The sequence below is a fragment of the Streptococcus sp. F2 genome (genome assembly GCF_056500955.1).
In genome coordinates, this window is sequence record NZ_JBWKAI010000009.1 from 1 (window position 1) to 57,671 (window position 57,671).

The window sequence follows — 57,671 nt, forward strand, 5'->3', positions numbered from 1 at the left end:
GAAATCAGAACTTATAGACGTTACGATAGTATTTCCTATGAATGGAAGCCACCTAAAACTGAGACCTCAGTAAGGTCTATACCTATTGATGATGCCACCCTCACAGTCCTTAAAAAGTTGAAGATTGAGCAAAAAGAAATCTTTAATCAGAAAGAAATTGAAAATAGGGAACAGTTTTTATTCTATAATGTTCACTCTGGTGTCCCTACCAATAACAGTGTTAATAAGCATTTGAGACAACTATTACAGAGGCTAAAAATTGAACCTTATAATCTGAGTTCAACAGGAATAAGGCATACGTACGCGAGTATTTTATTAGCATATGGTATAGATATCTGGGTAGTTGCAGAAAATATGGGGCATAAGGATATAAAGCAAATCACTGAGACATATGGGCATCTTATTAAAGAAAAAGCAGAAAATGAAAATAATAAGATAAGGAATTTTCTAAAAACAAGTTAGACTTATCAAAAGGTTGACCAAAAGTTGACCAAAAATCAAAAAACCTTGATAAAACAAGGTTTTCGACATGTTATTTATACCCCCTACAGGGCTCGAACCTGTGACCCATAGATTAAGAGTCTACTGCTCTACCAACTGAGCTAAGGAGGCAAGAATGCTGTATTGGCACCGGTGATCCACTTTTTGTATTGAGCCCGCGCAATATAAGCAGGTGGGTAACGCGCTCTTTCTTGGAAGTTGCGTCCGCGTGAAACGGCTTGCAGACTAGAAAGAGTCTTTGTTTCCCGAAAATACAAAGAAATAGTCGGTCAACACTTAGATGTGGATTCGTATGCCACAGCAATGTTTCTGTATATTTATGATACCACTTTCTCAGATTTTTTCAAGTCCCAACTCTAAAAAATGTAACCGTTTCCTACTTTGGGATACCGGTTGAGTGACTAGAAAGCTTGTCAATACGCTCTTTGTTGGCACCCAGGGCACGTTCATATTTTCCGGTTTCGTTGGGGGAAAAATACTGTTTGCCAATTAATTTATCTGGCAGGTACTGTTGTTTGACCCATTTTTCAGGGTAAGCGTGGGGATAAAGGTAATCTTTGGCATTCCCCAGTTCCTTACTGCCAGCATAATGCCCATCTCTCAAATGCCTTGGGATAGGAAGGTTTCCCGATGTTCTCAAATCGCTTAAGGCAGCATCCATGGCCAGATAAGCTGAGTTGGATTTTGGGGATAAGGCTAAATCAATGACCACGTTAGCAATTAGAATACGTGCTTCTGGAAAGCCGATTTTCTGAGCGGCATCAAGTGCGGTAACGGTATGGACTTGGGCGTCAGGATTAGCCAAGCCAATATCTTCATAAGCAATCACAATCAACCGCCTAGCTAAGCTTGGTAAATCGCCTGCTTCCACTAATCGTGCCGCATAGTGAAGACTGGCATTGACATCGGAACCACGAATAGCTTTTTGGAGGGCAGATAGGACATCATAATGCCCGTCGCCATCTTTATCCATGGTAATATAGCTGCGCTGCAAGGAATTTTCAACAGTGTCTAAGGTGATGTGTCGTTTCCCGTCGCTATCTGGCTTTGTAGACATGACTGCTAGATCCAGGGAGTGATAGGCTGAGCGTAAATCGCCATTGGTGGCTGTTGCGATAAAATCAAGAGCATTATCGTCAAGCATCACGTCAAAGGCAAAGCCTCTTTCTTTATCGGTAATGGCAGTTCGAAGGGCACGCTTGATATCCTCGTTGGAGAGAGGTTCCAGTTCAAAAATCTGGACCCTGCTTCTGATAGCGGGTGTCACTGAAAAGAAGGGATTCTCAGTGGTTGCGCCAATCATGATAATGGTACCATTTTCCAGTAAGGGGAGCAGGAAGTCTTGTTTGGTTTTGTCTAGCCGATGAATCTCGTCTAGTAGCAATACCAACCCTCCTGAAAATTTGGCCTCCTCAGCAATTTCTTGGAGACGTTTTTTGCTATCAACGGTGGCATTAAAGGTCCGAAAGGCATACTTGGTAGTACCTGCAATAGCGCTAGCAATGGAAGTTTTACCGATTCCTGGAGGACCATAGAGAATCATGGACGATAGCATATTGGCTTCCACCATGCGACGGATGATTTTGCCTTCTCCAACAAGATGTTCTTGTCCGATGACCTCTGAAATGGTTTTGGGGCGCATGCGGAGCGCTAAATGATCGGGCATGTAACTGTCCTCCTTTCTTTTTGCGGATGTGATTAACGGGGAATGGCTGCGATGAAGTTAGCAATCATGGTCATGCCATCAGGGGTTCCGATGCTTTCTGGGTGGAATTGTAGGCCAAAAAGTGGCAGGGAGCGATGCTCAAATGCCATGATTTCCTGATCGTCACAGTCTCTAGCGGTCACGATAAAGTCTTTGGGCAATTGATCCACAACGATGGAATGGTAGCGCATGACGGTAACCTGTTTTGGGAGGGAACGAAAGAGGCTGGCAGGGCCTTGTGTTTCAATGGTACTTTGCCTGCCATGCATGACACGTTTAGCCAAGCGTAAGGTTCCTCCTAGAGTTTCAGCGATCGCTTGGTGTCCCAAACACACTCCTAAGATAGGTTTTGTTTGGTAAAAGTCTTGAATGAGTTTTGGCATTTGATTAGCTTCTTTTGGCCAACCAGGTCCGGGGGAGAAGACTAGCGCGTCAACCTTTTTGGCCATGTCATATAAGTTTGGGTCTTGGTTATACAAGACAATAGTCTCGTCAAATTCACTTAGATATTGGGCGAGGTTGTGGGTAAATGAATCGTAATTATCAATTAAGAGTATCATAGGTTCCTTAATAACAAAAGATGAGTGTCAGTTTAGGCATGATCGCTGACTAAGAGGGCATTAAGATGAGTAAGCTCAAGGTTGAGAGGATAAAGGCCACGAACAGCATTTCCTCCAAAAATAGCGCTCGCCTCTTTTAAATCAGCTAGTGTTAACTCTTTTTCCTGAACCTGACCGCTAGCTAGCAGTTCTTGGCGGAATAGGCCTGGTAAAATACCCACCGCCACTGGTGGTGTGTAGAGGGTCCGACCCAGCTGGATAAAGAGATTGCCAATGGAAGTTTCCAATAATTGCCCCGCTTGGTTATAGAACACCTGTTCATAAGATTTTTGCTCAATATGAGGGCGATAGCTGGTTTTAAAGTAGGTAAAAGGCGAAGCTGTCACGTCCTTGTCCTGTAAGGAGAGTTGAGCTGTCAGAAAATCGGCTGATAAAGGTTCCAAAAGTTGATCAGAGAGTCTCATCTTTCCATCTTTGGATAAACTAATCGTCAAGCGGTAGGCAGCATCGTCCTTGTCTTCCAAATAGGTTGCTAATTGTTTCTGCAAAGCTTTCTCATCGTAAGGGTAGGCAAAATAAGTGGCTGCTTCTTTAAGCCGATTGAGGTGTTGCTCAAGGAAGGCTATTTTTTTCTGTTTTACCTTGGCGGTTGTTTTGAGGTCAAAGATTTGTTTGTGCCGATAGAGAAAGGCTGTTTTTTGATGTACTTCCTCGTATTCGTCTTCCCACTTGCTTTGCCAAGTGATGCCGCCTCCGACACCATAGGTAGCTTGGTTATGACTGAGCTGGATGGTTCTAATGGGAACATTGAAGAAGCGGCGACCGTCAGGTAGGCAAATGCCAACAGTTCCACAATAAATTCCCCTTGGGTTTGGCTCCAGGGATTTGATAATCGCCATGGTGGAGACTTTTGGTGCCCCTGTAATAGAGCCACAAGGAAAGAGGGCTGTGAGAATGTCTATCAGGTTACAGTCCGCTTTGAGGTCACCAATAATGGTTGAGGTCATTTGCCAGACGGTAGAGTATTGTTCCACCTCGCAGAGCTTATCAACACGAACACTGCCTGTTTGGCAAATTTTTCCCATGTCATTGCGGAGCAAATCAACAATCATCATGTTTTCAGAGCGATTTTTCCCGTCAGCTTGGAGCCAATCATGTTCTTGTTGATCCAGCCAGGTATTAACCCCGCGCTTAGTGGTACCCTTCATAGGTCTGGTGATGAGTTGATTGCCTTCCTGTTTAAAGAACAATTCAGGACTAGCTGAAATAACGGTAAACTCATCATGGGCGATGTAGGCATTGTAGCCAGCAGCCTGTTCAACGACGAGTTTATTGTAAATGGCTAAACTATCAGCGGCATTGAGTTCCTGAGTTAATTGAAGGGTGTAGTTAACCTGATAAGTGTTGCCCTGTCGCATCTCATGGTGAATGGTTTCAATGGCTTTTTGATAGGCTTCTTTTTGAGTGGCGCTGACCCATTGGTTAGGGATAGTAATGCTGTCATAATCGAGAGGAAGGTCTTCTTTCTGACAGGTTTTGTGTACCGTAAAATAGGCAAGGTACTCGTTGCCTAACCGGTCATTATGGGTTTGTAAGGCGTTGTCAAAAAAAGCAGCTGCTTCGTAACTGAGGTAACCCAACACGTAGTAGCCTAGTTCTTGGTAGTGCTGAACCTGTTGAATGACTGGGCCGACCTGATCTAAGGACTTGGCTACTAACTCTAGTAAGGGTTTTTCAAACAAGAAGCGGTGTCCAAGCTCCTTGAAATCAATAATGGTTTTTCTATGCATACCCAAATTATATCATAAAAGCGTTTGCCAAGCCTAATGAGAACAGGCAACAACTGTCTTTTGACCACGTAAAAAGACTGAACGTTCACTAAGAAAGTTCAGTCTTGATTGACTACAATATACTCTTATCGTAAGGCAAGCGGTAGTGAATGTTTAGGTAGGTTAAACCTCCGACGACAATAGCCTAGTCTGAAAAGGCAACACTTTTCTGAACAATTTTTATAAAGTGCTTTTTAAGCGATAATTCGTTTGGTCATGGGAGTTTGGTAGTTAAGACTACCATGAATGCGATGATAGTTTCAGCAATGAACGTAGTCTCTTGTCTTGATGGCGTCTAATTCCTCTAGGGGGCATTCTCGGCTTATTTCAAGGCGTTTACATCTAAAGGAATGATATTCTATATCAAACTGGTAAAGCTCGTTATACATCAAATCAAGGCTATTGGCGATATGTTGCCATGTATGGAATTCTTTCAGTTGTTCTTCAGCACCCATCGTTAGCTCCTCTGTGCTATAATATTAGTGTTGATCATATTGTCAAAGGCGATAATCCATCTTTGATTACATTGAAGATTTGATAGAGAGACGTCGTTCATTTACTAAGGCGCATTTTGTTGCAAGTATAGATAACTTTCTTAATTTCTGTTAATATAGAATTCTAGAAGGTAAAGGCTCTATTTCGATGAAATTCGCAAAAGAAAAAGCTAGTCGTGAGTATGTAGAATTTAATAAGTTACAAAAATTAACCCTGATAAGGGACACAAAAAATGTCAAGTAAACTAATGAGGTCTTGTAAAGACTTATATAACAACATTTAGAAAGACTAGGTATAAAAAAGATGGCAAAATATGGTTTTTTATCAGTATTAGAAGAAGAAATGGACAAACATTTTCAGTATGATTATGCCATGGATTGGGACAAGAAAAATCACGCGGTGGAAGTGACCTTTATTTTAGAAGCTCAAAATAAAGAGGCTATTGAAACCATTGACGACAGCGGCGAAGTGACTCAAGACGACATTATCTTTGAGGACTATGTGCTCTTTTACAACCCTGCCAAGTCTCAATTTGAGGCAGAAGATTATTTGGTTACCATTCCTTTTGATGCCAAAAAGGGCTTTTCTCGTGAATTCTTAGCTTACTTTGCGCAATTTCTCAACGATATTGCTATTGAAGGGCACAGCGATTTAATGGATTTCTTAGCGGATGATAGCAAGGTTGATTTCGGCTTGGAATGGAATGCGCAAGCTTTTGAAGAAGGTCAACAAGGATTAGAAGAGGGAGAAAGTTACCCTTATCCAAGGTACTAAGATGATACATGAGATGATGCTGACGCCAAGACCATTTGCTATGATTGAGGCGGGCTTGAAGACTATTGAACTACGGTTGAATGATGAAAAAAGGCAGGGTATTAAGGTAGGAGATTGGATTTGCTTTTATTGTACAGAGGATCACAGCCAGATCCTGCAAGCAGAGGTCTTAGGGCTACATTATTTTGATGATTTTCGGCAGCTTTATCAGCAGCTGCCGCTGGAAAAATGTGGCTATCGTCAAGAAGAGCTGTCTCAAGCCAGACCAGAGGATATGGAATTGTACTACAGTAAAGACCGCCAGGCTAAGTATGGCGTGGTTGGCATTGAGCTAAGGTTGCTTTGATGACTGGTGAGGCGTAGTCATGAAACTTTTAGATAAAACAGTCAATTTTTCTGGGGCAAAGTTAGCCTTGATCAGTAACGGTAAGATTTTGACCATCTTGCGTGACGCGATACCAACGATCCCTTACCCTAATATGTGGGATTTACCAGGAGGAGGTCGTGAAAATGCTGAAGCTCCCTTTGATTGTGCGTCACGTGAGTGCTATGAGGAGTTAGGCCTAGCGTTGACCAAGGACGCGGTCGTTTGGGAAAGGGTTTATCCGGGACTTGTTAATCCTGACAGCCAAGCTGTATTTCTGGTGGCTTTTATGAATCAGGATATGATAGATCATATTGCTTTTGGTGATGAGGGACAAGGCTATCAGCTGATGGCTATTGATGACTTTTTAGCGGACGATCGGGTCATTCCTCAGCTGAAGGTTCGCTTAACTGATTATTTAAGTCAATAGGCAGACCTAGCTGGTACACTAAACAGGTCAGCAAACACCACTGCTATGTGATAGCTACGATAAGAATCAAAAAGCCGATTGACCTATCCCCACATGTGGCTAGGATCAATCGGCTTTGTTTTTGGGGTGGTTAAGTCTTTAATCTGGTAGGCCAGATCAGCTGAGCAGTTGATATTATCAATCAGTCCTGCTATGGCTTAGTTGTTGCTAGCTACTGATGTGCTGCTAGCTGTCTCTGACTCACCTAAAAAGTAGCTGGCTGATTTATCGCTTACCGGTGTTTTACCAACAAGCTCAGGGTCAGGTGCTAATAGGTCGTTTTCGTCGGAGTCAGAACCAGATCCTACAAATTCTTCCAACCAGCTTCCAGTGCTACCAGTATGATTAGGAGTTTGTGGTTCTTTAGGTAGTGGATCACCTGGTAGCCAGGTATTCCCTGAGTGGCTACTATTACCTGTAACCTCGTTGTTGGTTATTTTATCAAAGTTGACGTTATAAACAATATCCTCAGTGACTTCCTTACCATATTCCTCAGTTGAAATAATAGGCTTATTGTAATCACGCTTGTAGCCGGCATCTGGCTGTACTGATGGTGGTAGGATACCAGCTGTATGTAATGAGTGTCCCTTACGAACAAGGTAAACGGCAGTCTTACCCTTACCAGCTCGACTAATCAGCTGTCCGCCCTCTCCTGCCTTAAAGGCAACGGCTACATATTGTCTCGGATCGTGGAAGTAATAATTAGGGTGTCTGCTAGGATCCTCTAGATCAGTTGGCTTGTCAGGATTAACAGCGATGTAAGGTCCAATATAAGGAGCAGTAGTTCCAAAGGCTGCTTGGAATAGGCCAGTAAAGGCTACCTTATCGTTTTCATTTTGTGTGATAGAAAATCCCTTAGCAAAATCAGTTAGATTAAAGTTATTGGCAAGGTTCACGCTACTTCGGTACTCAATAAATTCATAGCCTGGATCTGGGACGGGCTCAGGGATAACAAGTCCTTGCTCCTTAGCTTCCTTCCAGGTAAGACCACTACGAACATTGTAGAAGAAGCCTCCTTGAGTCACGCCGTTAAGTTTCAATCGCCCATTAAAGATTGTGGTGAACCAGACAGGAACATAATTTTCTAAGTCAAGGTCTGAAACATCATCACCTGGCCCGTAGACAGCCTTGGTAGGCTGCTTTCTAACCTTATCAAAGTCTACATAGAAGCGTTGATGTTCTCTGTCCATCTTGCCAACTGTTGGTAAATCAGCATTCCAGCCCTTAAAGATACGCCCCTCATGCTTGATTGCCTCTGGACGCTTAATGTTCAAGTCCTTCCAGTCTAAGTCCTTACGCACAAGGTAGTGAACGCGCTTGGTTTTAGTGCCATTAACCTCAATGTCACCGTATTCACTGTTTGTACTAAACAACACATGGATAAAGTTTTTGATGTTTTTAATGCCCTCTGGGTGATATTTTTTATAGACCCCATCACGTGTTAGATTTTCAGATGAATTTTCCGTATAGAAAGGACCATAAACGAGCTGAGTTTCGACCTCTAGATTGGTTGATTCTGTCTTGACATTGCGCTCAGGATCATCTGGCAATTCTGGGTCAATCTTATAGATGTGAGCATGGTCTCCATGACTAATGGTCATGTAGTTGCCCTCAATTGAGATGTCCTCACGACGAACCTTGAAGCGATCCATAAATTCTTTGATGAGTCTTTCTTTGCGCTGTTCAAAGGTTTCTCCGTCTATCTTTTTGAGGATCTGTTCTTCTGGAGTTTTAAATGGCTTAGAAAGATCAATATCCTTTAGCCAGATGACGTGCGTGTGATCTTCATGAGGGTATTCAAAGCCGACCTGCCCATCATTAGCTAGGATTTGCTTGATACGTGAAGGGTCTATTTTGAGTCCCGTAGCTAGATAAGCTATCTGGGCATGATAATTTCCCTGTGGGGCTTTGGTATGGCCTGATTTGTATTGGTCGACCAAATAAGCCCATTTGCTACGCTTTAAGTCCTCAAAGCTAATAGGGTGCAAATGGCTCCCATGCTTCACCAGGATTCCAGTGTCAGTGACACCGCTAATGTTGGTGCCATCAAATAAGAAGCCATCACTAGTTTTGAAGTCAATTCCTGGGATACCCCCCTGCTGATGAATGCTAGGTGGTGTTGATGGCAAGTGAGGTGTGGTTGATGCGATGTGGTTGATGGTTGCTGATGGTAGGCTTGATTTGAGGATATAGTGGTAATGATCCCCATGACGAACAGTGTAGCCATAGGCGTCCTCAGCAACAATGTCAGCTGGATTAAAGACATAGCCGTCTCCAGCATGACCAGTTGAGACTACTGATCCAGACCTTGCAGCTTGGTTAGAAGTAGGCTGTGCTTCCTTGTAGTCCTTAGGAATGAGATAGGCCCACTTTGTCCCCTTCAAATCGGAATAGAAGAAGAAATGCTTGTGATCGCCATGCTTCACAATAATGCCCGTATCTGTTTTGCGTTCAATTTGCGATTCGCTTGTCAATAAAAAGCCATCATCAGTTGGGACATCAATTCCCGGGACTTTTTTATGCTCTCTTTTTTTCGTAGTTTTACTGCTTTTTTTACTTTTCTTTTTCGTAGCCTTTTGGTGCTTTTTAGGCTCCTGAGAATGCCCCTTTTGCGAATGTGTTTGGCAGGCTGTTAGGGCAAGGCTGCAGGTTAACAGTAGCCCTACAAGGGGTAAAAGATGTTTTCCTTGTTTCATGGTTAATCATCAACTCCTTTCAAAAATACTTAACCAGTTAACTCTATTACTGGTTAAGTATATCACTTGACATCTAAGAATACAATAGATGTTATAAATTTTTTAATGTTATTAATCTAATGATCTAAAAGGTTCCTGAAAAATGAAAGGCCTTTTAGCTATTTCAAAGGCTTGGAGCTTCAACAGGCGAATCAGCTATTGGTTTTTCTGGATTTACGAGAAAGAGCTGCTCTTTTTTGATGTAGCTGGTATAAAATATGGTAAAATAGGATCTATCAAGAGCCTATCTACCTTTAGATTGGCTGAGATTTGTTAGGCAATGCGTCCCTGATAAAGGTTGGGGTTATGAGACAATAGGCCTTGGTGCTGTGTTTGTCCTTAATAGGAATCCTCTGAGACAGCAGTGCAATATCTGGCACACAGGATCGCATTAGCTTATGTTACTATAAATATAAAGAAGCTTGAAAGGAAAGGCTGCTTTGATCTGATAGAGGGTCACTGGTTTTAGGGTTTAGGCTAGGGGCAAGTGACCACTGATGATATGGCAGCAAGGGTATCGTTATGAAGGCATGGCAAGAGCTGACAATTACAGTCCATCGTGAGGCAGAAGAAGCTGTTTCAAATTTGTTAATTGAGACAGGCAGTCAAGGGGTTGCTATCGCGGATAGCGCAGACTATATTGGGCAGGAGGACCGCTTTGGGGAATTATACCCAGATGTGGAGCAGTCTGACATGATAGCTATCACAGCCTATTACCCAAGTAGCACTAATTTAGCGGATGTGACCGTGACCATTAATGAACAGTTAGCGGAGTTGGCTAGTTTTGGATTACAGGTTGGTCAGGTTACTGTGGACAGTCAGGAACTGGCTGAGGAAGACTGGGCGGACAACTGGAAAGCCTATTATGAGCCTGCTCGTATCACGCATGATTTGACAATAGTCCCTAGTTGGACGGATTATGAAGCTTCTGCTGGGGAAAAGGTTATTAAATTAGATCCTGGAATGGCATTTGGGACAGGGACACATCCCACAACTAAAATGAGCCTTTTTGCCTTGGAACAAGTCCTTCGTGGCGGCGAAACGGTTATCGATGTAGGAACCGGTTCAGGTGTCCTCTCGATTGCCAGTTCCTTGCTAGGTGCTAAAACCATCTATGCTTATGATTTAGATGATGTGGCTGTTCGAGTGGCTCAAGAAAACATTGATTTAAACCAAGGAACAGACAACATTCATGTGGCTGCTGGAGATCTTTTAAAAGGGGTTGGTCAAGAAGCGGATGTGATTGTAGCCAATATCTTGGCGGATATCTTAGTCTTATTGACTGAGGATGCTTACCGTTTGGTCAAGGACCAAGGCTATCTCATTTTATCTGGTATTATTTCTGAGAAACTGGATATGGTTCTAGAAGCTGCTTTTAGCGCAGGTTTCTTCCTTGAGACACATATGGTTCAAGGCGAGTGGAACGCTTTAGTGTTCAAAAAAACATATGATATCTCAGGAGTGATTGGCGGCTAATGCAACAGTATTTTATTAAAGGCAAAGCAGAAAAAGAGGTAACAATTACCGATAAAGATACTATCAAGCACATGTTTCAAGTGATGCGCTTGGCTGACGAGGCAGAAGTTGTCTTGGTCTTTGACGACGGGATTAAGTATTTAGCCAAGGTGACCAATAGTATGGCTCATGAGTTAGAGATTATAGAGGCTTTGCCAGATCAGGTTGAGCTGCCTGTTGAGGTGACCATCGCTTCGGGTTTTCCTAAAGGCGATAAGTTAGACACGATTGCCCAGAAAGTGACTGAATTGGGAGCCAGTGCGCTATGGGGTTACCCCGCAGACTGGTCAGTGGTCAAATGGGATAGCAAAAAATTAGCTAAAAAAGAAGACAAGTTGGCTAAAATCGTTTTAGGAGCTGCTGAGCAGAGCAAACGAAATGTGGTGCCAGAAGTGCATCTTTTTGAACAGAAAGCAGAGTTTCTAAAAAGCCTTTCTAGCTTTGATCATATCTTCATTGCTTATGAGGAGACAGCTAAGGCAGGTCAGCTAGCGACCTTGGCGCGTGAATTGAAAGAAGTTAAACCAGGGTCAAAACTCCTCTTTATCTTCGGACCAGAAGGGGGGATTTCCCCAGCTGAAATCACTCAGTTTGAGGCAGCAGGTGCCATTAAGGTGGGTTTGGGTCCTCGTATTATGCGAACAGAGACCGCTCCGCTATACGCCTTAAGTGCTATTAGTTATGCCTTGGAATTGCAGGTAACATCTGATGACAACTAAGCAAGTCCTTCGCTTGCTTAGTTTTTTAGGGAAACGCTCCTTTAGAAAACTTAAGTGTCCTCAAAAAAGGGAAGGCAGGTGAGCTGCTCCACAATGTGGAAAAACAGTTGACAGGGCTTAAGAAAATGACTATGCTAGTAAAAAAGATGATTGAGGGAGGAAGACTTGGTTACCATTAAAGATGTTGCAAAGCTAGCAGGGGTATCCGCATCGACGGCTTCGCGAGCCATTAATGACAATCACATGATTAGTCAGGCAACCAAAGAGCGCGTGAGAAAAGCGATGGAAGCATTGGATTATTCCCCCAATTATTCTGCACAAAATCTGGTCAAGCGACAGTCCAATGCGGTTGGGATTATTTTGCCAGTGCGCGTGAGCCAAGACTCTCTCGGCAACAATCCTTTTTTCATGCAGATTATTCAAGGCATCGCAGGTGTTTGCACAGACAATGGCTACATGGTCAGTCTAGCGACCGGTCGCAGTGATGACGAGCTATTGAAGAATGTTCAAAACATGATTCGCAGCGGACACATTGGCAAACTGATTTTTCTTTATTCCAAAACAGATGACAAGGTTTTTGATTTTGTTAAAAAACAAGCTGTGGATTGTGTGGTCGTAGGGCAGTCTTATGTGACGGATAACGGCAATGCTAAATTTGTGGATAATGATAATCGCCAAGCAGGTTACGATGCCGCAGCTTTTCTGCTGGAACGTGGGTTTAAGCAAATCACTTACGCCTATACTGACATGGACGAATTGGTGCAGGCTGAACGCTTTATTGGATATGCCGAAAAAATGACGTCCCAAGGTTTGGCCGCTCAAACCATTAGCCTCTCCTCAGAAACGGAACAGGATATCGATCAGCGGATCCAAACGTTTTTAGCCAACCACCCTCAGCCGGCCTTTGTAACCTGTGATGATATGCTAGCTATTCATCTGCAACGCCTGTTAAAGCAAAACCATCCCAAACAAAAAGTGCCTATGATTAGTTTTAACAACTCTGTTTTAGCTGAATTGGCCACCCCGTCACTGACATCGGTAGAGATTTTTCCTTACCAATTGGGAGAAAAGGCTGCCACTTTAGTGTTAGCAACTGATCATATTCAGGATACCATTCATTTGATCCCTCATCAGATAGTTGAAAGAGAGTCCACCCAATCGATAACGCCATAAGTAAACGAAACCCTTTGCGATGTTCCATTGAACAAGCGAAGGGTTTTTGTGTCCTCTTTTTAAGTTAAGGGAGACCGTTTTGTAAGAGGGGTGACAAGATTCTCCTATTCTTTTTTAAGAAAACGCTTTACAAAATTCAGAAAGGCGAGTATAATGAATTTATCAATTCGCGCAAACGTTTGCGTAAATCGTTTGCAACCCACTACCTCATGGCGTGATGCATGATAGCGATTGCCTCATTTCTTGAGGATGTTAAAAAGGAGAAGTAGAATGAAAACATCATTCAAGCAACTGTTTAGTTTCGAGTTTTGGCAAAAATTCGGTAAATGTCTTATGGTCGTTATTGCTGTTATGCCAGCGGCTGGTTTAATGATCAGTATCGGAAACTCCATTCCAATGATTAACCATGACTCAGCATTTTTGGCATCTCTAGGAAACATTATTGCTCAGATTGGTTGGGCTATCATTGTTAACCTTCACTTGCTATTTGCCTTGGCCATTGGTGGTAGTTGGGCTAAAGAACGTGCAGGAGGGGCCTTTGCCGCAGGTCTTGCTTTTGTCTTGATCAATCGAATTACAGGTGCTTTTTATGGAGTGTCAGGTGCTATGCTAGCTGATCCAGAAGCAAAAATCACAAGTCTCCTTGGTACTCAAATGATCGTTAAAGATTATTTCACCAGTGTCTTGGAATCTCCAGCCCTAAACACAGGGGTTTTTGTTGGGATTATCGCAGGGTTCGTAGGAGCAACAGCCTATAACAAATACTATAATTACCGTAAACTTCCTGAAGTTTTGACCTTCTTTAACGGGAAACGTTTTGTACCTTTTGTGGTCATCTTGCGTTCTATCCTAGTAGCGCTTGTCTTGGTGGTTGTTTGGCCGGTTATCCAATCTGGAATCAATGGTTTTGGCATGTGGATTGCCTCTTCACAAGATTCAGCTCCAATCCTAGCCCCATTCCTATATGGTACCTTGGAACGTCTCTTGTTACCATTTGGTCTGCATCACATGTTAACCATTCCAATGAACTATACTGCTCTTGGGGGAACTTATGAAGTCATGACAGGTGCAGCAGCAGGAACAAAAGTATTTGGACAAGACCCTCTATGGTTAGCTTGGGTAACAGACCTTGTTCACCTTAAAGGCTCAGATGCTTCAGCTTATCACCAGTTAATGGACGGAGTCACTCCAGCTCGTTTCAAAGTAGGACAAATGATTGGTGCTACCGGAACATTGATGGGGGTTGCCTTAGCGATGTACCGTAATGTGGATGCCGATAAAAAACATAAATACAAAATGATGTTCATCTCAGCAGCGGCAGCGGTATTCTTGACAGGGGTAACTGAACCACTTGAATACATGTTTATGTTTGCAGCAATGCCACTTTACCTTGTTTATGCCCTTGTGCAGGGAGCTTCATTTGCCATGGCAGACCTTGTGAATCTCCGTGTTCACTCATTTGGGAACATTGAATTATTGACCCGTACTCCTATGGCCCTTAAAGCAGGTCTAGGCATGGATTTGATTAACTTTGTTTGGGTCTCTATCCTCTTTGCAGTCATCATGTACTTTATTGCGGATATGATGATTAAGAAAATGCATCTCGCAACAGCTGGCCGTTTAGGCAATTATGAAGCAGACATGCTTGATGACAACAAAGCTAAAACCTCTGCTGCCCCTATGACAGATAGCAACTCTCAAGTCGTGCAAATCGTTAATCTCCTTGGTGGGGCAGGCAATATTGATGATGTCGATGCTTGCATGACCCGCTTGCGAGTGACGGTCAAAGATCCCGCTAAAGTTGGTGCTGAGGACGATTGGAAAAAAGCAGGTGCTATGGGTCTCATTACCAAAGGTAGTGGTGTCCAAGCGGTCTATGGACCTAAAGCAGATATTTTGAAATCAGATATTCAAGATTTGCTTGATTCAGGGGCTATTATTCCAGAAGTCAATATGGCAAAAGTAGCCGACAAACCAATGCCAGCCAAAGATTTTAGACACGTGACAGTAGAAGTGCTATCAGTGGCAGACGGAACCGTTTTACCAATCACAGGTGTGAAAGACCAGGTGTTTGCTGCTAAGATGATGGGCGATGGGTTTGCTGTGGAACCCACTAATGGCAATATCTATGCACCAGTATCTGGCCTTGTGACCAGCGTTTTCCCAACCAAACATGCCTTTGGTTTACTGACAGACAGTGGTCTTGAAGTGTTGGTGCACGTGGGACTTGATACCGTAGCCCTAAATGGTGTTCCTTTCTCAGTAAAAGTCACCGAAGGGCAACGTATTGAAGCAGGAAATCTTTTAGTGGTAGCAGACCTTGCTGCCATTCAATCAGCAGAGCGTGAAACAACCATTGTGGTTGCTTTTACCAACACAGCAGAGATCCAAGATGTGACCTTGACATCTTTAGGAGCTCAACCTGCTAAAACTCCAGTAGCAACCGTAGAACTTTAAGAGAATAGAGCAAGAGAGTGATAGGTCCTAGCAGCAGCTGGTGAGCTATGACTCTTCTTGTCTTATAAAGGAGAACTAATGACCAAGTTACTAACGCTGAATACCCACTCGTGGATGGAAGCTAATGCCCTTAAAAAATTATTTGATTTGGCAGAACATATCCTAGCTGAAAAATACGATATCATTTGCTTGCAAGAAATCAACCAACTGATTGAAAGCGAATTGGCCATGGAATTACCGAGCTATCAACCTATTCCCGGGACACCAACCATTCATAAAGATCATTTTGCTCTTCTCTTGATTCATTACCTCAAAAAGCGGGGACAGCACTATTATTGGTCTTGGGCTTATAACCATATTGGCTACGACATTTACCATGAAGGCGTGGCAATCTTATCAAAACAACCTATTCATGTTTCAGATATTCTCGTGTCGGCGATGGATGATGAAACAGACTACCATACTAGACGCTCGCTCGTCGCCAAAACCAAGTTAGATGGCAAGGAAGTGGCTATTGTGAATGTGCACTTGTCTTGGTTTGACAAGGGGTTCCTGGGCGAGTGGGAGAGGTTAGAAAAAGAACTGTTGTCTCTGAATTGCCCTCTGATTGTCATGGGAGATTTTAACAATCCAACGGATCAAGAGGGTTATCAAGTGATTATGGGTAGCCCCCTAAACCTACAAGATAGCCATAAGGTTGCTGACCATGTTTTTGGTGATCACAGTATTGTGGCTGATATTGATGGCTGGGAAGATAATAAAGAAGCTTTCAAGGTAGACCATGTTTTTACCAGCAAGGATTTTGACATCAAGGCGTCTCGCATTACCTTTGAAGGAGGAGATGCACCAGTCGTCAGTGACCACTATGGTCTTGAAGTGACGTTGGATTGGGTTGAGAAATAAGAAAAAGGTCAGGAAGTTAATCCTGACCTTTTTGTGATGTCTTGTAATATGTAATTGAGTGCTTCTTGCAAGGTGACAGTTTTGTCAAAAGATGTTTCAGAGATTATTTTGATGTCATCTTTTTCATTCCACCACTTTCTCAGAACTTCCTCACCAACTTCCTCGACCTTACTTCTGCTTGAATGGCGCTTTAATGTTTCTTCAAAAGGAATATCATAATAATCAGCATAGACTTGAAGACGGCTTTGTTGGCTAATAAAGTCCCAAACAGGGGCATACCAATCTGGTTTTAGAATACCTTCTAAGATGATATAATCGCAATTCGCCATTCCAAAAGTAATCAAATGCTTCAATAATGGAATTGTCGGCGTATCAAAACCATCATGGGCTAGTAACATTTCGCGTCTTAATTTATTTTGAGAAAGAAGTAAGGTGTTTTCACCAAGTTGACTTTGGAGGGCATTCGCCAAGCTGGTTTTCCCGCTAGCAGCATTTCCTCTAATAAGAATTAATTTGGTCACATTTTCTTCTTCTCTAACTTTAATTTAATCAATCATGGTGCTTTTCAAATAGGCATCCACCAGTCGTTCAGTCGCTTCGATAGAGTCTGTATGAGTGCGTTCATAAGAGTGACTGGATTCAATACCAGCCCCAAGAAGTGCGTGACGTACCTCAGCCCCTGCTCGCATCGCAGCAGAAGCATCACTACCGTAATATGGGTAAATGTCTAGCTGATAAGGAATCTGATAGTCCTGGCAAAGGGTTACCAAATGTTGACGAAGCTCATAATGATAAGGACCAGAGCCATCCTTGACACAGATGGAAACAGTGTATTCGTCCGTTGCTTGGTCGTCTCCCATAGCTCCCATGTCAACTGCCAAATACTCAACCACTTGCGCTGGTAGGCTTGAGTTGGCACCGTGTCCGACCTCTTCGAAAGCAGAGAAATAAAAATGGGTCGTGTATGGCAATTCCACTTGCTCTTCTTTGTAGCATTTTAGGAGCTCCATAAGAATAGCTGCGCTGACCTTGTCGTCAAGGTGACGAGACTTGATAAAGCCTGATTCGGTCACGATGACACGCGGATCAAAAGAGATGAAATCACCGACTTCGATGCCAAGCGCGCGTGTTTCGTCAGCCGTTGTGACTTTTTCGTCCAAGCGCACTTCCATATTAGCTTGATTGCGTTCCGCACTGCCCGCGTCTTTATAAACATGCACAGATGTCTGGTGAAGTAAGATGGTTCCAGAAATTTCCTTTCCAGATTTGGCAAGATGTACGGTACAGTTCTCTCCCTCGATAGAATTGTAGACAAAGCCACCCACTAAGTCCATTTTCAAACGACCGTCAGGTTTGATAGCACGAACCATAGCCCCCAGAGTATCTAAGTGAGCCGTCACCACACGGTGTTTGTCATCGTTTTTACCTTGGACAGACACCATAATGCCTCCCTTATGGGTACGGACAGGCTCATAGCCAAATTGGCTGAGTTCGTCATGCACATAGTTCATGATTTTCCGAGTAAAACCTGTTGGAGAAGGGATGTTAGCAAGTTTAGTCAGGTATTCCACAGTTGTTTTCATAAGTACTCCATTCTTTGAAAAAATCCATATAGTCCTTCTATTATAACATTTTTCAAGACACAAGATCCTTCTAAATCTGGAAAAGATGAGGCAATTGTTTCTGTAAAGCCTTGCTAATCATGAGGACGAGGAGTAGACTAACCAAACGGTCTAAATAATCCGTACCTGCCTGAATGACAATAACACTGACCGTTAAGTCAATCCCCAATCCATGTAACATCTGCACCAAGAGACTGGAGCCACTTGAGGTGATCCCTTTAAAGAGAGTAACCGTAATGATAGAAGCCACTAGTGTGCCAGGAAAGGAAATACACAAAGCCTTCCAAATCAAGTCCTTAGCTTTGCTGTTTTGGCGCAGGAAAACCCCAGCAGTCAAAGCAGTAATGATGGCCACTGGAGCATAAAAGAGGGCGAAAATATCCGTTGTCATCCAAGAAAGAAGCGCGCTAACAATAGCAGTCACTGCGCCAAGCCAAGGGCCAAATAAAAGAGCGATTAGTAGTGTGCCTACCATGTCCAGGTAAAGGGGCAATTTGAGAAAGAGGGCGATATTAGCTCCTAGATAGTTAAGAGCAATTGCAGCAGCGATAAAGGTTAAAACCTGTGTTTTGATTTTTGTCATGTCTTATCCTAACTGTAAATGGTCAAGGTCTTGAACGACCTGATGCAAAGGGACTTCTAAAATAGTAGCGATGAATTCGGACCAAAAAGCCTTGCTGTTCACCGTCGTCAAAATATGGCTGTTTGCCTTCTTATGGTAAAAATCGTATTGATCGACAACGGTTTGACCAAGAGCAATCCCTTCTGTTGCCACATCCGTATAACTGTCAAAACCTTGGCAAATGGTAGGAGTTAAGAAATAGACCACGGCAAGAGGGTCATTGATGACGCAGCCAATCAGGTGTTCGCATTCCCAATGGAAATCAAAATAAAAACGGGTGATGTTTTCAATAAAGACAGTTTCCTCAGGATTGAGTCGAGCCATGTAAGACAAGTGATTTGGGGTCAAGACAATCTGTCTCGTCACATCTAGCCCCACCATTTCAAGTTTGCGGCCCAGCTGTTTAAAGGTTAGTCTGGCTGCATGAGGATCACACCAATAATTGTACTCGGCCACCGGAGAACAATTGCCATGAGCTTTGAAGGCACCTCCCATGCTAACAAAGCGGTGGCAATGTTTGCCCATATTTGGGTTTTGACCCAAAGCTTCTGCCACATTGGTCAATGGACCAAGGGCGATAATAGCCGTCTCAGAGGGCTCAGCGAAATGCTGGGCTAAAAAATCAGCAGCGGTCAGGGCTTCAGCTTCTTTGATTACTGAAGGTTGGAGCAGGCTATCGCCGAGACCGTCTATACCGTGGGTATCCTGGGCAGAGACATAGTCCCTTTCTAGAGGAATCCCACGTCCTAGATAAATGGGAATATCAAGGCGGTTCACCCGTTCTAAAAGAAGAATGGTATTTTGTAAGCCGATGGAAACAGGGACATTGCCTTGAACCAGTGTAATGGCGATGACCTCAAGTTTCGGGTGCTTCAGGGCATACAAAAGCGCTAAGCTATCGTCAATACCAGGATCGCAGTCAATAATAATAGGTTGCTTAGTCATAAAAACCTTTCTAATGAGTAACAGAGCTCCTCTTACCTTGAGGAGAAAAATAGCTAACAACAACATCAGTCAAAACAAAAAAAGTCTGAGACAGGACGTCCCAGACTGGAAAAAACGGTAACAGGTGTTAAATAGAAGACACCAAATAGCACCTGACAAGGCGTTGTCAGGTTGTGAAAGCTTGTTACTTAGTTTTTTATTCTGGGAAGTTTTCGAACCAGTCCAGGAAATCCCTGATTTGTGTAACCTTAGTCTACTATGATTTGAGACACTTGTAAAGCTTAGCCTTCAGAAGAAGCCCTAAACGCGTCTCTCCTCTCTAATATAATGTTCGCTAAACGCTCGATATCATCATTTGTGCCCCGCAATTCAAAATCACCAAGCATGGGAAAGCCAAAGCGCTTAGCATATTGTTTAGCAGTCAGGCAATATTGGTTGTTAAAATTCTTATTCCCCGAACCAATAATCCCCATACAATATTTATAATTGTCATGAGCTGCTATAAAATCGCCTAGAGGGTTGGTCAGAATCTCTACCTCGCCAGAGTCAACGCCGTTTCCACCTTCTAGATAAGTGGGCAGCATCGCCACAAAATCCTCCTCAACGGGAAAAGTTTCGTGCTTCAAATCTTTAATGTTAATCTGGTTAACATGGCACCCCTGGTTTTCGGCTAAATAAAGGGACAGCCGTTTCACAAAACTAAGGGTATTTCCGCTAAGGCTGATAAAAACAATGGTTAAGTCTGACATAAAAACTCCTATCTAAACTATCAGTCATCACTACCAAGATTAGCACAAGTCATAGCAACAAACAAGTTATAGCCTTTCAAAACTGTCTGAAATGTTTCCTATTGAATAAGATAAAGAGGTATTTACTTGGCACTGAAGTGAGGGTCAGGGTTACGTCTCTCATACTGTTATAAAATAAGTCAAAAAGTTAAAAAAAGAAAAAAATATGACCCGTTAGGGGATATTAAAATGTATCTAATTGTCCGAAATTAGAGAAAAAAGCTAAAATAAGACAATTTGAAGAACTGGTTCGGTTCACTTTTTTAATTTGAGGAAAAAAACTTGGTGTTTAAAAAGTTGATTTTCACAGTTGTTAGCTGAACCATCAGTTAAGTTGATAGGTTCTCCAAGACTAAGTATGTTATAATTTAGTCGTTTTGCAACAAAGTTATCGACTGAAACAGTCACTAGATAAATTGAAATCACTAAAGAAGGACATAAAACTGACATGACGCATGCTAGTAAACTTTTTACCAAGCAACAATGGAGAGAGCTTGAGTTAATTGCCCACTTAACAGAACATTCAGAGAGAATGGGATACAAGGATAGAGAACTGTGCAAAGTACTGGATATAACGGTGTCAACCTTACAGGCCTGTATTGCTAATTTGCAATTTATGGAATCCCTCGGTCGGATTACTTACGAAGACGGTTACTTAACCATTGACTATAATGATTACTGTGGCTTGCAGGAAGTCTATCAAAGGGGGCTGAGAGAATCCCAGTCCTTACAGCTCTTGTCAGCCTTGTTTTTTAAAGAGTTTGATTCTTTAGAGGATTTAGCAGAAGAGTTATTTATTAGTCTATCAACGTTAAAGCGACTCATCACCAGAACAAACATCTATCTTAGAAAAGAATTTGATATTAAGATTTCAACAAGCCCTGTTATGGTTGTGGGAAATGAGCATCAAATCCGCTTGTTTTATCTTAAATACTTCTCAGAAGCCTACACTATTTCCGAATGGCCATTTGATGGTGTTATCAATCAACATGATGTTGAGCGTTTCATTGATTTAATGGTAAAACAAACAGATGTCATCATAAATTTTGCGCTATTTCAACATTTGAAACTACTGTGTGGGGTCAATTTGATTCGCTTTCACAAAGGATTTACCCTTAATCGACAACGTAAAGGACTAGAAAATCTTTTTCTTAAAACGTTGGAAGATTCTTTGGAAATGAAAGACCTATCCTCCCTATTTGCTTTGAAATTTAATCGTCCTTTGGAGGAAGTGGCTCTTTCTGAGATTTTTTCAAATTACATGAATGAGGAATTAGAACTAGGAGCATCTTTTCAATTAGGCGTTAAAGGAAAAGAGGAAGTTTTATCACCTAAAAATATAGTTTCATGGATTTCTTTGCTAGACAATATAGAGAGTACTCTCGGATTAAGCATATCTAATAAATATGAACTTGCTAGACATCTTCAGACAACTGTTATCGTGGGAGAAGAAGATATCAGCGCCAATTTCTTAATCTATGATTATAAAAAAGAGTACATTCGTTTTTTTGAGAAGCATTATCAGTTGATTTATGAGACTTTCGTTGCTTCCGTCAGGGAACTCTTTAGTTTAGGTGGCAAAAAGCTAAGCGAAATAATGCTAAATCATTTATTATATTGTCTCTTTATTACTTGGGAAAATCTTTTTTTAAAAATTAGTCATTCGAGACGTAAGTTGAAACTTCTGGTGATTGAGAGATCTTATAATAACGTAGGAAACTTTTTAAAAGCCTATTTCGGAGAGTTTTTTGAGATCATGAATTTTGCCGAATTAAACACTACAACAATTGATTTAACTGCCTTAGAGAAAGAATACGATGTAATCGTCACAGATGTTATCCTTGAACGAAGTTCTCAAACAGAGATATTGTTTTTTAATCAAATGATTCCTAGTGTAGTTGCTGATAAACTCAACGCTTTCCTAAGAAAAAAAATAGGTGAAGACAGGTTATTTAGTAACGTAGAGCTTTCCAAATGAGATGAAGGGGAAGCGAATATTAAAGATTAAGTGTTTAAAAAATTAGAATTCCAATCTATAAATAGTAAAATTTGAAAAAAGTGGCCTTTTCTTTAAAGTACTTATTGCCTATAATGGTTTTATTGGAGACGGTCTGGAATGAGACCACTCTAAAAAATCTAGGCAAAAGAAAAATAAGGAGAAAAAATGGCTAGAAAGAATACTAATAAGCAATATTCGCTTAGAAAATTAAAAAAAGGTACTGCATCAGTAGCTGTAGCTTTGAGTGTATTAGGAGCGGGATTAGCAAGCCAAACAGAAGTTAAGGCGGAAGAGAATTCTCGAGTTTTAGAAGCTAGACGAGAAGTTTTAAAAGGATTAGGACCATACGCATCTCAATGGTACTATACTTATAACCAGAATCTTAAGCTTCGCGAAGCTATTGCTAGACGTGATAACATTATCGATCAACAAAGCAAAACAATTGAAAAAGAGGTTGAAGATTACAATAAGTTATTAGACGAAAGTCGAGCTCAAGCTGAAGAAAGTCATCTCAAAGCTAAGGCAGCAGCAGAAGAAATTAAATCTTTACTAGATGAGCAAGCATCTTTAGATAAAAAAGTTGAGCTAGGAAATCGTCAACTTGAATTTAAAAATGCACAAATTTCAGAACTAGTTGCGGAAGCTGCTAACCTAAATGAACAAATTGAAAAATTAAATGAAGAAAAAGTTAATGCTGAAGAGCAATCTAATGAGCAGTTAGAATTTAAAAATCAACAAATTGCTGAATTAGTTGGTAAAAAAGCTGAGCTTGAAGCGGAATTAGCTAAGGCTGAGGAAGATCGAGCAATGTATGATCGCATGATTGAGGCAGCGAAACGTGAGTTAGCAGAACTGCAAACTAAATTAGATGAATCTAATGCAGATAAAGCTAAGTTAGAATCAGAAACAGCGATTTTAGAAAAATTGATTGAATCTGGCAAACGTGAACTTGCTGAACAACAAGCTAAATTAGATGCGGCAAACGCTGACAACGCAAAACTAGCAGAAGACAAACAAGTCTTGGAAGCAAGCCGTAAACGCACCAACCGTGATTTAGAGGCAGCTCGTGACGCTAAGAAAGCCACAGAAGCAGAATTGGCTGATGCTAACGCTAAAGTGTCACAATTGCAAGAAGAAAAACAAATCTTGGAAGCAAGCCGCACACGTACTAACCGCGACCTAGAAGCATCAAGAGCAGCAAAACAGAAAGTTGAAGCAGAACTTGAAGCAGCTAAAGCAGAAGTTGCTGCGCTTAAAGAAAAATTAGCAAAACAAGCTGAAGACATGGCTAAGAAACCAGAAATGCCAGGAGCTCCTGAAAAAGAAACGATGGATGCTCACAAGCTTGTCCCAGCTACAAAAGTTGTTAAAGACGACAAGAAAGCTGATGGCAAAGCAGCACCTGTTGCTAAGTCAGAAACTAAGGCAGCTACTAACCAATTGCCATCAACTGGTGAAACAGCTAACCCATTCTTCACAGCAGCAGCAATGGCAGTTATGGCAACAGCTGGTGTCGTAGCAGTTGCAAAACGCAAAGAAGAAAACTAAAAAAACATTCCTATTCCCAAAATAAGACAAACTAGCTTTCATTAGCTAGTTTGTTTTTTTATGAAGTCAAGCAGAAAAGCAGTTGAGGAGAATAGACAATAAAACAAATGCCCTCTCCCTATCTTTAATAGATTAGAGAGAAGGCATCTGTTAGTAGTGTCTAAGGCAAGGTGCTAGAGGTCACCTTCTAGCGACAGAAAGCTTTAGTTACGCTCCTGTTTGCGACTAAAGACGGCAGCTAATCCCATTAGGCTAATGCCAAAGAAACCGAGGCCTTTTGAGTCTGCACTACCTGTTGTAGGTAGTTGACTGTCTTTTCCACTAGTTGCTTGGTGTGTTTCTTGGTACACACGGGCTGCTAGTTGATGGATGGCTTGACGATCTTGTTCCGTCAAGGTCTTGCCAGGAAGGGTTGGGTTTGTTGCCTCGGTTTGACGAGGTGCGACATAAGTAAAGCTGTAATCGCCAAAGCCTTCCACAGATGAAGGGCCAACGTAGCTAATGTCCTTGTAGTTACCAATCAAGCCCTTAGCTTTGTCAGCGCTGAGGAAACGAAGGTTGAGGCCTTTGATGGTGTCAGCGAAATACCAGTTGTTATCAGCGCTTGGGTTAATGGTTTTTTCAGCAACGATGTAGTTGATAATGGCTTGACGGTTTTCAAGATTGAGCAGGCGGATAAGGGTAGCATTTTTCACACCAGGGAAATTACCACTCGCACGGTAGTTATTGGTCACGACCATAAACTCTTGTTTCGGATCGATGTCCTTGCCCATGTATTTCAAGTTGCGGACACGACTAGCATCTGGATTGACCAGATTACCTTTGCTGTCGTACTTGTTCTTTTGAGTGGCATCAAACTCGTAGGTAAGCCCATCAATCACATCAAAGTTATAAGTGCGATAGGACGTATTAACCAAATCTTGAGGCTCTGATTTACTTGGGTCAATCGTGTTGAACTGTCCAGCAGACATTTCTAACCATTCTTTCAAATCAGCTCCAGTCACTTTTAAGATAGCAGTGACGTTGTCGTACAGGTAAAGGTCAGCAACATTTTTGATAGCGATTGGACCAGCAGGAATGTCGGTATAAGCTGACGCATCATTTCGTGTTCCTGCTTTGAATGGAGCAGCAGCTGACAATAATGGGAGATTGGCTTCAGGTGTACCAGCCAATTCTTTTTCTGCATACCAGCGTTGCGCATTGTTAACGATTTGAATGGATGGGTCGTCTTTGACCAAGGCAAAATAACTGTTGATTGGGGCTGTGGTTGTTCCAACTTGTTGTCGGACGTAAGCAACGGTGCCATCATGAGCTTCTTTGGCAAGCGCGATGATAGTAGGATCAACTTGGTTTGATTTGCTGTCAATTTTACGTGTTTCAGCACGGCTTAGGTCTTTATTGACCTTCCATTGACCATTGGTGTAAGTGAGGTTCAAATCGATTAAGCCGAGGTGGTCACCGTATTTACCGCCCATTGTGACAGGAACGCCGTTAATCAAGCCTTTTTTACCGTCAACACCTTTGAAGTTATCGTAAAAACTGCCGTCTGGCAAGGCTGGGAAATCAGCATGTGAATGGCCTGTAACCACGGCGTCAACGCCTTCAAGGCTAGCAATTTGGTAACCAACATTTTCTTCACCGACTTCATAGACGTCATCACCGATACCAGTGTGGGCAAGGACAAGGACAAGGTCTGCACCTGCAGCACGAATCGTAGGGATGACTTCTTTGACAGCTTCGACAGCATCCTTGACAGTGACTTTTCCAGTCAGGTTAGCCTTATCCCAGCTCATGATTTGAGGAGGGACAACGCCTGCGATACCGATTTTCAAGGAAACAGCTTTGCCATCTTTATCAGTAAAGGTTTTGGTTAGGATATCAAAGGGTTTAAATTTAGGTTCTCCAGTTTTGGCATCAAGGACATTGGCATTGACAATTGGTAGGCCGGCAGTTGCCATGACACGGTCTAAGTAGTCCAAGCCATAGTTAAATTCGTGGTTACCAAGGGTAGAGGCATCGAAGTTAAGGGCCTTCAAGGCAGCGTACATAGGGTGAACTTCACCAGCTTCAACAGGATCAACAATAGCTTTGTAGGTAGCTAATGGGGTTCCTTGGAGGATATCACCATTATCGACGAGCACAACGTTACTGTTTTCTTTTTTGGCTGCATCAATAAGCACCGCTGTTTTGGCTAAGCCAAGGGACTGGGCTTCCTTGTCTTGGTAATAGTCATAGTTGACCAAATTAGAGTGGAGGTCCGTTGTTGATAGAATACGAACGTCAACAGATTGCCCTTCCACAGGCGCCGTCACGGTAGCGTTGTCAGCTGATGCAGTTGTCATTTCAGAACTTGTTGGGTTTACAGGGCTTGGAACGGCTGTATCAGCAGTAGCTGTTGCTGGCGTGGTATCTGCTACTAGCGGAGCTGTTTCTGCAGTGCTGGTTGTGGTGCTAGCAGTCGTTGTCAGCGGTTCAACAGCAGTGGTTTCCTCTGCTTTGGTAAGCTGGGCAGAGCCAGCAGCAACTAACATGGCCAAAAAAATGGCACTTTTTGACATGTAACCTTTTGTCATCATAAAATCTCCTCATTTTCCTAAAAATGATGTTACCTACTCATTATAGCTCATGAAAGCGATTGTATCAATTAAAAATGCGAACTATCTTTAGGTTTCAGAAAGAAAACATTTGGTTCGTCAAAAAGAAATGAGCTAGTCAAAAACTTTCGATGACGAATGCTTACTCTAACCGCTTTCTTTAAGGATTCCTCCTTTTGCTTTTGGGGTGAAAGTGTTAAAATAGGGAAAAGAAATCTTAGACGAGGAAATAAATGGCAAAAGAAATCAATTTAACAGGAGAAGAAGTTGTTGCCTTAGCAGCCAAATACATGAATGACACTGATGTGGCTTTCGTGAAAAAAGCGTTAGATTATGCAACGGCTGCTCATTTTTATCAAGTGCGAAAGTCAGGAGAACCTTACATTGTGCATCCGATTCAGGTGGCGGGGATTCTGGCAGATTTGCATTTGGATGCTGTGACGGTTGCCTGTGGTTTTTTGCATGACGTGGTAGAAGATACCGATATTACCCTAGATAACATGGAATTCGACTTTGGCAAAGATGTTCGTGATATTGTTGACGGGGTAACCAAGTTAGGTAAGGTAGAGTATAAATCGCACGAAGAACAGTTAGCTGAAAATCACCGTAAAATGTTGATGGCCATGTCCAAAGACATTCGAGTGATTTTGGTGAAATTGGCTGACCGCCTGCATAATATGCGAACCCTCAAGCATTTGCGTAAGGACAAGCAAGAACGCATTTCGCGCGAAACCATGGAAATTTATGCTCCCTTGGCGCACCGCTTGGGGATTAGTCGTATCAAATGGGAATTAGAAGATCTGGCTTTCCGTTACCTGAACGAAACAGAATTTTATAAGATTTCCCATATGATGAATGAAAAACGTCGCGAGCGTGAAGCTTTGGTGGATGATATTGTTACCAAAATCAAGTCATATACCACTGAGCAAGGCTTGTTTGGTGACGTCTATGGTCGACCAAAACACATTTATTCCATTTATCGGAAAATGCGGGACAAGAAAAAACGCTTTGATCAGATTTTTGATTTGATTGCTATTCGTTGTGTCATGGAAACGCAGAGCGATGTTTATGCCATGGTCGGTTACATTCACGAGTTGTGGCGTCCAATGCCGGGCCGTTTCAAAGACTACATTGCTGCGCCGAAGGCTAATGGTTACCAGTCCATTCATACCACCGTGTATGGCCCTAAAGGACCGATTGAGATTCAAATCCGCACCAAGGAAATGCACCAAGTGGCTGAGTACGGGGTAGCTGCTCACTGGGCTTATAAAAAAGGCGTCCGCGGCAAGGTTAATCAGGCCGAACAAAAGGTTGGCATGAACTGGATCAAAGAGCTTGTGGAGTTACAAGATGCGTCAAATGGCGATGCAGTGGACTTTGTGGACTCGGTCAAAGAAGACATTTTCTCAGAACGTATCTACGTCTTTACACCGACAGGTGCTGTGCAGGAATTGCCAAAAGACTCGGGACCAATTGATTTTGCCTATGCCATTCACACGCAAGTGGGTGAAAAAGCGACAGGGGCCAAAGTTAATGGCCGTATGGTTCCCCTTACAGCCAAATTAAAAACGGGAGATGTGGTGGAAATCGTCACCAACCCTAACTCTTTTGGGCCAAGCCGTGACTGGATTAAGTTGGTAAAAACCAATAAAGCCCGTAATAAGATTCGTCAGTTCTTTAAAAACCAAGACAAAGAGTTGTCAGTGAATAAAGGCCGTGACATGCTGGTTTCTTATTTCCAAGAGCAGGGCTATGTTGCCAATAAATACCTTGATAAAAAACGCATTGAAGCTATTTTGCCAAAAGTCAGTGTGAAGAGCGAAGAATCTCTCTACGCAGCGGTTGGTTTTGGCGACATTAGTCCGGTCAGTGTCTTTAATAAATTAACTGAAAAAGAACGCCGTGAAGAGGAAAGAGCCAAGGCTAAAGCAGAAGCAGAAGAATTGGTCAACGGTGGCGAAATCAAGCACGAAAACAAGGATGTTCTCAAGGTTCGCAGTGAAAATGGTGTTATTATCCAAGGGGCTTCAGGACTCTTAATGCGAATCGCCAAGTGTTGTAACCCTGTACCTGGGGATCCCATTGAAGGCTATATTACCAAGGGGCGTGGCATTGCCATCCACCGTGCGGATTGTAATAACATCAAGAGTCAAGATGGCTACCAAGAGCGTCTCATCGAAGTGGAATGGGATTTGGATAACTCCAGCAAAGATTACCAAGCTGAAATTGATATTTATGGGCTCAATCGTAGTGGCCTTCTCAATGACGTCCTCCAGATTTTGTCTAATTCTACCAAGAGTATTTCCACCGTTAATGCCCAGCCAACCAAGGACATGAAGTTTGCAAATATTCATGTGAGCTTTGGCATTCCAAATCTGACGCATCTGACCACAGTGGTGGAAAAAATCAAGGCAGTTCCAGATGTTTACAGTGTGAAGCGGACCAACGGTTAACAAAGGAGACAAGATGAAAATTGTGATGCAACGGGTCAAAGAAGCTTCTGTTTCTATTGATGGGAAAATTGCTGGCGCTATCAATCAAGGGTTATTGCTGTTAGTAGGAGTTGGACCGGATGATGATACAGAAGATTTGGCTTACGCTGTGCGAAAAATAGTCGACATGCGTATTTTTTCAGATGCCGATGACAAGATGAATTTGTCTATCCAAGATATTAAAGGTAGTATCTTATCGATTTCGCAATTTACCCTCTATGCCGATACTAAAAAGGGGAACCGTCCTGCCTTTACAGGAGCTGCAAAGCCTGATATGGCTAGCCAGTTTTATGATCGCTTTAATGAACAATTGGCAGAATTTGTGCCTGTAGAGCGTGGCGTTTTTGGAGCTGATATGCAGGTCAGTCTGATTAACGATGGCCCAGTTACCATCATCCTAGATACCAAAAATCGCTAGAGATTGGAGATGGGTTTGCTTTTAGAAGCGCGTTATTAACTTAAAAAAAGGTGATTCTACAATAGAAGTCACCTTTTTTAGCATACAGCACAAGAATAGCTGTTATGAATAATTTTTTACATTTATACGGCTAACAAGTTGCTGGAAGTCCTGGTACTGATATCCCTTAAGTGAGAGACAGTTACTAATAAAATGTTTTCGAACCCATATGTTAGCTCAGTGCTGTACCAATAGATTAGAAGTACTATTAAGCTTGTTGCACGTCTTATTTGTTTGATTCGTTGTACCTAGCGATAAACTCTGTTTTAGAAATAGGAATCAGTTCACCTGTAAATTGATAATATTTGCCGTCCTTAGCATAGAATGATTGGACAAAATCCGCTTTAGTAAGATAATTTCTGATTTCTTCCGTTGTGTCATATTCAAATGTTCTAAAGTTATATTCTTGAATCAGTTGCTGTTGTTTGTTTTGTTGGTAAATGGTAATTGGGGTAGGGTTAATGGCATAATCATCCGTATCATCTTTTGAGATGAAGTAAGTTTCATTGATGTGATCATGGTGGGGAGCATAAGTAGTAGGATCTTCAGGAGTATAGTTTGAAGGAGTAGTCTGTGCCAACCGATTTGAGTCCACAACATAATGAAAATCTCTATCTTGATCAATATGGTAGACGAGGCGATGGCTAGTTCCATCAGGGATGTTTGGATCTTGTGTAACGGAAGTGCTGATACGTTTAAGTATCTTATATCCTTCTTTAGCTTCTTTAGTTGTTTCAAAGATACGTTTAGCTGCTTCAAAAAGTTCATCAGATGATACTTTGCTGTCGTAGTATCTTAGACCGGTGAGACCTTCTTTATTAAAATGGTTATCGAAGCTAACGGAGGTTAAGCGCCCCTTTTCCTTTTTTACGAAGTTAACATATTGTGTAATAGCAACAGCATCAGAGTCTTTAATTGGCTTGCCTGCCTTGTCAGTCTTAATCACTTCTTTAAGGTTTCTTTTACTAACAGGTTCGACAAGTACGTTACCGGTAAGTAGGTAAGATTGATTAGCATCATTGTACTGGTTTTCAGCTAGCGTTGAAAAAGTATTGGGACTCATCTCTTCTTGAGTAGCCGTTCTAACAAGCTTTACTTCATGCAAATCAATAACTTTAAAATTCTCCATTGAAGCATCAATGACGTTTTGAACGAACCTCAATAATTCATCCTTTGTATAAGTTTTATTATAGTCGAGTTTTATATCTTGATATTGAGGTAAAACAAGGGTGTTGTGACGACTATCGACTCCGTTTACATTAATCATAAGATATAGCCCAGTGGTGTCTTGATAATCTTTTGAATTAAAGACGGTATCATCTGTTGGTTGGTAAGTTCCTACTTTATAAACAGGCTTGGCGTAATTATTTGCCAAAACTCTAGGTGTTCCTTTTATCCCGCCTAATCCTGCGATAATAATGGTTCCTAAGATTAAATAAGTTTTTATTGTCAATATTCTAGTTGTTCTTGCTGCCATTTTTATAAACTCCTTTTAATTAAATAATCCCAAAATGAGATTTTTTTGCCGGCGACTTAAGCTTAGCAAAATAAACATAGCCCTACAAGAAGAATTTAGTTAGAAAAAAATTTTCAATTAGATTTACATAAATTAAAAATAATAGTATAGAAAGAAAAATACTATATTTTTTTCAAATGAGATAACCAGAATGTTTTTAAATAAACATAAAAAAATTATAATTTTATAATCTTTAAACTAATTTATAATAAAAAATAATGAAAAAAATATTGATTTAAATTAGAAAAAAATATTTTTAACAAAGGGAAAGGTACGGAATTTATGAATTAATTTTCGTTAAAACAATAAAAAATTATAATAAGATATGTCTTTTTTGATGACTTTCAATGATATTTCAAAAGAATGTTTAGTTTTATTGTTTGAGGCTATCGCTTTTTTAAATTATGTTAGGTATGTTATAATGAAATATAATTTAGCTAAAAGGAGGACGATGATGCTGAAAGACCATTTTCCAGACATGCAGCTAGGTGCTCTTCCTTTGACTGATCCTGATTGGATTAGCATTGAAGAGGGAGACCACTATGTGCATTTCCCTAAGGCCAGTTTATCAGAGAGAGAACGGCTCTTACTTGGTTTGGGACGAGATCAACGCCAAATATCTAGTCGTTCGCTGTCGCCTTGGTACCATTACTTGGTGGACCGTCAAGGGAACCCACCTGATATGTTGAAAGATTGTCAGTTGCTTTACTTAAACCATCATCAGCCTTTGTCAGCGGATTTGATTGATTTGTTGCAAAGCATGATTGAGCAGGTTGAAGCCATTCTGCCTATCAGTCAGACGCGGACAGCTTTTCTTTGTGGACAAGACAGTTCAGCTGGCCTCTTGCAATTACTTCGGGACCTCCTGCCAACCATTGAGAGTGATTTTGGTTTGGCTTTGACAGTATTTGTGGGCAATGTCTGGCATCAGTTGGCAGCTAGTAGCCTCAGAGATTGTTTTGAGGAGGAAAATCAGCTGCTCACGGCCTATTTGGCTCAAAAATCCGGAGGAAAGCTATTAACGTTTTCAGAAGTGATGCTTTGGTCTCTGCTCTCTCACCAAACTTTTCCAGCCTTAACACGTCAGTTTCATCACGTATTGACCCAACAAAAAGATATGGCAGAAGTGGTTCAAGCCCTGTGGTTAGAACATGGGAATCTGGTGCAGACTGCTCAGCGCCTCTATATTCATCGCAATTCATTGCAGTACAAACTTGATAAATTTGCTCAGCAATCGGGTCTTCACCTCAAGCAATTGGATGATTTGGCTTTTGCTTATCTTTTTCTCTTGAAATATTAGGGAGGCCATAGGCTTCCTCAAACTGAAGAAAAAGTCTGCTTTCTTCAAAAGTATTATTTTTCATGATACTTGACTTAGGTAGCACGGACGGCGGCAACTCCCTATGGGATTTCATACCTAGATGTTGAGCCTAGGTCTCAAAATATCCGAACATCAGAAACGTCATGTTTCTGGCGTTTTTGGGACGGTGTAAAATATCGAATTTGGGCTCGCCTATGACTAATACAAAAAAAGTGATACTATTTTGTGATGACATTGTACACAACTTTTCTTAGAGGTACTTTGTCTACAACCTGGGAAGGCACCTGGCTTCCTTTTTTGATGCCTTGACTGAAGCTGATAAGGAGAACAATAGACAGTGAAGCTTGTTTTATTTCCTGTGAATGGCCTGTGTTTCAACATGAGTTTCTTGTTTTATTATTCCTCACGACTGGACTAGCCCTGCTATTGTGCAAGGTGCCCAAAGAAATTTGGATGCTTTGCCTGTATTTTGAAAACGCTATCTTTGTTATAATAAATGCATCAAATAAAAGATGTCAGCGGTTTCTAGCCTTGCAGTCAGCTAGAAATCTTGCTGGCCCAATAGGAGTTACACATGGTTGAATTAAATCTAAATCACATCTATAAAAAATATCCAAACACAACGCATTATGCCGTTGAGGACTTTGACTTGGACATTAAAGACAAAGAATTTATCGTCTTTGTTGGGCCGTCAGGATGTGGTAAATCAACAACGCTTCGTATGATCGCTGGTCTTGAAGATATTTCTGAAGGGGAATTGAAAATTGATGGCGAAGTAGTGAATGACAAGTCTCCTAAAGACCGTGATATTGCCATGGTATTCCAAAACTACGCCCTTTACCCACACATGACCGTGTATGATAACATGGCTTTTGGCCTTAAACTACGTAAATATAAAAAAGATGACATTGACCGTCGTGTGAAAGAAGCTGCGGAAATTCTTGGTTTGACCGAATTCTTGGAACGTAAACCTGCTGACCTTTCTGGAGGACAACGCCAACGTGTTGCCATGGGACGTGCTATTGTCCGTGATGCTAAAGTGTTCTTGATGGACGAGCCTTTGTCAAACTTGGATGCGAAGCTTCGTGTGTCCATGCGTGCTGAAATTGCTAAAATTCACCGTCGTATCGGCTCAACAACTATTTACGTTACCCATGACCAAACTGAAGCCATGACTTTGGCAGACCGTATCGTTATCATGAGTGCTACTAAAAACCCTCAAGGAAACGGAACCATCGGTAAAATTGAACAAGTGGGTTCACCACAAGAATTGTACAACCTTCCAGCTAATAAATTCGTTGCTGGCTTTATCGGAAGCCCTGCCATGAACTTCTTTGAAGTGGAGGTTAAAGATGGCCGCATCGTGAGCGAAGATGGCCTTGACATTGCTATTCCAGAGGGACAAGCAAAAATGCTTGAAGCGGCTGGTTATAAAGGTAAAAAAGTCACTTTTGGTATTCGTCCAGAAGACATTTCAAGCAACCAAATCGTGCATGACACTTATCCAAATGCAAATGTGACTGCAGAAGTCTTGGTATCTGAGTTGCTTGGTTCTGAAACCATGCTTTATGTGAAACTTGGCCAAACAGAGTTTGCTTCTCGTGTAGATGCGCGTGATTTCCATAGCCCAGGTGAGCAAGTTAGCTTGACCTTCAATGTGGCAAAAGGTCATTTCTTTGACCTTGATACAGAACAAGCTATTCGTTAAATAGACCTCCTAGAATATAGCAAAATCCTCAAAGGTCTTTTGAGGATTTTGTGTTCTTACTGATTAGAAAAGAGAATGACAATGCAAAAACAATGGTGGCATAAGGCAACAATTTATCAAATTTACCCAAGATCGTTTAAAGACACTAGTGGCAATGGGATTGGCGATTTGAAAGGTATTACCAGTCAGTTGGATTACCTGCAAAAACTTGGCATTACAGCCATTTGGTTATCACCAGTTTACCAATCACCCATGGATGACAATGGCTACGACATCTCTGACTATGAAGCCATTGCAGAAGTTTTTGGGAACATGGACGACATGGATGACCTCTTAGCAGCAGCTAATGAGCGCGGCATTAAGATTATCATGGACTTGGTGGTCAACCACACCTCTGACGAGCATGCCTGGTTTGTTGAAGCTAGAGAAAATCCCAATAGTCCTGAGCGTGATTACTATATTTGGCGTGATGAGCCAAACAACCTCATGTCTATTTTTTCAGGATCTGCTTGGGAATTGGATGAGGCATCAGGACAATATTACTTGCATTTGTTTAGCAAGAAACAGCCTGATTTGAACTGGGAAAATGCTCAGCTGCGCCAAAAAATTTACGACATGATGAATTTCTGGATTGCCAAGGGCATCGGTGGTTTCCGAATGGATGTGATTGACCTGATTGGCAAGATTCCAGATTCGGAAATCACGGGTAACGGGCCGCGCTTACACGATTACCTCAAGGAAATGAATCAAGCAACCTTTGGAAATCATGACGTGATGACTGTCGGTGAGACTTGGGGGGCAACGCCTGAAATTGCTCGCCAGTATTCTCGCCCTGAGAACAAAGAGTTATCCATGGTCTTCCAATTTGAGCATGTGGGCTTGCAACACAAACCAAACGCTCCTAAGTGGGATTATGCGGAAGAACTGGATGTTCCTGCCCTTAAAACCATTTTCAGCAAGTGGCAGACAGAATTGAAGTTGGGAGAAGGCTGGAATTCACTTTTTTGGAATAACCATGACTTGCCACGGGTTTTGTCTATTTGGGGCAATGACAGTACCTATCGTGAAAAGTCTGCCAAAGCTTTGGCTATTTTGCTTCATTTGATGCGAGGCACTCCTTACATTTACCAAGGGGAAGAGATTGGCATGACCAACTATCCTTTTAAAGGCTTAACTGAGGTTGATGATATTGAATCACTCAACTATGCTAAGGAAGCTATGGAGAATGGGGTATCAGCTGCGCGTGTGATGAGTAGTATTCGCAAGGTGGGACGAGACAACGCCAGAACGCCAATGCAGTGGTCTAAGGACACACATGCTGGCTTTTCTGAAGCCCAAGAAACTTGGTTGCCGGTCAATCCTAATTATCAGGAGATTAATGTGGCTGATGCCCTTGCTAACCAGGATTCCATTTTTTACACCTACCAACAACTAATCGCCTTGCGTAAGGAGCAAGACTGGCTAGTTGAAGCGGATTATCACCTCTTGCCAACAGCTGACAAAGTGTTTGCCTACCAACGACAATTTGGAGAAGAGACGTATGTGATTGTTGTCAATGTGTCTGACCAAGAGCAAGTCTTTGCCAAAGATTTAACAGGTGCAGAAGTAATCATCACCAATACAGATGTGGATAAAGTGTTAGAAACCAAGCACCTACAACCTTGGGATGCTTTTTGTGTGAAATGCTAACAATTAACCATTCTTAATGTGACTTGGCTGTCAAAAGTTAGGGACGATATGAGAGGAAGGACTGAGTTCTGTACTATACAGGTCTCAGTCCTTTTAGATTTAAGTAAAAAGATAGAGCAGTTTTGACAGACAAGGATATCAGGATAATCGTCATTACCAATAAGAAATAGGTTATAAAAGACAAGTGTATCGCTAATGTTATTGCTTTTAAAGGATGGGCATGTTAATATTTGGTTAGAAATCGTTTTCAAAAACTGGTTGTGCCATCCTTTTCTTAAATGACTAGAACAATGCTATTTGTATCGTAGAGGGAGTTAGTGAAATAGGAGAATAGGAGAGTAGGAGTACGCCCGACTTCCTATGAAAACTTATGGGTTTCAAGAAAAGAGAAATAAAAATGAAAAAAATAAATAGCTTATGTCAGATTTTAGTAGTAGCAGTAGCTCTTTTGACGTTAACGTCATGTCATCAGAGAAAGGCAAGCAAGCCGTATCAATTGGCTATTTTTGACCAGAATCAGATTACAACCTTCATGATTTCAGGTAATAGCTTAAAGCCTGTTGAGACCATTAAGAGAACAGAAACTAAAATGTTTGATAAGGAAAGTTTTAAAGCTTTGGGCAATCAATATGTGACAAAAACGCTAGAAGGAACTGGTTTAAATGTTTATCTCGAAAAGATAGATAAAAAAACATTAACAGAAGTTATTAGGCCTGCTCCTGGAAATGATGTTTATGCCTCTATAGCGGATAACCAGTATTTTTATACAACTGCAGTCTTTACTGATAGAATAGATTTTTATAAGTTTGATAACCATCTGAACAAGGTCCTGCATAAAAAAATACCTAACCAGGAGTCTTTAAATGCCAGTAACCAATTTTTAATCATCGATGATTATCTTTACTTATTGGTGAGTTATGTTAATAAAAACACGCAGAAACCGGGGACCAGTCTTTGGAAGATGGATAAAACGTTTAATCTTATTGAAACAATAGATTTAGAAGATACCTCTGCTTATCTAAGAATGGTTAATGTGGGCCACAAACTTTACCTTCCAGAAACATTTGCTGGCCGTTTACCTAATGGCGAACCTAAGTCAGGAAATCGGATCATGGTTTTTGATTTGGAGTCAAGAGAAAAAGACTATCTCACCTCATCGGTAAAGTATCCTAAATCGATTGATTATCAGGAGAGCACTAATCAGCTGGTGATAGAAAATGATGGGTTTTACAACACAAACTTCCCGTGGACGACTCACAATTTATCCACCCATGATGAACAAACCATTCGTCACGAAATGCCTAAAGGAAAGGACTATTCTCCTCCATTTTTTGTTAAAAATGACAGGTCATATTATTTCCTTTTTTCTGATTATTTGATTGTATATGATAGCCAATCGGGTCAAAAAACATCTATTTCTTTATCCGAGTTTAACATAGACTCTGCTCACGCTATGATTTTAAATGATTTCTAGAAGAGAAGCGAAGTTTTTTAAAAAAGATTTCAGATTATCAGTTATAAATAGAGGGAGCAGTCATTTGAAGAGAAGACTGCCTATAGTTGAAGGATTCCATAAGAATTTTGCTAATGATAAGCTAGCTGCTTTTGTTAACAAATTTAGTCTTCTTTTATTTATACTTAAGTTTATTCGAGCAAATCTCTGATTGCTTCAATACGTTTTAGGGAGCTTTTTGTGTGAAGCTGTCAGTCTAACCTATTGTTGTGACATTAACAGCCAACTGGAGGAATTCCGGTTGGCTTTTTGGGTCTTCTAAGGTATTTTTAGAAAGCAAATATCTGTTTACTCGCTAGCAAGAAAAGCTTTTATTTGATATTGCAAGCGTTTGCATAATGTGTTAAGATAAGCTTGTTAGAATCTTTTACCAATAGGGAGGTCTTATGACAAAGAGAGTCACACAAGGGTCTAAACAGTACAAATATGCCATCAAAAAGTTGAGCATAGGTGTTGTATCCGTAACAACTGCGGCTAGTATCTTACTTTACAGTCCACAAGTTCTGGCACAAGAAAGTAGCCCAGAAACTGGGGTCATGCTGACTCAGGTAGAGCCTGAGAAGCAGGCAACAGAACAAGCTGATTCAGTTGTTAGTGAAGCGGTCAATGCAAGCGTTGGCCTAACTCCAGAAAGTTCTGAGAAAAGGACGGAAGCGGTCGGTGATTCAAGTCAACCGACCGAACCTCATCTGTCAACTAATCAATCAGGTGCTTCCCAAACTGACCAAACCGGCGAGCCAGCTAAGCCGCTTGTGACGGATGCGGCAGCAACAGCTCCAGCGATTGCGGATGATCATTTGCGGCTGCATTTAAAAGCATTGCCAAAAGACCAGTCACTTGATAGTTTGGGCCTTTGGGTATGGGATGATGTGGACCAGCCTTCAAAAGATTGGCCAAATGGTGCCATTCCGCTAGCAACCGCTAAAAAAGATGATTATGGCTATTACCTTGATGTCAAATTAGCAGAGAAACAACGGAAGCAAATCTCTTACCTTATCAACAACAAGGGTGGGGAAAACCTTTCAAAAGACCAGCACTTCCAGTTGTTAACGCCAGAAATGAATGAAGCTTGGGCAGATGAAACCTACAAGATTCATACCTATGAGCCGCTTCAAAAAGGCTACATCCGGATTAATTACCACAATGAAGCTGGCAACTACGATCATCTAGCTGTTTGGTTATTTAAAGAAGTGCAAAACCCATCAACTGATTGGCCAAATGGACTTGATTTGGTCAATAAAGGGCCTTATGGTGCTTATGTGGATGTGCCTCTAAAAGAAGGTGCCAAGGAGATTGGTTTCCTAATCTTAGATAAGAACAAGTCCGGCGATGCCATCAAAGTTCAACCTAAGGACTACCTTTTCAAAGACCTAAACAATCACACTCAGATTTTTGTTAAAGACACGGATCCTAAGGTTTACAACAACTCTTATTATATTGATCAGGTTAGTCTCAAAGGAGCTGAGCAAACTGAATTGAGGGAGCTAAGAGCAACTTTTACCACCCTAGAAGGACTGGATCAGGCAGATGTTCTAAAAGCCACCAAAGTGACTGATAAAGACGGTAAAGCAGTTACCATTGATGATCTTACTTTTGACAAGGACAATCCTGTGGTGATTCTCAAAGGGGACTTTAACGTAGCTGGTGCAGACTATACGGTGACCTTTGGAGAGGTTAGCCAAGTCGCTCGCCAATCTTGGCAACTAAAAGATAACCTCTATGCTTACGATGGCGAACTTGGGGCTAGTCTAGCTGAAGATGGTTCAGTTAACTTAGCTTTATGGTCTCCAAGTGCTGACAGTGTTAAGGTTGTCGTTTACGATAAACAAGACCAGACAAGAGTGGTTGGTCAAGCTGATTTGACCAAGTCAGACAAGGGTGTTTGGAGAGCCCATCTGACTTCTGACAGTATCAAGGACATTAGTGATTACACAGGCTACTATTACCTCTATGAAATCACGCGCGGTCAGGAAAAAGTCATGGTTTTGGATCCTTACGCCAAATCTCTAGCCGCGTGGAATAATGCGACCGCCACTGACCAGATTAAAACCGCTAAGGCTGCCTTTGTCAACCCAAGTCTCGCTGGCCCGAATGACCTTGATTTTGCTAAGATTGATCATTTTACCAAACGCGAAGATGCCATTATCTACGAAGCTCACGTGCGAGATTTCACCTCAGACCCAAGCCTCGATGGTAAATTAAGGAATGAGTTTGGCACATTTGCTGCTTTTGTAGAGAAACTGGATTACCTCAAAGAGTTAGGAGTTACCCACGTTCAGCTGTTGCCAGTTTTGAGTTATTTTTATGTCAATGAGCTGGACAAGAGCCGCTCAACAGCTTATACGTCTTCAGATAATAATTACAACTGGGGTTATGACCCACAACACTACTTTGCCCTTTCTGGCATGTATTCGGCAAATCCTAACGACCCTGCTTTACGTATCGCAGAGCTTAAAAACCTTGTCAATGAGATTCATAAACGTGGCATGGGGATTATTTTAGATGTGGTTTATAACCACACCGCTAGAACTTATCTATTTGAAGATTTGGAACCTCACTATTATCACTTTATGAATGCTGATGGTACAGCAAGAGAAAGCTTTGGTGGAGGTCGTCTAGGAACGACACATGCCATGAGCCGTCGTATCTTGGTGGATTCGATCACTTATTTAACCCGTGAATTCAAGGTAGATGGGTTCCGTTTTGACATGATGGGTGACCATGATGCGGCAGCCATTGAGCAAGCTTTCAAAGCAGCTAAGGCCATTAACCCTAATGCCATTATGATTGGTGAAGGCTGGCGTACCTACCAAGGTGATGAAGGGAAAAAAGAAACAGCAGCCGACCAAGACTGGATGAAGGCAACTAATACGGTTGGGGTCTTCTCAGATGATATTCGAAACACCCTCAAATCAGGTTTTCCTAATGAAGGCACAGCGGCCTTTATTACCGGTGGCGCAAAAAATCTAGAAGGTTTATTCAAAACAATCAAAGCACAACCTGGTAATTTTGAAGCGGATGCCCCAGGAGATTTGGTTCAGTATATTGCAGCCCATGACAATCTGACCTTACATGATGTTATTGCCAAATCTATTAATAAGGATCCTAAAGTTGCCGAAGAAGAGATTCACAAGCGTATACGTTTAGGAAACACCTTGATTTTAACCGCTCAAGGGACTGCCTTTATCCATTCTGGTCAGGAATATGGACGGACCAAACACCTTTTAAATCCTGACTACAAAACAAAGGTTGCTGATGACAAGGTGCCAAATAAGGCGACCCTGATTGATGCCGTAGCAGAATACCCTTATTTCATCCACGATTCTTATGATTCGTCTGATGCGGTCAATCATTTTGACTGGGCAAAGGCTACAGATGGTCAAGCGAATCCAATCAGCTACCAAACACAGGCTTACACCAAGGGCTTAATTGCCCTTCGTCGCTCAAGCGATGCTTTCAGAAAAGCAAGTATGGCAGATGTCAACCGTGATGTGACCTTAATTACCCAAGCTGGTCAAGGAGATATTCAAAAAGATGACTTGATTATTGGTTACCAAACCATTGCTTCCAATGGGGATCGCTACGCTGTTTTTGTCAATGCGGACAGTAAAGCGCGCACCGTGGTCTTACCAGACAGGTACCGCCATTTGCTAGGAGCACAGGTGCTTGTGGATGCACAGCAGGCTGGAACTAGCGCGATTGCTAACCCTAAAGGCATTCAGTTTACCAAAGATGGCTTGACTATCGATGGCTTGACTGCTATTGTCTTGAAAGTGGCAGCAGGCCCAGTGGAGGCACCAAGCCAAACGCAGCAAGCAACGTCTGAACAGACAGTAAGGCCAGTGTCAACGGCTGTTTCTAAGGCAAGTCCTTTGATGACACTAGACCAGAAACCTCAACAAGCTAGCCTTCCTCAAACAGGCGAAATGACTTCAAAAGGGTTATTGGTAACTGGGATGACGATGCTAGTAGCAGTTTTTGGGCTCTTTACTAAGCGTCAAAAAGACTAACCATCGTCGCTAACAGAATCTGATAGATATCAGGTTCTGTTTTTTTGAGCATTTTAATAAAATGGCTGTGCTGTGATGATTTTTTGAGCGTCAAAAAAGAGCTGGGTCAACTTTCCTATGAGAGGAGTTGATCTAGCTCTAGCCTAATGATATTAATTGCCAAATACGGGCAAGATGCCAAAGACAATAAAAAGATTGATCCAAAACGCACCACAAAAGAGTAAGCCAAATAAGATGAGCCCCCAACGCTTGCTGATGGCTCCCATCAAAATAGTCAGGATACCGAGGATGAGAAACCCTTTTTGCATCACTAAAAAGTAAAGGTTATAACCCAAAACCATTGTATCCCATCTAACAAAAAACATGGCCAGCCATAGCAGGCAAACTAAGACAAGATAGGGTTTGGCATAGCGATTGATAAGGGGTCTAAACTGTGCTAACATTTGGCTAAGTTCCTTTCTGTGAGGGCGCAAAGAGAGTCGTATTACCTTAATTTTATTATAAAAGAAAATGGTAACCCTTTCAAGGCGTAATGAGTTGAGAAAGCCACTGCTTTGGTGTATGATAAGGGACAAGACCAAGACAAAGGAGATTAGCAATGACTTTTGAAGAAACCATAGCTCAGTTTACAACGGTGGAAATCGGTGAGGTAAAACAAGCCATCGAGAATGGCAAAGATATGATTGTGTTTTTAGGGCGTTCAACCTGTCCTTTTTGCCGCCTTTTTGCTCCAAAACTGGCTCAAGTTGCTGAGGATCATCAGAAGAAGGTGTTCTTTGTTAATAGTGAAAATCCCATTGATGCCGAAGCCCTTCAAGCCTTTCGTCAAGAGTATCACTTAGCGACTGTCCCAGCCTTGTTGGTGATTCACAGTGGTCAAGTGAGAGCCATTTGTGATTCCAGTTTGACAGAAAGTGAGATCCTGACTTTTTTGACGACGAAAGAGTAGGGTTATGACCTGACTTTCTCTGTCAGAAAATAAGGTCTTGCCTTGCTATACGCTTCTATTTTTGTTATAGTAAGACATGACTTTTATAGAATAAAAAGGAGACATTATGGGATTTCCAACAATTTTAATGTTTGTGGTGATGCTTGCCTTGATTTGGTTTATGCAACGCCAACAAAAGAAACAAGCACAAGAGCGCCAAAATCAATTGAACGCGATTGAAAAAGGTGATGAAGTAGTCACAATCGGTGGCATGTTTGCTATTGTTGACGAAGTTGATTCAGCGGCTAAAAAAATCGTTTTAGATGTGGATGGGGTTTTCCTAACCTTTGAATTGTCTGCTATCAAACGTATTGTCACCAAAGCAACTACCGATCTTACACCTGTTGAGGCAGATGAGGTAGTAGTGGTTGATGAGCCTGCAGTTGAAGCGACAGATGACACTGAAAGTGCTATTGAAAGCAACTAAAGAGACTAAAAGTTTGGAGGGAAATTTCCAAGCTTTTTCTTTTGCACCGCTTTTTTGAGGAAATAGGATAGCTACCGTTATCATCTTTTTTGACAAAGGCATCAAAAAATGTCAGTTATTGGTCAGATGCTTGACAGGCAGATGACACCTAGTAATAAAAAGCGAGCCAAACGGGGCGAAATATGATAGAATATGAGATAAGTATGCTTATCAATAAGGAAAAAACATGTTTGGATTAAAAGCGAAATCAAAAAAAGTTGTTTTGGATAAAATCCCAAAACACATTGGAATTATTATGGATGGCAATGGGCGCTGGGCAAAAAAACGGTTAAAGCCTAGAGTCTTTGGTCATAAAGCGGGAATGGATGCCTTGCAGGACGTGACCATTGCCGCCTCAGACTTAGGTGTCAAGGTCTTGACGGTCTATGCCTTCTCGACAGAAAACTGGTCTCGTCCTCAGGACGAAGTCTCTTTTATTATGAATTTACCAGTAGAGTTTTTTGACAAATACGTGCCAACCTTACATAAAAATAATGTTAAGGTGCAAATGATTGGAGAAACTCATCGCCTGCCTGCAGACACCTTGACAGCGCTAAATGCTGCCATTGATAAAACAAAGCGTAATACTGGCTTGATTTTGAATTTTGCCCTCAATTATGGTGGTCGTGCAGAAATTACCAGTGCTGTTCGTTTGATTGCCCAAGACGTCTTGGACGCCAAGTTAAATCCTGGTGGCATTACAGAAGATTTGATTGCTAATTACCTGATGACGGATCATTTGCCATATCTTTACCGTGATCCTGATTTGATTATTCGCACCAGTGGGGAGTTGCGCTTGAGCAATTTCTTGCCTTGGCAGTCAGCTTACAGTGAATTTTATTTCACACCAGTCTTGTGGCCTGATTTTAAAAAGACAGAGCTACTAAAGGCCATTGCGGATTATAACCGCCGCCAACGTCGTTTTGGCAAGGTCTAAAAGGAGATAGTTATGAAAGAACGTGTTATCTGGGGAGGAGTAGCAGCGGCTATTTTTCTACCTTTTCTCATTATAGGAAGTTTACCCTTCCAATTATTTGTGGGGATTTTAGCCATGATTGGCGTGTCAGAATTATTGAAGATGAGAAGGCTTGAAGTCTTTTCGTTTGAAGGGGTATTTGCCATGTTGGCAGCCTTTGTCTTGACGATTCCAATGGATCATTACCTCACCTTTTTGCCGATTGACGCTAGTTTTGCAGGGTATGGGCTCTTAGTCTTTTTCCTTTTAGCAGGAACAGTCTTAAATAATAGAGCTTACTCTTTTGAAGATGCCTCCTTCCCTATTGCAGCCAGTCTCTATGTTGGAATTGGTTTTCAAAATTTAGTCAATGCACGCATGTCGGGAATTGATAAAGTCTTGTTAGCCTTATTTATCGTTTGGGCAACAGATATTGGTGCCTATATGATTGGTCGCCAGTTTGGTAAACGCAAACTATTGCCTAGTGTGTCGCCCAATAAAACAATTGAGGGGAGTTTAGGCGGAATTGCCTGCGCAGTCCTTGTTTCCTTTGTGTTTATGCTAGTTGATCGTGCTGTTTATGCGCCTCATCGCTTTTTGGTCATGTTGGTTTTAGTGGCGCTCTTTTCGATTTTTGCCCAATTTGGAGATTTGGTTGAAAGTGCCATTAAACGACATTTTGGTGTGAAGGATTCTGGTAAACTGATTCCGGGGCATGGTGGTATTTTGGACCGCTTTGACTCCATGATTTTTGTTTTTCCCATCATGCATCTATTTGGACTGTTTTAAGCAATAGCCAACAGTGTTTTTGCACGTTTAAGGGTGACTTACGCAATGCCTGAGAACAGCAAGGACTCAATAGAAATAATAGACTGAAAGGAACTCTATGTTAGGAATAATAACCTTTATTATTATTTTTGGGATTTTAGTCATTGTCCATGAATTTGGGCATTTCTATTTTGCCAAAAAATCTGGGATTCTTGTCAGAGAATTTGCCATTGGTATGGGCCCCAAAATCTTTTCGCATGTTGACCAAGAAGGAACTCTCTACACCTTGAGAATTTTGCCTTTGGGTGGTTACGTGCGTATGGCTGGTTGGGGAGATGACAAGACAGAAATCAAGACTGGGACACCAGCTAGCTTGACGCTAAATGAACAAGGGTTGGTCAAGCGCATCAACTTGTCTCAAAGTAAGATTGATCCCACTAGCCTGCCCATGAATGTCACTTCCTATGATTTGGAAGATGACCTTAGTATCACCGGTTTGGTTTTGGATGAGACCAAGACTTATGCTGTTGACCATAATGCGACCATTGTTGAAGAAGATGGTACTGAGATTCGAATCGCTCCGCTTGATGTGCAATACCAAAATGCTAGCATTGGTGGCCGCTTAATCACCAACTTTGCTGGCCCTATGAATAACTTTATTCTAGGGATTGTGGTTTTTATCCTCCTTGTTTTTTTACAAGGTGGTATGCCAGATTTTAGTAGCAATCAGGTCCGTGTGCAAGAAAATGGTGCCGCTGCTAAAGCTGGTATCCGCGACAATGACCGGATTGTCACTATCAATGGTCATAAGGTCAAGGATTGGGCAGATTTGACCGAAGCGGTCCAAGCGTCTACTCGCAACCTAGGTGCTTCAGAAACGGTTAAGGTGACTTACAAATCAGGTCAAACCCTAAAAACCGTCGCTGTTAAGCCTCAAAAACAGGGCAATCAATATGCTCTAGGTGTGAAGGCAAGGTTGAAAACAGGTTTTGTTGATAAGCTTTTAGGCGGTTTAGAACTGGCTTGGAATGGTGCTTTTGCTATTTTGAACGCCTTGAAAGGTCTGATCACTGCCTTTAGTTTAAATAAGCTAGGTGGTCCAGTTGCCATGTACCAAATGTCTAATCAGGCTGCCCAAAATGGCTTAGATTCTGTCTTATCTCTTATGGCAATGCTCTCTATCAACTTGGGAATTTTCAACTTAATTCCAATCCCTGCCCTTGACGGTGGGAAAATCTTGATGAATATTATTGAAGCCATTCGTCGTAAACCTTTGAAACAAGAAACAGAAACCTATATCACTCTTGTTGGGGTTGCCATCATGGTTGTACTGATGATTGCCGTGACGTGGAATGATATTATGCGAGCTTTCTTCTAAAGAGACTCGCTTCAATAAAGGTAACCTGTTACAAGAAAACTCAAAGCCGACCGAAAATACGGCTTAATGACTTACCACAGAATGAAAGGAATACACATTCAATTTTCTATTGAATAGCCCGATTGGCAGGCAATCCCAAACTTTTGGGAATAGCAGTTGCCTCTGGCCTTGTATCAAAACGTACTAATTTATGAAACAAAGTAAAATGCTTATCCCAACCTTGCGCGAAATGCCAAGTGACGCCCAAGTAATTAGCCACGCGCTTATGGTGCGTGCAGGTTATGTGCGCCAAGTTTCCGCTGGTATCTATGCTTATTTGCCATTGGCAAACCGTACCATTGAGAAATTCAAGACCATCATGCGCGAAGAGTTTGAAAAAATTGGTGCCGTAGAGATGTTAGCACCAGCCCTTTTGACAGCTGACCTTTGGCGTGAGTCCGGTCGTTATGAGACCTACGGCGACGACCTTTACAAGCTTAAAAACCGTGACAAATCAGACTTTATCTTGGGTCCAACTCATGAAGAAACCTTTACAACCTTGGTGCGTGACGCGGTTAAATCTTACAAGCAATTACCACTAAACCTTTACCAAATCCAAGCCAAATATCGTGACGAAAAACGCCCTCGTAATGGCTTGCTTCGTACCCGTGAATTCATCATGAAAGACGGCTATAGTTTCCATCCAAATTACGACGACTTGGATGTGACTTATGAAGACTATCGTCAAGCTTATGAAGCTATTTTTACCAGAGCAGGTCTAGACTTCAAAGGGATTATTGGAGATGGTGGTGCTATGGGTGGTAAGGATTCTCAAGAATTCATGGCTATTACACCAGAACGTACAGACCTTGACCGTTGGGTGGTCTTGGACAAATCTATCCCAAGCCTCGCAGATATTCCAGAAGAGGTTCTAGAAGAGATTAAAGCAGAATTGACAGCTTGGATGATTTCTGGTGAGGATACTATCGCTTACTCTAGTGAATCAAGCTACGCTGCCAACCTCGAGATGGCAACTAATGAATACAAACCGTCATCAAAAGTCGCTGCTGAGGATGCTTTGACAGAAGTGGAAACACCAAATTGTAAGACCATTGATGAGGTGGCTGACTTCCTTTCAGTAGATGAAACGCAAACGATCAAAACCTTGCTCTTCATGGCCGACAATGAGCCTGTTGTTGCTTTGTTAGTGGGTAATGACCAAGTTAACGATGTTAAACTGAAAAATTACCTTGGAGCAGACTTCTTAGAGCCAGCTAGCGAAGATGACGCACGTGCCTTCTTTGGCGCAGGTTTTGGCTCACTTGGACCTGTCAACTTGACAGAGGGTAGCCGCATCGTGGCTGACCGCAAAGTGCAAGACCTTGCTAATGCCGTTGCAGGAGCCAACAAGGATGGTTTCCATTTGACAGGGGTTAATCCAGGACGTGATTTCCAAGCTGAATATGTTGATATTCGTGAAGTCAAAGAAGGAGAAATGTCTCCGGATGGTCATGGTATTCTCCAGTTTGCGCGCGGTATCGAAGTGGGTCATATTTTCAAGTTGGGCACTCGCTACTCAGATAGCATGGGAGCAACAATTCTTGATGAGAATGGCAGAGCCGTTCCAATTGTCATGGGATGCTATGGTATCGGTGTTAGCCGTATCCTGTCTGCTGTCATTGAACAGCATGCCCGTCTCTTTGTGAACAAGACACCAAAAGGCGATTACCGTTATGCTTGGGGCATTAACTTCCCTAAAGAATTGGCACCGTTTGACGTGCATTTGATTACGGTTAACGTCAAAGACCAAGCAGCACAAGACCTAACGGCGACATTAGAAGCAGACTTGATGGCTAAAGGCTATGAGGTCTTGACAGATGACCGTAACGAACGTGTTGGTTCAAAATTCTCTGATAGTGATTTGATTGGCTTGCCAATTCGTGTCACTGTTGGTAAAAAAGCCGCTGATGGTATCGTGGAAATTAAAATCAAGGCAACTGGAGACAGCATCGAAGTCACTGCTGATAACCTTATTGAAACCCTTGAAATTTTGACAAAAGAACAGTAAAAAATGAAGAGGTTGCCTGTTTAGAGTAGCCTCTTTTTGATATACTACACCTATGACAGATAATCGTTTCAAAGAATTAATAGCGGCAGACAAGGATATGATGACCATTTTAACCATTATTACAAGTCTGCCTTTGACGGATGCCTGGTTAGCAGCAGGAACTATTCGGAATTTCATCTGGAACCAGTTGGCCTATGGTATTGGTTTTGATGCAGATACTGATATTGATGTGGTGTTTTTTGACCTTAGTTTGCCTTACGAAGCGAATCAGGTTGTCGAAGATTTCCTTAATAAAGAATTTCCAAATTATCGTTGGGAAGTTCGAAATCAAGCTTATATGCACAGCCATTGTCCTAATACCGAACCGTACTTATCAACGTGTGATGCCATTTCAAAGTACCCTGAGCGATGCACAGCTATTGCTCTTAGGCGGATTGATGACCAGCTGGAATTGTTTGCCCCTTATGGATTAGCTGATGTCCTAGCTTTTGAATGCCACCCGACCCCTCATTTTCTATCAGATAAGGAGCGGCTTTTGCTTTATCAAAAGCGTTTAGTAGCGAAAAACTGGAAAGAGAAGTGGCCACAACTCCGCTATTTTCTTGATTAGGTTAACAGAGAGGACAGGGGAGGAGACCAAGTTTCCTTCCTTTTCTTTCTCCTTTAAAACTCGAAAATAATCTTTAATTGTGATAAAATAGAGCCTAAGAAAATCGGGAGTAAACTATGTCAGACTTATTCGTTAAATTGATGGAACAGATAGAAATGCCGCTTGACATGAGACGTTCAAGTGCTTTTTCGTCTGCTGATATTATCGAGGTGAAGGTGCATTCGGTATCACGCTTGTGGGAATTTCATTTTGCTTTCGCGGAGATTTTACCGATTGCGACCTATCGTGAATTGCATGATCGTTTGATACGAACCTTTGAGGCGGCTGACATTAAGGTAACCTTTGATATTCAGGCTGCTCAGGTGGATTATTCAGATGATGTGCTTCAAGCTTATTACCAAGAAGCTTTTGAACATGCACCTTGTAATGGAGCTAGTTTTAAATCCTCTTTTTCAAAGCTCAAAGTGACTTATGAGAATGACAAACTCATTATTGCAGCGCCGCGTTTTGTTAATAATGACCATTTTAGAAAAAATCATCTGCCTAATTTGGTCAAACAATTTGAAGCCTTTGGCTTTGGCACCTTGACCATTGATATGGTGTCAGATCAGGAGATGACTGAGCATTTGACCAAGGATTTTGTTTCCAGTCGTCAGGCTCTTGTGGAAAAGGCTGTGCAGGATAATTTGGAAGCCCAAAAGTCCCTTGAGGCCATGATGCCACCGGCTGAGGAGGCAGCACCTGCTCCTAAATTTGATTATAAAGAGCGCGTGGCGCAGCGTCAGGCAGGGTTTGAAAAAGCAGCCATCACACCAATGATAGAGATTGAGACCGAAGAAAACCGAATTGTCTTTGAGGGGATGGTTTTTGATGTGGAGCGCAAGACCACTAGGACAGGTCGTCATATCATTAACTTTAAAATGACAGACTATACCTCCTCGTTTGCTCTCCAAAAATGGGCTAAAGACGATGAGGATCTCCGTAAATTTGACATGATTGCTAAGGGAGCTTGGTTACGGGTACAAGGTAATATTGAGACCAATCCTTTTACGAAGAGTCTCACCATGAATGTCCAGCAGGTCAAAGAAATTGTACATCATGAGCGCAAAGACCTGATGCCAGAAGGGCAAAAGCGGGTCGAATTCCATGCCCACACCAATATGTCTACCATGGATGCCTTACCGACAGTAGAAAGCTTGATTGATACGGCAGCCAAGTGGGGACACAAGGCGGTTGCTATTACCGACCATGCTAATGTGCAAAGTTTTCCTCATGGCTACCATAGGGCTCGCAAAGCTGGAATTAAGGCTATTTTTGGTCTAGAAGCCAATATTGTTGAGGACAAGGTGCCTATTTCTTATGATCCTGTTGATATGGATTTGCACGAAGCTACCTATGTGGTCTTTGACGTGGAAACCACAGGTCTATCTGCTATGAATAATGACCTGATTCAGATTGCGGCTTCCAAAATGTTTAAAGGAAATATTGTAGAGCAGTTTGATGAATTCATTGATCCTGGACATCCTCTTTCTGCCTTTACCACCGAATTGACAGGGATTACCGATAAGCATTTGCAGGGCGCCAAGCCATTGGTTACCGTCCTAAAAGCTTTTCAGGACTTTTGCAAAGATAGTATCTTGGTTGCCCACAACGCCAGTTTTGACGTGGGCTTTATGAACGCCAATTATGAACGCCATGACTTGCCCAAAATCACACAGCCTGTGATTGATACCTTAGAATTCGCAAGAAATTTATATCCTGAATACAAACGTCACGGTTTGGGACCACTCACCAAGCGTTTCCAAGTGAGTCTAGACCACCATCATATGGCCAATTACGACGCGGAAGCCACAGGACGTCTTTTGTTTATTTTTCTAAAAGATGCCAGAGAAAAGCATGGCATCAAAAATCTTTTGCAACTCAATACAGATTTGGTAGCTGAGGATTCTTACAAAAAAGCGCGGATTAAGCATGCGACTATCTATGTGCAAAATCAGGTTGGTCTTAAAAATATGTTTAAGCTGGTCAGCCTTTCCAATATCAAATATTTTGAAGGGGTTCCTCGTATTCCAAGAACCGTCTTAGATGCTCACAGAGAGGGGTTGTTACTAGGAACAGCTTGTTCGGATGGGGAAGTTTTTGATGCCGTTCTGACTAAAGGAATTGATGCGGCGGTTGATTTAGCTAAGTATTATGATTTTATCGAAATCATGCCACCAGCCATTTACCAGCCATTGGTTGTCCGTGAATTAATCAAAGACCAAGCAGGTATTGAGCAGGTGATTTGTGACCTCATTGAAGTAGGGAAACGAGCTAATAAGCCCGTTCTTGCCACTGGGAATGTGCATTATCTAGAGCCTGAAGAAGAGATTTACCGTGAAATTATTGTGCGTAGTCTCGGTCAGGGTGCCATGATTAATAGAACAATCGGCCGTGGGGAAGGGGCCCAACCTGCTCCCCTACCTAAAGCGCACTTTAGAACAACTAATGAAATGCTGGATGAGTTTGCCTTTCTTGGAAAAGACCTCGCTTATCAAGTAGTTGTGCAAAATACTCAGGATATGGCGGACCGTATTGAGGAAGTAGAAGTGGTTAAGGGAGACCTCTATACCCCGTATATCGACAAGGCTGAAGAGACGGTTGCCGAATTAACCTATCAAAAAGCGTTTGAAATTTATGGTAATCCTCTACCAGATATTATCGATTTGCGAATTGAAAAAGAGCTAACCTCTATCTTGGGGAACGGTTTTGCTGTGATTTACCTAGCGTCACAAATGCTTGTTAATCGGTCAAATGAGCGAGGCTATCTGGTTGGTTCTAGGGGATCTGTTGGATCCAGTTTTGTGGCAACCATGATTGGGATTACTGAGGTTAATCCTATGCCGCCTCACTACGTTTGCCCGTCCTGCCAACATTCTGAATTTATCACAGATGGTTCAGTCGGATCGGGCTATGATTTGCCTAATAAGCCTTGTCCAAAATGTGGCACCCCTTATCAAAAAGACGGCCAAGATATTCCCTTTGAGACCTTCCTTGGATTTGACGGGGATAAGGTACCCGATATTGATTTGAACTTCTCTGGTGATGATCAGCCGAGTGCCCATTTAGATGTTCGAGATATTTTTGGTGCTGAGTATGCTTTTCGTGCTGGAACCGTAGGTACCGTGGCAGAAAAAACAGCCTATGGATTTGTTAAAGGCTATGAACGAGACTATGGCAAGTTCTATCGTGATGCTGAGGTGGATCGTCTAGCAGCAGGGGCTGCCGGAGTAAAACGAACAACTGGGCAGCACCCTGGAGGGATTGTTGTTATTCCTAATTACATGGACGTGTATGATTTTACCCCAGTACAATACCCCGCTGATGATGTGACAGCTTCTTGGCAGACGACTCACTTTAACTTCCACGATATTGATGAGAACGTCTTGAAGCTTGATATTCTGGGGCATGATGATCCGACCATGATTCGTAAACTTCAAGACTTGTCAGGTATTGATCCTATTACTATTCCCGCTGATGATCCAGGTGTTATGGCTCTCTTTTCTGGGACAGAGGTTTTAGGAGTCACTCCAGAACAAATTGGAACACCAACTGGCATGCTCGGCATTCCAGAATTTGGGACCAACTTTGTTCGCGGCATGGTTAACGAAACGCATCCAACCACTTTTGCAGAATTGCTGCAGTTGTCTGGACTATCTCATGGAACCGATGTTTGGCTTGGTAATGCACAAGATTTGATTAAAGAAGGCATTGCGACCCTAAAAACCGTTATCGGTTGTCGTGACGACATCATGGTTTACCTCATGCACGCTGGCTTGCAACCGAAAATGGCCTTTACCATTATGGAGCGTGTGCGTAAGGGTCTCTGGCTGAAAATTTCTGAGGAAGAACGTAATGGCTATATTGATGCCATGCGGGAAAATAATGTGCCCGACTGGTACATTGAATCGTGTGGAAAAATCAAGTACATGTTCCCTAAAGCCCATGCGGCAGCTTATGTTTTGATGGCCCTTCGGGTAGCTTACTTCAAGGTGCATCATCCTCTTATGTATTATTGTGCTTACTTCTCTATTCGTGCTAAAGCCTTTGAATTAAAAACCATGAGTGGTGGCTTAGAAGCCGTCAAGGCTCGGATGGAAGATATCAGTATCAAGCGTAAAAATAATGAAGCCACCAATGTGGAAAATGATCTCTTTACGACCTTGGAGATCGTGAATGAGATGCTGGAACGTGGTTTTAAATTTGGAAAACTAGACCTTTATAAGAGTAAAGCAACAGAGTTTCAAATCGAAGGGGACACGCTGATTCCACCATTTGTTGCCTTAGAAGGTTTGGGTGAAAACGTGGCGAAGCAAATCGTGAAAGCTCGTCAAGAAGGGGAATTCCTGTCTAAAATGGAACTGCGTAAACGAGGCGGTGCCTCGTCAACGCTCGTAGAAAAAATGGATGACATGGGTATTTTAGGCAATATGCCTGATGACAACCAATTAAGCCTATTTGATGATTTCTTCTAAACCTTTTCTTTTAGAAGATTCTGTGATAGAATAGGAAAAAATGTGTGAATAGGGGCTGGGGTGCCAAACCAAGAGAGTTGATTTCTTGGATCATATCCCATTCCCTATTTTTATCAGAAATTGTTAATACTAATCAGTGACATATAACTGAGTGAGGAGTGAGAAATGAGTAACCTAGATAAGAATAGTGCCTTAAAAGCCATGGTGGTTTTTCGTAAGGCTCAGCGCACCTTAGATGCCTTTGGATCAGATGTGTTTAAGAATGCTAATTTGACCCCTACCCAGTTTAGTGTGTTAGAGGTTTTACATACCAAAGGGAGCATGCGCATTAATAACCTCATTGACTCCTTGCTGGCAACCTCAGGAAACATGACAGTTGTTTTGCGCAATATGGAGCGAAATGGGTGGATTAGCCGTTGCAAAGATGACAAGGATAAAAGGGCTTATCTTGTGGAGTTGACAGATCAAGGCAGAGCCTTAATTGAAGACGCCCTTCCTAAACACATCAAGCGTGTGGAGCAAGCCTTCTCTGTTTTAACCGAAGCGGAACAGAAAGAATTAATCACTTTATTGAAAAAATTTAAAAACTTATAAACAAAGGGCTTTACAGTTTTTCCGTTTCGCGCTATAATAACTACATAGTAATATTAGTCACTAACTAGTACAAAAAGGAGAAACACATGTCTAAAAAAATTCTGTTTATCGTCGGATCATTACGCCAAAACTCATTTAACAAGCAAATGGCGCAAATCGCTGAGGAAATGATTGGCGATCGTGCAGAAGTTTCTTATCTGGATTACGCAGACCTTCCATTGTTTAACGAAGAATTGGAAGCTCAAGGTGTTCCAGCTATGGATCGTATTCGTAAAGAGCTTGAAGCAGCAGATCTTGTCTGGATCTTCTCACCTGTTTATAACTGGGCAATTCCTGGAACAGTGAAAAACTTATTGGACTGGGCAAGCCGTTCTCTTGATCCAAGCGATCATGCAGCAGCTTCATCAATCCACGATAAATTCTTTACAGTATCTTCCCTTGCAAATGGGGAATCACCAAAAGCTGTTTTCAAACATTACCGCGAATTGTTGCCATTTATTCGTAGCAATGTTATTGGTGAGTTTGCAGGTGGGCCAATTAACCCTGAAGCATGGGCAACTGGTAAAATTACCTTGTCAGAAAGCCTTCATGAAAAATTGGCTAACCAAGTTGAAGAAGTCCTCCAAGAACTTCGTTAAGATTACTTAACCTCAATTCACAACTTAAAAGAGACTGGCTACAGAGCCAGTCTCTTTTAAGTTGGGTTTAGTCAAGAAGTAATAGATTATCATCAGCTTTGAAAGGAGCTGTTGGATTGATACGATCGTAAAACATGACGCCGTTGATGTGGTCGATTTCATGTTGAACGACGATAGCGTTATAACCTTTTAACTTGATTTTATGTTTTTCGCCAGTCTTGTCAAAATACTCTACGGTGACACGGGCGTGACGCACGACGTAACCTTCAACCACCCGGTCAACAGAGAGGCAACCTTCACCGTCAGCTAAAGCAGCGTCTTGAACAGAGTGAGAAACAATTTTAGGATTGTACAGAACTTCTTGCAAGCTATAAGCTTCTTTTGGAGGGTTTCCTTCTTGATCAGGAAGGTTAGGGACTAGCACGGCGATGATACGTTTTGACACATCAATCTGAGGTGCGGCCAAACCAACACCCGCTCGAAGGCCTAGCTTCTCTCCCATGACAGGGTCTTGAGAATGCTTCAAGAACTGCATCATTTTTTCTCCTAGGAGAATATCCTCGTCACTTAGGGGCAGAGTCACTTCTTTAGCAACAGCCCTTAAGGTAGGATTCCCTTCACGAATAATGTCATCCATGGTAATGAGATGACTTGGTTTAATTATTTTATCTTGTGCAGACATGTCTACTCCTTTAATTTTTTTAACTGGATTTACTATATCACAAATTGATTCTTTTTAAAAGAAGCCACAAAAGGAAGTGGCAATGGTAGGGTTAAGCCGACAGTTGCTGAGAAATCAACCACCTATGTCAGTTTTAAAGAAACATGAGCAATTGGAGTTAAATCAGTTGCCATCTTGTGACTTTCCTTGTATAATCTCAATGATATCCAAACATGGAATCTTTAGAGAGAAAGATGACACTGTTTCTAAAAACCGGGAATCCCTAGTGGATTCCCTTTATTTTTGTCAGGAAAATGCAATCAGTCATTAGCGCTTAATTGAAGCAGACCCTGCTGATCAATAATCCGATAGGTTTTGAAAGAGGTTCGCACAATCATGCCTTGAAGGATGAGCTGATGAACCACTCGATGAAGGTGGCGATAGCTGGTCCCGAAACGGTCGGCCAGTAAGGTCAGGTTTAAGTGAACTTCTTGTTGGTTCTCATGTGCAATGAGGTAAGAGGCCAGACGTTCTTTGACGGTATAGGTGATGTTAGTAGTGGAGGTGATATTTTGCTTGTAAAAGTTTTGAGCCAATCCCCGACCAATATGATAGAGGAAGTCTGCATCCGTCAGCAAGCTTTCTTTATGGGTGAGTGGCAGTTGGACAACATAAGCTTCATCAAGAACAATGACCGAAGTCACTGCTTTTTGATCGGTCATTAATTCAATATCGCCGATAAGAATAGGTCCGTTATGGGTTTCTAAAATGTGTTCTTTACCATTAAACAAGCGTCGCACAATTTTGACGTTGCCTTGCACCAAGTAATAAAGAGCCTTGAGTTCCTGGTCTTGCACACAAATGGCTTCTCCTTTAAGGTAGTGGGCTAGCTGCAGGTGTGGGTGGCTATTTTTTGGGAAAAATTCCTCCAGCCGATGCTTTGTTAAGTAGTATGCCAACAATTTGGTATCTGAAATCGTCTTCATGGGCTTTTTATGACCTAGGTCCTATTTTTATCGTTTTCTTTTGATTATACTGAAGGTAGCTAAAATATTCAAGGAAAGAGAGTCTCTCTGATGGTATCCCAAAAATCCCTTATTGAAAAAATAAGCCTCCTCAGTTTGTCCCTGATGATGGTTTCACCTTTTGCAGTGTCACCCGCCCTTCCTAAAATGATTGCCTATTATCAAGCGCAGGGCTATCAGGCGCAGTCTGTGGAAATCCTATTTTCCCTGTCCTCTTTTGCTATTTTAGGGGTTCTTCTCATTATGCCTTTCCTGAATCGTTTTTTGTCTGAACGTACAAAAGTTGTAGTGGGGCTCCTTCTTTTGGCAGGTGGTGGAAGTTTTCCTGTTCTCAATCAAGCTTACCCACTTGTGTTTGGGTCACGGATTTTATTAGGGTTAGGTATTGGTCTGATTAACGCTCGCGCGATTAATATTATTAGTGAACGCTTTTCTGGTAAGGAAAGGATAACCATGTTAGGTTATCGAGGGTCAGCAGAAGTCTTAGGGTCAGCCTTCCTCACTTTTTTGGCGGGTTATATGATTCCTTTTGGCTGGTCTATGGCTTATTTGATCTATGGCTTTGGGTTTGTTATTTTAGCACTTTACCTCCTTTTTGTACCTCCTATGATTTCTCCTCAAGCTCCAGTAGCGTCACAGGAGCGTCAGAACTTATCACTAAAGCAATTGTGGCAGATTTTAGGGTTGGCCGGTTATGCTGGATTTGTCATTTTAGTCAATACTTCTAATACCTTGCGAATTCCTCAAGTGATTGATCAAGGTCAGATGGGGAGCGCCACACAAGCCAGTTTGATTTTAAGTTTGATGATGCTTATGGGCATTTTGGCTGGCATCAGTTTTGGTCCTCTTCTTATGTTACTAAAAGATAGGTTGATGGCTTGGGTTGCTTTTGTTTTAGGTTTGGGCATGTTAGTGTTATGGCAGGGAGACAATCTCTTTTTGGTAGCAATTGGTGCCCTATCAACTGGTTTTGTTTACAGTATCGGAGTAACCTATGTTTTTCATACTCTCTCGGAAAGAATTCCTAGTCATCAATTGACATCAGCCACGACTCTTGTCTTGATAGGGTGTAATCTGGGCGGCGGTGGTGCTGCTTTGGTTTTGCAGCTTCTATCCCACCTAAGTTCTGATTTAAAAGCCGCCTATCTAATATTTGCACTAGCAAGCCTTGGTTTAGCAACAGGACTTGCCGGTTATATCTGGTTTTTCAAGAAGCTTAATAAGACCACTTAGTGACTCGAGGGCGAAATAAACGAATAACAGTTGACCTAGCTTTTCGAATCTGCTAGAATAGAGTGGTCGAAAGACAAACCAACTTTTTCTTGGTTTTAGGAGTGCCAATCCTAGGACTCGGATTAAGCAAAAAAAGGAGACATTATTATGGCAATCTCAAAAGAGAAAAAAAATGAAATCATCGCTCAATATGCACGTCATGAAGGCGATACTGGTTCAGTAGAAGTTCAAGTTGCAGTTCTTACATGGGAAATCAACCACTTGAACAACCACATCAAAGAACACAAAAAAGACCACGCTACTTACCGTGGATTGATGAAGAAAATCGGTCACCGTCGTAACTTGTTGGCATACCTACGTCGTACAGATGTTAACCGTTACCGTGAGTTGATCCAATCTCTTGGACTTCGTCGTTAATGTTAAGAATAGACTCTCCGTTTAGGAGAGTTTTTTTTCGTCTGTCAGAGCTTTTTATTTCAGCACAGATACTGATTACGTGACTACAAAATATCCTTAAAGTAAATAAAATTAAAAAGGTTAGAATGAAATCTACCGTTACTTCTTTTTCTAAAAAGCAAATTAGTAATAGCTTTAGCAATCTTTTAGCAACATTTTCCAAAGTTTATTGCTGATTAACCAAGTTGTATTTGAAATAAAAAAACAATTAATCAATCATTTTATCAAAATGATATTTACATTTTAAAATAATAATTATACAATTATTATAGAATATAAATATAAAACCTTCACCCATAAAATAGTTTCAACTGT

General features: G+C 41.8%; 44 protein-coding genes, 1 tRNA gene, 1 other RNA gene, 2 pseudogenes and 1 riboswitch. Of the genes and pseudogenes, 31 read left to right on the forward strand and 17 right to left on the reverse strand.

Going from position 1 to position 57,671, the window contains the following annotated elements; all coding sequences use genetic code 11:
* Positions 1 to 462 (forward strand): tyrosine-type recombinase/integrase (locus tag ACYTR8_RS04280; protein ID WP_479650922.1); only part of this gene is annotated, 462 nt, incomplete at its 5' end.
* Between the two features lie 77 nt (positions 463 to 539).
* Here ACYTR8_RS04280 and ACYTR8_RS04285 read toward each other — a convergent pair.
* The 6 genes and pseudogenes from ACYTR8_RS04285 to ACYTR8_RS04310 all read right to left on the reverse strand — a co-directional run.
* Positions 540 to 612 (reverse strand) — tRNA-Lys (locus ACYTR8_RS04285).
* Positions 613 to 808, reverse strand: a non-coding RNA gene (ssrS, locus tag ACYTR8_RS04290) — 6S RNA. It abuts the tRNA gene before it with no gap.
* Positions 809 to 877: 69 nt separating this feature from the next.
* Positions 878 to 2,167, reverse strand: a complete 1,290-nt coding sequence (locus ACYTR8_RS04295) for a replication-associated recombination protein A (protein ID WP_111714948.1) — start codon at positions 2,165 to 2,167, stop codon at positions 878 to 880.
* 32 nt (positions 2,168 to 2,199) lie between these two features.
* Positions 2,200 to 2,766 carry an aminodeoxychorismate/anthranilate synthase component II gene (locus ACYTR8_RS04300; RefSeq protein ID WP_479641721.1) on the reverse strand — a complete coding sequence of 189 codons (567 nt, stop codon included), beginning with the start codon at positions 2,764 to 2,766 and terminating at the stop codon, positions 2,200 to 2,202.
* A 32-nt stretch (positions 2,767 to 2,798) separates the two neighbouring features.
* Entirely contained in the window at positions 2,799 to 4,556 is a 1,758-nt protein-coding gene (gene pabB / locus ACYTR8_RS04305; RefSeq protein WP_479641722.1) for an aminodeoxychorismate synthase component I, read from the reverse strand.
* Between the two features lie 323 nt (positions 4,557 to 4,879).
* Positions 4,880 to 5,050: pseudogene (locus ACYTR8_RS04310) on the reverse strand (ArpU family phage packaging/lysis transcriptional regulator); the annotation flags it as partial.
* A 55-nt stretch (positions 5,051 to 5,105) separates the two neighbouring features.
* Here ACYTR8_RS04310 and rhuM point away from each other — a divergent pair.
* The 4 genes and pseudogenes from rhuM to ACYTR8_RS04330 all read left to right on the forward strand — a co-directional run.
* Positions 5,106 to 5,333 (forward strand): annotated as a pseudogene (rhuM, locus tag ACYTR8_RS04315) (RhuM family protein); the annotation flags it as partial.
* Positions 5,334 to 5,393: 60 nt separating this feature from the next.
* Positions 5,394 to 5,864, forward strand: a complete 471-nt coding sequence (locus ACYTR8_RS04320; RefSeq protein ID WP_479641723.1) for a DUF3013 family protein — start codon at positions 5,394 to 5,396, stop codon at positions 5,862 to 5,864.
* Position 5,865: 1 nt separating this feature from the next.
* Positions 5,866 to 6,210 (forward strand): ASCH domain-containing protein, encoded by a 345-nt coding sequence (locus tag ACYTR8_RS04325; protein ID WP_111714958.1) that lies wholly within the window; start codon positions 5,866 to 5,868, stop codon positions 6,208 to 6,210.
* 19 nt (positions 6,211 to 6,229) lie between these two features.
* A complete protein-coding gene (locus ACYTR8_RS04330) occupies positions 6,230 to 6,658 on the forward strand; it encodes an NUDIX hydrolase (RefSeq protein ID WP_434177373.1) in 429 nt (142 codons plus the stop codon).
* Positions 6,659 to 6,855: 197 nt separating this feature from the next.
* Here the strand turns inward: ACYTR8_RS04330 and ACYTR8_RS04335 are convergent, their stop codons facing one another.
* Positions 6,856 to 9,393 carry a pneumococcal-type histidine triad protein gene (locus ACYTR8_RS04335; protein WP_479641724.1) on the reverse strand — a complete coding sequence of 846 codons (2,538 nt, stop codon included), beginning with the start codon at positions 9,391 to 9,393 and terminating at the stop codon, positions 6,856 to 6,858.
* Positions 9,394 to 9,954: 561 nt separating this feature from the next.
* Here ACYTR8_RS04335 and prmA point away from each other — a divergent pair.
* The 5 genes from prmA to ACYTR8_RS04360 all read left to right on the forward strand — a co-directional run bounded on the left by prmA (position 9,955) and on the right by ACYTR8_RS04360 (position 16,199).
* The gene (prmA, locus tag ACYTR8_RS04340; protein WP_479640716.1) at positions 9,955 to 10,908 is read left to right on the forward strand and encodes a 50S ribosomal protein L11 methyltransferase; all 954 of its coding nucleotides are present in this window, start codon (positions 9,955 to 9,957) and stop codon (positions 10,906 to 10,908) included.
* A complete protein-coding gene (locus tag ACYTR8_RS04345) occupies positions 10,908 to 11,666 on the forward strand; it encodes a 16S rRNA (uracil(1498)-N(3))-methyltransferase (protein ID WP_479640715.1) in 759 nt (252 codons plus the stop codon). Before prmA ends, ACYTR8_RS04345 begins: the two co-directional genes overlap by 1 nt.
* A gap of 165 nt (positions 11,667 to 11,831) precedes the next feature.
* Positions 11,832 to 12,839 carry a LacI family DNA-binding transcriptional regulator gene (locus ACYTR8_RS04350; protein ID WP_434177377.1) on the forward strand — a complete coding sequence of 336 codons (1,008 nt, stop codon included), beginning with the start codon at positions 11,832 to 11,834 and terminating at the stop codon, positions 12,837 to 12,839.
* A 270-nt stretch (positions 12,840 to 13,109) separates the two neighbouring features.
* Positions 13,110 to 15,296, forward strand: a complete 2,187-nt coding sequence (locus tag ACYTR8_RS04355) for a PTS transporter subunit IIBC (protein ID WP_479641725.1) — start codon at positions 13,110 to 13,112, stop codon at positions 15,294 to 15,296.
* Between the two features lie 78 nt (positions 15,297 to 15,374).
* Positions 15,375 to 16,199: an endonuclease/exonuclease/phosphatase family protein gene (locus tag ACYTR8_RS04360; RefSeq protein WP_479640713.1), complete on the forward strand. Its 825-nt coding sequence runs from the start codon at positions 15,375 to 15,377 to the stop codon at positions 16,197 to 16,199.
* Between the two features lie 8 nt (positions 16,200 to 16,207).
* Here ACYTR8_RS04360 and ACYTR8_RS04365 read toward each other — a convergent pair whose 3' ends face one another.
* The 5 genes from ACYTR8_RS04365 to nrdI form a co-directional block, all read right to left on the reverse strand.
* Positions 16,208 to 16,720, reverse strand: a complete 513-nt coding sequence (locus ACYTR8_RS04365; RefSeq protein WP_479641726.1) for a kinase — start codon at positions 16,718 to 16,720, stop codon at positions 16,208 to 16,210.
* Positions 16,721 to 16,744: 24 nt separating this feature from the next.
* Complete coding sequence (locus tag ACYTR8_RS04370) at positions 16,745 to 17,782, reverse strand: M42 family metallopeptidase (protein WP_479641727.1); 1,038 nt, start codon at positions 17,780 to 17,782, stop codon at positions 16,745 to 16,747.
* Positions 17,783 to 17,852: 70 nt separating this feature from the next.
* Positions 17,853 to 18,404 (reverse strand): ECF transporter S component, encoded by a 552-nt coding sequence (locus tag ACYTR8_RS04375; RefSeq protein ID WP_479641728.1) that lies wholly within the window; start codon positions 18,402 to 18,404, stop codon positions 17,853 to 17,855.
* Positions 18,405 to 18,407: 3 nt separating this feature from the next.
* Positions 18,408 to 19,388: a nucleoside hydrolase gene (locus ACYTR8_RS04380; protein WP_479641729.1), complete on the reverse strand. Its 981-nt coding sequence runs from the start codon at positions 19,386 to 19,388 to the stop codon at positions 18,408 to 18,410.
* A 182-nt stretch (positions 19,389 to 19,570) separates the two neighbouring features.
* Positions 19,571 to 19,615, reverse strand: a riboswitch (PreQ1 riboswitch).
* Between the two features lie 54 nt (positions 19,616 to 19,669).
* Positions 19,670 to 20,137, reverse strand: a complete 468-nt coding sequence (nrdI, locus tag ACYTR8_RS04385; protein WP_111714986.1) for a class Ib ribonucleoside-diphosphate reductase assembly flavoprotein NrdI — start codon at positions 20,135 to 20,137, stop codon at positions 19,670 to 19,672.
* Between the two features lie 487 nt (positions 20,138 to 20,624).
* Between nrdI and ACYTR8_RS04390 the strand changes: the two genes are divergently transcribed.
* Positions 20,625 to 22,154, forward strand: coding sequence for a helix-turn-helix domain-containing protein (locus ACYTR8_RS04390; protein WP_479641730.1), 1,530 nt, complete (start codon positions 20,625 to 20,627; stop codon positions 22,152 to 22,154).
* A 186-nt stretch (positions 22,155 to 22,340) separates the two neighbouring features.
* On the forward strand, positions 22,341 to 23,723 hold the full coding sequence (locus ACYTR8_RS04395; protein ID WP_479641731.1) for a YSIRK-type signal peptide-containing protein: 1,383 nt from the start codon (positions 22,341 to 22,343) through the stop codon (positions 23,721 to 23,723).
* A 203-nt stretch (positions 23,724 to 23,926) separates the two neighbouring features.
* On the opposite strand, the gene ACYTR8_RS04400 is transcribed toward ACYTR8_RS04395, so the two are convergent.
* On the reverse strand, positions 23,927 to 26,296 hold the full coding sequence (locus ACYTR8_RS04400; RefSeq protein WP_479641744.1) for a bifunctional 2',3'-cyclic-nucleotide 2'-phosphodiesterase/3'-nucleotidase: 2,370 nt from the start codon (positions 26,294 to 26,296) through the stop codon (positions 23,927 to 23,929).
* Positions 26,297 to 26,550: 254 nt separating this feature from the next.
* Between ACYTR8_RS04400 and ACYTR8_RS04405 the strand changes: the two genes are divergently transcribed.
* A complete protein-coding gene (locus ACYTR8_RS04405) occupies positions 26,551 to 28,770 on the forward strand; it encodes a RelA/SpoT family protein (RefSeq protein ID WP_434177386.1) in 2,220 nt (739 codons plus the stop codon).
* Positions 28,771 to 28,783: 13 nt separating this feature from the next.
* On the forward strand, positions 28,784 to 29,227 hold the full coding sequence (gene dtd, locus ACYTR8_RS04410) for a D-aminoacyl-tRNA deacylase (protein ID WP_479641732.1): 444 nt from the start codon (positions 28,784 to 28,786) through the stop codon (positions 29,225 to 29,227).
* Positions 29,228 to 29,492: 265 nt separating this feature from the next.
* Here dtd and ACYTR8_RS04415 read toward each other — a convergent pair whose 3' ends face one another.
* A complete protein-coding gene (locus ACYTR8_RS04415; RefSeq protein ID WP_111714994.1) occupies positions 29,493 to 30,743 on the reverse strand; it encodes a kinase in 1,251 nt (416 codons plus the stop codon).
* A 490-nt stretch (positions 30,744 to 31,233) separates the two neighbouring features.
* On the opposite strand from ACYTR8_RS04415, the gene ACYTR8_RS04420 reads away from it, so the two are divergent.
* The 5 genes from ACYTR8_RS04420 (at position 31,234) to ACYTR8_RS04440 (ending at position 41,023) form a co-directional block, all read left to right on the forward strand.
* Positions 31,234 to 32,082, forward strand: a complete 849-nt coding sequence (locus tag ACYTR8_RS04420) for a helix-turn-helix domain-containing protein (protein WP_269759973.1) — start codon at positions 31,234 to 31,236, stop codon at positions 32,080 to 32,082.
* Between the two features lie 595 nt (positions 32,083 to 32,677).
* On the forward strand, positions 32,678 to 33,811 hold the full coding sequence (locus ACYTR8_RS04425; protein ID WP_111714999.1) for an ABC transporter ATP-binding protein: 1,134 nt from the start codon (positions 32,678 to 32,680) through the stop codon (positions 33,809 to 33,811).
* Between the two features lie 81 nt (positions 33,812 to 33,892).
* Entirely contained in the window at positions 33,893 to 35,500 is a 1,608-nt protein-coding gene (dexB, locus tag ACYTR8_RS04430) for a glucan 1,6-alpha-glucosidase DexB (RefSeq protein ID WP_479641733.1), read from the forward strand.
* Positions 35,501 to 35,897: 397 nt separating this feature from the next.
* A complete protein-coding gene (locus ACYTR8_RS04435) occupies positions 35,898 to 36,974 on the forward strand; it encodes a hypothetical protein (protein WP_443597354.1) in 1,077 nt (358 codons plus the stop codon).
* Positions 36,975 to 37,399: 425 nt separating this feature from the next.
* Positions 37,400 to 41,023, forward strand: coding sequence for a pullulanase (locus tag ACYTR8_RS04440; protein ID WP_479641734.1), 3,624 nt, complete (start codon positions 37,400 to 37,402; stop codon positions 41,021 to 41,023).
* 152 nt (positions 41,024 to 41,175) lie between these two features.
* Here the strand turns inward: ACYTR8_RS04440 and ACYTR8_RS04445 are convergent, their stop codons facing one another.
* Complete coding sequence (locus ACYTR8_RS04445) at positions 41,176 to 41,466, reverse strand: hypothetical protein (protein ID WP_003057858.1); 291 nt, start codon at positions 41,464 to 41,466, stop codon at positions 41,176 to 41,178.
* Between the two features lie 155 nt (positions 41,467 to 41,621).
* Between ACYTR8_RS04445 and ACYTR8_RS04450 the strand changes: the two genes are divergently transcribed.
* The 10 genes from ACYTR8_RS04450 to ACYTR8_RS04495 all read left to right on the forward strand — a co-directional run bounded on the left by ACYTR8_RS04450 (position 41,622) and on the right by ACYTR8_RS04495 (position 53,981).
* Positions 41,622 to 41,972 carry a thioredoxin family protein gene (locus ACYTR8_RS04450; RefSeq protein WP_479641735.1) on the forward strand — a complete coding sequence of 117 codons (351 nt, stop codon included), beginning with the start codon at positions 41,622 to 41,624 and terminating at the stop codon, positions 41,970 to 41,972.
* Between the two features lie 106 nt (positions 41,973 to 42,078).
* A complete protein-coding gene (gene yajC / locus ACYTR8_RS04455) occupies positions 42,079 to 42,438 on the forward strand; it encodes a preprotein translocase subunit YajC (RefSeq protein WP_003049492.1) in 360 nt (119 codons plus the stop codon).
* 226 nt (positions 42,439 to 42,664) lie between these two features.
* Positions 42,665 to 43,414, forward strand: a complete 750-nt coding sequence (locus ACYTR8_RS04460) for an isoprenyl transferase (RefSeq protein ID WP_479641736.1) — start codon at positions 42,665 to 42,667, stop codon at positions 43,412 to 43,414.
* Positions 43,415 to 43,426: 12 nt separating this feature from the next.
* Positions 43,427 to 44,221, forward strand: a complete 795-nt coding sequence (locus ACYTR8_RS04465; RefSeq protein ID WP_111715014.1) for a phosphatidate cytidylyltransferase — start codon at positions 43,427 to 43,429, stop codon at positions 44,219 to 44,221.
* A gap of 97 nt (positions 44,222 to 44,318) precedes the next feature.
* Complete coding sequence (rseP, locus tag ACYTR8_RS04470) at positions 44,319 to 45,578, forward strand: RIP metalloprotease RseP (protein WP_048327552.1); 1,260 nt, start codon at positions 44,319 to 44,321, stop codon at positions 45,576 to 45,578.
* Between the two features lie 190 nt (positions 45,579 to 45,768).
* On the forward strand, positions 45,769 to 47,625 hold the full coding sequence (locus ACYTR8_RS04475) for a proline--tRNA ligase (protein WP_479641737.1): 1,857 nt from the start codon (positions 45,769 to 45,771) through the stop codon (positions 47,623 to 47,625).
* A 52-nt stretch (positions 47,626 to 47,677) separates the two neighbouring features.
* Complete coding sequence (locus ACYTR8_RS04480; RefSeq protein ID WP_479641738.1) at positions 47,678 to 48,235, forward strand: nucleotidyltransferase family protein; 558 nt, start codon at positions 47,678 to 47,680, stop codon at positions 48,233 to 48,235.
* Between the two features lie 116 nt (positions 48,236 to 48,351).
* The gene (locus ACYTR8_RS04485) at positions 48,352 to 52,749 is read left to right on the forward strand and encodes a PolC-type DNA polymerase III (RefSeq protein WP_479641739.1); all 4,398 of its coding nucleotides are present in this window, start codon (positions 48,352 to 48,354) and stop codon (positions 52,747 to 52,749) included.
* 165 nt (positions 52,750 to 52,914) lie between these two features.
* Positions 52,915 to 53,343, forward strand: a complete 429-nt coding sequence (locus tag ACYTR8_RS04490; RefSeq protein WP_003057923.1) for a MarR family winged helix-turn-helix transcriptional regulator — start codon at positions 52,915 to 52,917, stop codon at positions 53,341 to 53,343.
* An 86-nt stretch (positions 53,344 to 53,429) separates the two neighbouring features.
* Positions 53,430 to 53,981 carry an NADPH-dependent FMN reductase gene (locus tag ACYTR8_RS04495; protein WP_111715026.1) on the forward strand — a complete coding sequence of 184 codons (552 nt, stop codon included), beginning with the start codon at positions 53,430 to 53,432 and terminating at the stop codon, positions 53,979 to 53,981.
* Between the two features lie 67 nt (positions 53,982 to 54,048).
* On the opposite strand, the gene def is transcribed toward ACYTR8_RS04495, so the two are convergent.
* Complete coding sequence (gene def / locus ACYTR8_RS04500; protein WP_003057870.1) at positions 54,049 to 54,663, reverse strand: peptide deformylase; 615 nt, start codon at positions 54,661 to 54,663, stop codon at positions 54,049 to 54,051.
* Between the two features lie 299 nt (positions 54,664 to 54,962).
* Positions 54,963 to 55,628 carry a cyclic nucleotide-binding domain-containing protein gene (locus ACYTR8_RS04505; protein WP_479641740.1) on the reverse strand — a complete coding sequence of 222 codons (666 nt, stop codon included), beginning with the start codon at positions 55,626 to 55,628 and terminating at the stop codon, positions 54,963 to 54,965.
* 90 nt (positions 55,629 to 55,718) lie between these two features.
* Between ACYTR8_RS04505 and ACYTR8_RS04510 the strand changes: the two genes are divergently transcribed.
* Both ACYTR8_RS04510 and rpsO read left to right on the forward strand, forming a co-directional pair.
* The gene (locus tag ACYTR8_RS04510) at positions 55,719 to 56,900 is read left to right on the forward strand and encodes an MFS transporter (protein ID WP_479641741.1); all 1,182 of its coding nucleotides are present in this window, start codon (positions 55,719 to 55,721) and stop codon (positions 56,898 to 56,900) included.
* 147 nt (positions 56,901 to 57,047) lie between these two features.
* Complete coding sequence (rpsO, locus tag ACYTR8_RS04515; protein WP_003046456.1) at positions 57,048 to 57,317, forward strand: 30S ribosomal protein S15; 270 nt, start codon at positions 57,048 to 57,050, stop codon at positions 57,315 to 57,317.
* The last annotated feature ends 354 nt before the right edge of the window (positions 57,318 to 57,671 follow it).

Coding starts and splice junctions, on each gene's coding strand:
- ACYTR8_RS04295 (WP_111714948.1), bottom strand. CDS start 2,167: ATGCCCGATCATTTAGCGCTCCGCATGCGCCCCAAAACCATTTCAGAG.
- ACYTR8_RS04300 (WP_479641721.1), bottom strand. CDS start 2,766: ATGATACTCTTAATTGATAATTACGATTCATTTACCCACAACCTCGCC.
- pabB (WP_479641722.1), bottom strand. CDS start 4,556: ATGCATAGAAAAACCATTATTGATTTCAAGGAGCTTGGACACCGCTTC.
- ACYTR8_RS04320 (WP_479641723.1), top strand. CDS start 5,394: ATGGCAAAATATGGTTTTTTATCAGTATTAGAAGAAGAAATGGACAAA.
- ACYTR8_RS04325 (WP_111714958.1), top strand. CDS start 5,866: ATGATACATGAGATGATGCTGACGCCAAGACCATTTGCTATGATTGAG.
- ACYTR8_RS04330 (WP_434177373.1), top strand. CDS start 6,230: ATGAAACTTTTAGATAAAACAGTCAATTTTTCTGGGGCAAAGTTAGCC.
- ACYTR8_RS04335 (WP_479641724.1), bottom strand. CDS start 9,393: ATGAAACAAGGAAAACATCTTTTACCCCTTGTAGGGCTACTGTTAACC.
- prmA (WP_479640716.1), top strand. CDS start 9,955: ATGAAGGCATGGCAAGAGCTGACAATTACAGTCCATCGTGAGGCAGAA.
- ACYTR8_RS04345 (WP_479640715.1), top strand. CDS start 10,908: ATGCAACAGTATTTTATTAAAGGCAAAGCAGAAAAAGAGGTAACAATT.
- ACYTR8_RS04355 (WP_479641725.1), top strand. CDS start 13,110: ATGAAAACATCATTCAAGCAACTGTTTAGTTTCGAGTTTTGGCAAAAA.
- ACYTR8_RS04360 (WP_479640713.1), top strand. CDS start 15,375: ATGACCAAGTTACTAACGCTGAATACCCACTCGTGGATGGAAGCTAAT.
- ACYTR8_RS04370 (WP_479641727.1), bottom strand. CDS start 17,782: ATGAAAACAACTGTGGAATACCTGACTAAACTTGCTAACATCCCTTCT.
- ACYTR8_RS04375 (WP_479641728.1), bottom strand. CDS start 18,404: ATGACAAAAATCAAAACACAGGTTTTAACCTTTATCGCTGCTGCAATT.
- ACYTR8_RS04380 (WP_479641729.1), bottom strand. CDS start 19,388: ATGACTAAGCAACCTATTATTATTGACTGCGATCCTGGTATTGACGAT.
- nrdI (WP_111714986.1), bottom strand. CDS start 20,137: ATGTCAGACTTAACCATTGTTTTTATCAGCCTTAGCGGAAATACCCTT.
- ACYTR8_RS04390 (WP_479641730.1), top strand. CDS start 20,625: ATGACGCATGCTAGTAAACTTTTTACCAAGCAACAATGGAGAGAGCTT.
- ACYTR8_RS04395 (WP_479641731.1), top strand. CDS start 22,341: ATGGCTAGAAAGAATACTAATAAGCAATATTCGCTTAGAAAATTAAAA.
- ACYTR8_RS04400 (WP_479641744.1), bottom strand. CDS start 26,296: ATGACAAAAGGTTACATGTCAAAAAGTGCCATTTTTTTGGCCATGTTA.
- ACYTR8_RS04405 (WP_434177386.1), top strand. CDS start 26,551: ATGGCAAAAGAAATCAATTTAACAGGAGAAGAAGTTGTTGCCTTAGCA.
- dtd (WP_479641732.1), top strand. CDS start 28,784: ATGAAAATTGTGATGCAACGGGTCAAAGAAGCTTCTGTTTCTATTGAT.
- ACYTR8_RS04415 (WP_111714994.1), bottom strand. CDS start 30,743: ATGGCAGCAAGAACAACTAGAATATTGACAATAAAAACTTATTTAATC.
- ACYTR8_RS04420 (WP_269759973.1), top strand. CDS start 31,234: ATGATGCTGAAAGACCATTTTCCAGACATGCAGCTAGGTGCTCTTCCT.
- ACYTR8_RS04425 (WP_111714999.1), top strand. CDS start 32,678: ATGGTTGAATTAAATCTAAATCACATCTATAAAAAATATCCAAACACA.
- dexB (WP_479641733.1), top strand. CDS start 33,893: ATGCAAAAACAATGGTGGCATAAGGCAACAATTTATCAAATTTACCCA.
- ACYTR8_RS04435 (WP_443597354.1), top strand. CDS start 35,898: ATGAAAAAAATAAATAGCTTATGTCAGATTTTAGTAGTAGCAGTAGCT.
- ACYTR8_RS04440 (WP_479641734.1), top strand. CDS start 37,400: ATGACAAAGAGAGTCACACAAGGGTCTAAACAGTACAAATATGCCATC.
- ACYTR8_RS04445 (WP_003057858.1), bottom strand. CDS start 41,466: ATGTTAGCACAGTTTAGACCCCTTATCAATCGCTATGCCAAACCCTAT.
- ACYTR8_RS04450 (WP_479641735.1), top strand. CDS start 41,622: ATGACTTTTGAAGAAACCATAGCTCAGTTTACAACGGTGGAAATCGGT.
- yajC (WP_003049492.1), top strand. CDS start 42,079: ATGGGATTTCCAACAATTTTAATGTTTGTGGTGATGCTTGCCTTGATT.
- ACYTR8_RS04460 (WP_479641736.1), top strand. CDS start 42,665: ATGTTTGGATTAAAAGCGAAATCAAAAAAAGTTGTTTTGGATAAAATC.
- ACYTR8_RS04465 (WP_111715014.1), top strand. CDS start 43,427: ATGAAAGAACGTGTTATCTGGGGAGGAGTAGCAGCGGCTATTTTTCTA.
- rseP (WP_048327552.1), top strand. CDS start 44,319: ATGTTAGGAATAATAACCTTTATTATTATTTTTGGGATTTTAGTCATT.
- ACYTR8_RS04475 (WP_479641737.1), top strand. CDS start 45,769: ATGAAACAAAGTAAAATGCTTATCCCAACCTTGCGCGAAATGCCAAGT.
- ACYTR8_RS04480 (WP_479641738.1), top strand. CDS start 47,678: ATGACAGATAATCGTTTCAAAGAATTAATAGCGGCAGACAAGGATATG.
- ACYTR8_RS04485 (WP_479641739.1), top strand. CDS start 48,352: ATGTCAGACTTATTCGTTAAATTGATGGAACAGATAGAAATGCCGCTT.
- ACYTR8_RS04490 (WP_003057923.1), top strand. CDS start 52,915: ATGAGTAACCTAGATAAGAATAGTGCCTTAAAAGCCATGGTGGTTTTT.
- ACYTR8_RS04495 (WP_111715026.1), top strand. CDS start 53,430: ATGTCTAAAAAAATTCTGTTTATCGTCGGATCATTACGCCAAAACTCA.
- def (WP_003057870.1), bottom strand. CDS start 54,663: ATGTCTGCACAAGATAAAATAATTAAACCAAGTCATCTCATTACCATG.
- ACYTR8_RS04505 (WP_479641740.1), bottom strand. CDS start 55,628: ATGAAGACGATTTCAGATACCAAATTGTTGGCATACTACTTAACAAAG.
- ACYTR8_RS04510 (WP_479641741.1), top strand. CDS start 55,719: ATGGTATCCCAAAAATCCCTTATTGAAAAAATAAGCCTCCTCAGTTTG.
- rpsO (WP_003046456.1), top strand. CDS start 57,048: ATGGCAATCTCAAAAGAGAAAAAAAATGAAATCATCGCTCAATATGCA.